We start from the raw sequence: 54,317 nt of genomic DNA on the forward strand, positions 1-54,317 counted from the left end.
CGGGGTTGCCGGCCATGAGCCGGGCCATCGGCTCGGGCAGGTGGGCCGCCAGGTCGCGGGCCAGGGTCTCGGTCCGGGGATCGTCCGCGGGCGCGTCCTCAAGCTCGTCGAGCCGGGCGTAGAGCGCGTGGCTGCGCGCGGCCACCTCGGGATCGGTGAGCGGCGCCAGCACCGCGAGGAACCGTTGCCGCTCCTCCTCCGCGCCGAGGCTCGCCACCAGTGTCAGCATCTCCCGGTCCAGGCCGGCGAACCGGGAGTCACCCGGCGCCGCGCTCTTCAAAACGGCGGCGGCCTGGGCGGGCACCGTCGAGTCGGCGTCCAGATCGGTCCGGGTCAGCAGCTCGGCCAGCCGCTCCCGCCGCTCGCGCAGCGCTTCCTGCTGGCGCGCCAGATCCGCGTCCAGCTCCAGGAGCACCTCGCGCAGCTCACGCCCCCGGCCGTCGGCCAGGACGTCCCTGACCTCCCCGAGCGAGAGCCCGAGCTCGGTCAGCCGCCGCACCCGCGCGAGCACGACCGCGTCCCGCAACCGGTACTCCCGGTACCCGTTGGCCAGCCGTTCCGGCTCGGGCAGCACCCCGAGATGGTGATAGTGCCGCACCGCACGCGTCGAGACCCCGACCAGCGCGGCAAGCTCTCCGATCCGCATGCCCCCATTACGGACCCTGACGCTACGTCAAGGTCAAGCGGCTCGGCGATCTCTCCCCCAGGAGCCCGCGACCGCGAGAACCCCGTTACCGCCTGCCCGCTCTCCGCAGTCCCTACCGTTGTCAAACCGCGCCAGCAGATTCGATAGTCGCTCGGGCGCCTCGCCGGGCGCGACCACTCGGTCAGCTCGAACGTGCGGCGCGGACGTCTCCGTCCTCCTCACAGGTGAGGGTGCACGGTGGCGACCTGCCTACCGGGGAGCCGGTGAACTTCAGGTCGATGCGTCCGGCACCGTCCGTCCCTCCGAGATCGGAGTCCCCTGACCAAGCACTGCACCTGCTGCGCCGTCCGTCGGGCCATCGGATCATCACTCAAGGCCGGAACGCGGCACCGACCGGCCGCGCCGGCAAGAGGCGATCATCCATAGCGCCAGGTCAGAGCCGAGCGGCGTTGTTTGTTCGGGATCTGGGTCGGGCATGAGGGGGGTGGTTCTTCGGCACGTCCGTGTCCGCCCCGGTGTGCCCGACCGAGCCGATCTCGATCCTGGGGTGTCTGCCGTGTCCGAGTCTTCCGCCTCCGGCATGTCCCGCCGAAGTGCGCTGCGCTCCCTGGCCGGGTGCGGCGCGCTCGTGGCCGGGGTCGCCGCCTGCTCCGGGAGCGGCGATCAGGCGGTCGGCCCCTCGACGGCCACGGCCGGGCTGCGGCTCGGCGCCGAATGGGAACCGCAGGCCCGTACCTTCATGTGCTGGCCCACTTCTGACATCTGGGGAGGGCAGGCGGGTGCCGTGCAGGGCGACATCGCCGCCCTGGCACGCACGATCGGCGGCTATCAGCCGGTGGTCATGATGGCCAGGCCGGAACTGGCCGACGCGGCGCAGCGGGCCTGCGGCGACGACGTCGAGGTGGTGCCGATCCCCGCCGATGACCTGTGGGCCCGCGACACGGTGCCGGTCTTCGTCGAGCGGAACCGCTCCCTGGCCGGTGTGGATCTCAACTTCAACGGATGGGGCGGCAAGCAGGAGCCCCACGACCAGGACGCGCGCGTCGCCCGCGCGGTCCTGGCGAAGTACGAGATCCCGCGGGTGGCGACCTGGCTGGTGAGCGAGGGCGGCGCGCTGGAGACCGACGGGCAGGGGACGCTGCTGGTGACCGAGAGCTCCCTGGTCAACCGCAACCGCAACCCCGGCAAGACCCGGCAGCAGATCGAGGACGAGCTCAAGCGGACGCTGGGCGTTACCAAGGTCATCTGGTTCGCCGGGGTCGCCGGCAAGGACATCACTGACGCCCACATCGACTGCCTGGTCCGTTTCACCGCACCCGGGGTCGTCCTTCTGGACCGGCCCGCACCCGGCGCCGAGCCGGACGTATGGTCGCGCGCCTCCGCTCAGGCCAAGCAGGTGCTGGCCGACGCCACCGACGCCCGCGGCAGGAAATTGAAGGTCATCGAGCTGCCCCAGCCCGACCCTGACAAGATCACCGGCCGGGGCGAGGAATTCTTGTCCTCCTACGCCAACTTCTCCATCGCCAACAAGGTCGTCCTTCTGCCCAGGTTCGGCGACGCCGCCGCCGACGACCACGCCCGGCAGATCCTGGCCGAGCAGTACCCCGGCCGCGAGATCCGCCAACTGAGGATCGACAACATCGCCGCCGGAGGCGGTGGCATCCACTGCGCCACCCACGACCAGCCCCGGGCCGCGACCGGATAAGGCGCTTCGAGGCTACCCACCTACCGGCCAGCAGGGTGTTCGCCACGGCCACGGGCACGTGGCCCTACCGCGCGCAGGCCCGGACCGTGGACTCTCGGCACACTGCGAGCGGCAGCGCCGACCGCCGACCGGACCGACATCGAGGCCACGCTGCTGAGGATGTACGCCGCCGTCCGCACCCACATCGTGCTGACCGACTCCGCGACCCGCGGTCACGGCCTGGCCATGCCTGCTTGGTGGCGATCGGACGGCCCAGGCTCAGGCGGTGCGGGCGATCGTCGTCTCGATGCCGTCCAGGACCAGGGCCAGGCCGCCCTCGAACGCCTCGCGGGACGCCAGTTCCAGGTAGGTGGCGAGTTCGCCGTCCGGGGTGTACGGGGGGCTCTCGGCTTCGAGCCGCGCCAACGCGGGGTAGCGGTGCGCGAAGTCCGGAGCGACCTCCACCAGGACGTCGGTGCGCGCGTACCACCAGTCCGCCTCCGACGTCCCGCTCGCGCCGACCACCTGCCGCGACTCGGTGAGCGTCTGGGCCGAGCCGCGCACCACCTGCGACAGCGCCGCCACCGCGCGCCGCGTGTCACGGGCGCCGAGCCCGGTGCCGGACAGGACCCCGAGCAGTGTCTCCAGCGCGCGGTACTCGTTCGGGCCGAGCACCGGCCTGGCCTGCGAGACCTGGAGCATCCACGGGTGGCGCAGGTAGAACGCCCAGGAGTCCTCCGCCCAGGCCATGACCGCCGGACGCCAGCCCGCCGAAATGTCGTAGGCGTCCGGTAGTTCTGCGAGGGCACGGTCGTACATCAGGTCGACCAGCTCGCTCTTACCCGGGACGTAGGTGTAGAGGGCCATGGCGGTGCGGCCGAGGCGCTCCCCCACCGCGCGCATCGACAGCGCCGCCATGCCCTCGGCGTCGGCGGCGGCGATCGCCGCCGCCACGATGACGTCCACGCTCAGACCGGGTCTCGGGCCGGGACGCGGCGGACCGGACCCCGCGTCCGGACGCCACAGCAGGTCCATCGTGCGGCGCGCGTCGCCCTGCCCGGCGAAGACGACCAAAGTACGACTCCTTATGGCATAAACTGATCCGACACACCCAACTCCTTACAGCCTAAGCTTATCAAGCCGAAGGAAGATGATGACCCAGCCGACGTCCCGGACGGCCGCCGACAGCCACGATGTCATCGAGGTCCGCGGCGCCAGGGAGAACAACCTCGCCGACGTCAGCCTGGACGTCCCGAAGCGGCGCCTCACCGTGTTCACGGGGGTCTCCGGCTCGGGCAAGTCGTCGCTGGTGTTCGGCACGATCGCGGCCGAGTCGCAGCGGATGATCAACGAGACCTACACCGCGTTCGTCCAGTCGTTCATGCCGACGCTCGGCCGTCCCGACGTCGACGGGCTGCGCAACCTCAGCGCCGCGATCATCGTCGACCAGGAGCGGATGGGCGCCAACGCGCGCTCCACGGTCGGGACGGCGACCGACGCGCACACGATGCTGCGGATCGTGTTCAGCCGCCTCGGCGACCCCCACGTCGGCACCTCCAGCGCGTTCAGCTTCAACAACGCCGAGGGCATGTGCCCCGAGTGCGAGGGCCTCGGCCGGGCCACCCAGATCGACGTCGAGGAGCTGGTCGACCGCGACCGCTCGCTCAACGAGGGCGCCGTGACCGTCCCGAACTTCGCGGTCGACTCCTGGTACTGGAAGGTCCTCGCCGGGTCCGGTTTCGTCGACCCCGACGTCAAGCTGCGCGACTACACCGAGCAGCAGTGGGAGGACTTCCTCCGCAAGCCCGCCACGAAGGTCAAGAGCGGCGGCCTCAACACCACCTACGAGGGCCTGCTCGTCAAGGTGCAGCGGCTCTACCTGAGCAAGGACAAGGAGTCCCTCCAGCCGCACATCCGCGCGTTCGTCGACCGCGCCGTCACCTTCAGCACGTGCCGGGCCTGCGAGGGCACGCGGCTCGCCCCGGCGGCGCTGTCGAGCCGGATCCGCGGCCGCAACATCGCCGAGTGCTCGGCCATGCAGATCAGCGACCTCGCCGCGTTCGTCCGCGAGATCGACGACCCCTCCGTCGCGCCGGTGCTGGCGGCGCTGCGCGACATTTTGGAGGCCCTCGTCGAGATCGGTCTCGGCTACCTCAGCCTGGACCGCGAGTCCACGAGCCTGTCGGGCGGCGAGTCGCAGCGGGTGAAGATGGTCCGGCACCTGGGGTCCAGCCTCACCGACGTCACCTACGTCTTCGACGAGCCGACGGTCGGCCTGCACCCGCACGACATCCGCCGGATGAACGACCTGCTGCTGCGGCTGCGCGACAAGGGCAACACGGTCCTGGTCGTCGAGCACAAGCCCGAGACCATCGAGATCGCCGACCATGTCGTCGACCTCGGGCCCGGCGCGGGCGCGGCGGGCGGGCGGGTGTGCTTCACCGGCGACGTCGCGGGGCTCCGCGCGTCCGGCACCCTCACCGGACGCCACCTCGACCACCGCGCCCGGCTGCGCGAGGACGTCCGCGAGCCCACCGGCCACCTGTCCATCACCGGCGCGAACCAGCACAACCTCAAGGACGTGGACGTCGACATCCCGCTCGGCGTCCTCACCGTGGTGACGGGCGTCGCCGGGTCGGGCAAGAGCTCGCTGATCCACGGGTCGCTGCCCGGACGCGACGGGGTCGTGGTTGTCGACCAGTCCGCGATCCGCGGCTCGCGGCGCAGCAACCCGGCGACCTACACCGGCCTGCTCGACCCGGTCCGCACCGCGTTCGCCAAGGCCAACGGCGTGAAGCCGGCCCTTTTCAGCGCGAACTCGGCGGGCGCCTGCCCCACCTGCAAGGGCATCGGCGTCACCTACACCGACCTGGCGATGATGGCCGGGGTCGCCTCGGTGTGCGAGGAGTGCGACGGCAAGCGCTACACGCCCGAGGTGCTCACCTACAAGCTGCGCGGCAAGGACATCAGCGAGGTGCTGGCGATGCCGGTCGCCGAGGCCCGCGAGTTCTTCACCACCGGCCAGGCCCGCGCCGTCCTGGACCGCCTCGCCGACGTCGGCCTCGGCTACCTCGGGCTCGGGCAGCCGCTCAACACGCTGTCGGGCGGCGAGCGGCAGCGGCTCAAGCTGGCCATCCACATGGCGGAGAAGGCCGCCACCTACGTGCTGGACGAGCCGACCACCGGCCTGCACCTGGCCGACGTCGACCAGCTCCTCGCCCTGCTCGACCGGCTGGTGGACGCCGGGAACACCGTCGTCGTCATCGAGCACCACCAGGCCGTCATGGCGCACGCGGACTGGATCATCGACCTCGGGCCGGGCGCGGGCCATGACGGCGGCGAGATCGTCTTCACCGGGACGCCCGCCGAGCTGGTGGCCAAGAGCGACTCGCTCACCGCCCGCCACCTGCGCGAGTACGTCGCCTGACCCGGGCGCCGACCGGCGGCCTGGCTCGGCTCAGACGAGCCAGGCGCCCTCGCGCATGAGGTCGCGGTCCTTCAGCTCGTTGACCTCCCGCCACGCCTGGATCCGCCGAGGGGCGACGCGGAAGTACAGGTAGGGGGTGCTGAGGTCGCGCGGGTCGAAGCCGGTCTTGGCGGCGAACGCGTCGCCGACGCCTTCGGGCAGCTCGGCGGCGGCGAGCGGCTCCGCGACGCCCTCGATGAGGACGACGTCGCGGGTCGGCCCGAGCCCGAGGCGCACCCGGCCGGTGGCCCTCAGGTTCCGCCCGGTCGGGCTTTCGGCCGGGGTCGCGATCAGCACGGTCGAGCCGTCCCACAGGAACGACAGCGGCACCAGGTACGGGGTGCCGCCCGCCGGGTCCGCCGTGCTGACCCAGGTGTCGACATCGTGGTCGAGCCGGTGCAGGGTGTCACGCTTGCGCTGGTCGTTCGTCCGTGCGGGCGGGGTCATCTGCGTCGTCCTCCTGGTCAGCGGTGTGATCCACAAAGGATGCACCGTCGCGGACCGTGCTCGCGACGGGGCCCCCGCCGATGGCCGACCGCCGGACGGCGTGGACGGCGCGGCCCACGGCGGGGATCTGGTCGGCCTCCGGGTGGTGGACCAGGTACAGGCGCCGGGGGCGCAGCCCCGCCACGGCCGCGACGGTGACCTCGGGATGCCGGAACGCTCCGAGCGCGAGGTGCGGCAGCAGCCCGACCCCGAGCCCCCGGGCGATCAACGCCTGGGTGACCACGTAGTCGTCGGTGCTGTGCCGGACGTCCGGCACGAAACCGGCGTCCTCGCACGCGCGGAGCAGGTGGGCGGTGCAGCGCTCGCACCCCGAGATCCACCGCTCCCCCGCGAACGACCGCAGACCCACCTCGGAGGGAAGATCGGCGGCCTGCGGGTGCGAGTCCGGCAGGACGAGCCGGAGCGGATCCTCCCCGATCGGTGTCTGCTCCAGCCCGGCCGGGCCGACCGGCTCGTGGCCCTCGTGGGCGAAGACGATGGCGAGGTCGACCTGCCCGTCCATGAGCAGGTCGAGCGCCTCCGGCGGCTCCGCCTGGCGCAGCCGGACGTCGATGCCGGGGTGGGTCCGGTGCAACAGGCTCATCGCGGCGGGGACGAGGGTGGCGCCGGCCGAGGGGAAGGCGGCGAGCCGCACCGTCCCCGCGCGCAGTCCGGCCAGCGCGCCGAGTTCGTCGTCGGCGGCGTGCAGCCGCGCGGCGATGGCCTCGGCGTGGCGCAGCAGCACCCCGCCCGCCTCGGTGAGCTGGACGCCCCGGGGGCAGCGCACCACCAGCGGCAGACCCGCCTGCCGCTCCAGCGCCCGAAGGTGCTGGCTGACGGCGGGCTGCGTCCAGCCGAGCGACCGGGCCGCACCCGCGATCGACCCGCACCGCGCGATCTCGCGGAAGACGAGGAGCCGCCGGACGTCCATGGGACATAAGTATCCCTTGGGGGTCGGCCAAGAACCTCACGTCTACCGGATGGTCGGGCGGTCGCCGCACGATGGGGGCATGCGGACCATCGGCCTGATCGGCGGGATGAGCTGGGAGTCGTCGGCGGAGTACTACCGCCTGCTCAACGAGGAGGCGCGGCGGCGGCTCGGCGGCCACCACTGCGCCCGGAGCGTGCTGCTCACCGTGGACTTCGCGGAGATCGAGGCGCTGCAGCGCGCCGGCGACTGGGACACCGCCGGGGCGATCCTCACCGGGGCGGCCAGGAACCTGGAGCGCGCGGGGGCCGCGATGGTGCTGCTGTGCACCAACACGATGCACCGGGTCGCCGGGACGATCGAGGACGGTATCGGCGTGCCGTTCCTGCACATCGTCGACAGCACCGCCGACCGGATCCTCGCGTCCGGGCTGAAGACCGTTGGGCTCCTCGGCACCAGGTTCACGATGGAGATGGACTTCTACCGCTCCCGCATGCGCGAACGCGGCGTGGAGGTCCTGGTCCCGGACGAGGACGGCCGCGAGCTGGCGCACCGGGTGATCTACGAGGAACTGACCATGAACCGGGTGGAGGACTCTTCCCGCGCCGCGTTCCGCCGGGTCATCGCCGACCTCGCTCGGCGCGGCGCCGCCGGGGTCGTCCTCGGCTGCACCGAGATCACGCTGCTCATCGGGCCGGAGGACAGCCCGGTCCCCGTCTTCGACTCGACACGCATCCACGTCCAGCACGCGTTCGACACGGCCTGCCGGACGGGTGGCTGAGGCCATCAGGTCGGTGAACGTCCTATTGGGGCGGCAGGATGGGGGTATGCGTGATCCCTCCGGGCGGCTGCTGCGGCTGCTGTCCCTGCTCCAGGCCCCGCGCGAGTGGCCCGGCACCGAGCTGGCCGAGCGGCTGGCCGTCACCCCCCGCACGATCAGGCGGGACGTGGAACGGCTGCGCGAGCTGGGCTATCCCGTCCACGCCACGCACGGCAGCACCGGCGGCTACCGCCTCACCGCCGGGACGGCGATGCCGCCGCTGCTGCTGGACGACGAGGAGGCCGTCGCCGTCGCGCTCGGCCTGCGCACCGCCACCGCGATCGCCGCCACCGGGATCGAGGAGACCTCCCTGCGGGCCCTGGCCAAGCTGGAGCAGGTCCTCCCGCACCGCCTGCGGCACCGTGTGGCCTCGCTGTCGCGGGCCTCCGTCGCCCTCCCGATGCGGGACGGCGCCGCGCCGATCGACCCCGACCTCCTCGCCACCCTCGCCGCCGCCTGCGTGGCGCACGAGCGGATCCGGTTCGCCTACACCCGCGCCGACGGCACCCGGGGACGGCGCCTGGCGCAGCCCCACCGGCTGGTGGCGGCGGGCCGCCGCTGGTACCTGGTCGCCTTCGACGAGGACCGCGAGGACTGGCGGACGTTCCGCGTCGACCGGATCGGCGAGCCTCAGCGCACCGGAGTCCGCGCCGCGCCGCGCGGGCTTCCCGGCGGCCTGGACGCGGCGTCCTGGGCGATGGACTCGCTGGCCGGGGGCTCCGGCACGATCCGCGCCCGGCTGCGGCTGCACGTGTCCGCCGAAGAGGCGGCCGAGCACGTCACCGCGTGGAACGGGTTCCTGGAGCCGGTCGACGACCGGTCGTGCCTGCTGCACTCCCGGTCGGACTCGCTGTGGTTCCTCGCTTCGCGGATCGCCCTGCTGACCGTCGACTACACCCTGCTCGACCCGCCGGAGCTGGCCCCGCACCTCGCCGCCATCGCGGGCCGCGCGGCCCGCGCCGTCGAGGCGTTCACGGAACCGCCGGGGCCGCCATGACAAATGTCATCGGAAAGCGATGGGCGATCTCACTGTTCGCGACGTCCCCGCCGCGAACACGATGGTGGCATGAACGTGATCGCCGGTGAAACCGGCCGGACGCAGGCATTCGAAGAATTTCGCACCGTCAAGATTCTCGCGGACGCCTACATGGGCGTCGGCCTCCCCGCGCGATGACCGGCCGGGCGGACGCGGCGCCGACCGCCGGTGTTACCGTCCGCGCCATGGAGGACGCCGGAGGGCGCGGGGCCCTCGGGAGCGCGGAGGGCGACTCGCTGCGCTGGACGAGCGGTTGGCGGCGCGGTGTCCTGGCGGCCGGGATGTTCGTCTATCCGGCCGTCACGGCGGTCGGGGTCGCGCAGTATTCGCATGGCGCCGCGGCCGTCGCGGGATATTCGATCGTGTTCGCGTTCTGCTGCTGTTATGCGCTCGCGGCGTATTCGTTCACGCGGGGATCCAGAAGCCGGATGTGGGCTTTTCTCGGAGCGATGGTGGTGCTGGCCGCGGGCGCGTTCCCGTTCGCGCGCAACGTCGCCGCCTATCTGGGCGCGGTCGTGGTGTCGTTCACGGTCGTCGCGCTGAAACGGCACGTTCCGCTGATCACCGGGGCGGGCGCGCTCGCCGCGCTGGTGGTGCCGTGGGCGGTGCGGCCCTGGCACCAGGGTCCGGGCTGGCTGGAGGCGCTGATGATCGTCTTCACGGCGCTGACCGTCCACGCGTTCCTGGAGATGGCGAGCGCCAACCTCGCGCTGGTGGAGGCGCGCGCCGAGGTCGCCCGGCTGGCCTCCGAGGCCGAACGGGCCCGGATCGCCCGCGACCTGCACGACCTGCTCGGCCACTCGCTCACGGTGATCACGGTCAAGAGCAACCTCGCGCGCCGGATGGCCGCGAACGACCCCGCGCGCTCGCTGGAGGAGATCACCGAGGTCGAGCGCCTCTCGCGGCAGGCGCTCGCCGACGTGCGCGCGGCGGTGTCGGGCTACCGGAACGTGACGCTGGCGGGCGAGTTGGCGCGCGGCCGCGAGCTGCTGCGGGCCTCCGGCGTCGTCGCCGACCTGCCCACCGCCGCCGACGTGGTGGACGCCGAGCACCGCGAGCTGTTCGGCTGGATCGTCCGCGAGGGGCTGACCAACGTCGTCCGGCACGCGCGCGCCACCCGCTGCACGGTCACGCTGACGGCGACGCGGGTGGAGATCCGCGACGACGGGTCCGGCGGGCCGTCCGCCCTCCTGCCCTCCTCGTCCGGGCACGGGCTGACCGGCCTGCGCGAACGCGTCGCGGCCGCGGGCGGCACGCTGGAGGCCGGGCCCGCCCTCGACGCGGAGAGCCCGGACGGCGCGCCCGGCTGGCGGCTGCGCGTTACGCTCGGCCCGGCGCACGGGGACGGCCGGGAGGGCGGGGACGGGGCATGACGATCCGGCTGCTGCTCGCCGACGACCAGGAGCTGATCCGCACCGCGCTCGCGGCCCTGCTGGGCCTGGAGGAGGATTTCGAGGTCGTCGCGTCGGTCGGGCGGGGCGACGAGGTGGCGGACGCCGTCCGCGCGCACCGTCCCGACGTGGCGCTCCTGGACATCGAGATGCCAGGGCTGGACGGCCTGGCCGCCGCGGCCGTGCTCGCCGCGCGGGCGCCGCGGGTCCGCGTGGTGATCCTCACGACCTTCGGCCGCGCGGGCTACCTGCGGCGGGCGATGGAGGCCGGGGCGGTCAGGTTCGTGGTGAAGGACGCCCCGGCCGAGGCGCTCGCCGACGCGATCCGCCGGGTGGCGGCGGGCGAGCGGGTCGTCGATCCCGCGCTGGCCGCGGCGACCCTCGCGGTGGGCGAGTCGCCGCTGACCGGGCGCGAGCGCGACGTGCTGAACGTGGCGCGCGGCGGGGCGGCCGTCGCCGAGATCGCGTCCCGGCTGCACCTGTCGGAGGGCACGGTCCGCAACTACCTGTCGGCCGCGATCACCAAGACCGCGACCCGCAACCGCATGGAGGCGGTGCGGGTCGCCGACGAGCGCGGCTGGCTCTGAGCGGTCGGCGCGCGTCAGCGCGGGGACGTGTCGCCCAGCGACTCCAGGAGCCCCCGCAGCAGCCCCGCCAGGCGGTCGCGGTCGGCCGGGTCCAGGGCCTCCAGCAGCCGCGCCTCGTTGGCGGTGTGCAGCCCGACCACCTGGTCGACCAAAGACAGCCCGCGCGAGGTCAGCCGGATCCGGACCGAGCGGCGGTCGTCGGCGTCGCGGACCCGCTCGACCAGCCCCTTCGCCTCCAGCCGGTCGATCCGGTTGGTGATCGCCCCGGAGGTGACCATCGCGGCCTTCAGCAGCGCCCCCGCCGTCAGCTCGTAGGGCTCGCCCGAGCGGCGCAGCGTGGCCAGGACGTCGAACTCCCAGGTCTCCAGGCCCTGCCCGGCGAAGAAGTCCTTCAGCTCCCGGTGCAGGACGAGCTGGAGCCGGGCGACGCGGCCGATGATGCCCATCGGCCACACGTCCAGGTCGGGCCGCTCACGTCCCCACTGGGCCAGGATCTCGTCCACCGCGTCCGCCATCGGCTACCTCCGGTATCTCAACATTGAGATTATCAACCGGCGCCAACCGACGGGCTAAGACAACGGCGAGCGGGCCGAGAGCGCCCGGTCCAGGAGGGCGGTCAGCGCGGTCGCCGCCGCCAGCCCGGCGCCGATCCAGGTGACGGAGGTGATCGAGGCGCCCGCGTCGAGGGCGGCCCCGGCGAACGCGGGGACGAGGCTGATGCCGAGCTGGAACGCCGAGACCGTGGTGGCCCCGGCGAGCGTCGGCGCCTCGGACGCGATGCCGAACACCCGCCCGTAGATGGCCGGGTTCAGCACGAACCCGGCGACCCCGAGCAGCAGGACGAGCGGGACGGCCGCGACCGCGCGCCCGGCGAGCGCCCCCAGCAGGGCGGAGCAGACCAGGATCCCGACCGCCCCGGCCAGCAGCGCGTGGGAGGGCCGCCGGTCGGAGATCCTGCCGCCGATCGACAGGCCGGCGAACGCGCCGACGCCGAACAGCGTGAGGACCGCGGGCACCCAGACCCCGGGAAGGCCGGTGACGTCGGTCAGCAGCACCGCGAGGTAGTTGAACGTGATCATGTAGGAGGCGGTGCTCAGGATCGTGGCGGCGAACACGACCCAGAGCCGCGGGCGCCGCATCGTGCGCAGCTCGCGCCGCACGCTGGGCTCGGTGCCCGTGCTCGTCGCGGGCAGCGTCAGCAGGGTCAGGGCCGCGCCGACCGCGGTGAGGGCGACCACGCCCCAGAACCCGCCCCGCCATCCGGTGAAGTAGCTGAGCAGCGCGCCCGCCGGGCCACCGGCGATCATCGCCAGGCTCAGGCCGCTGACGACGACCCCGGAGGCCCGCGCGGTGCGGTCGGCCGGGACGAGGCCGATCGCGGTGACCGCCGCGACCGCCCAGAACCCCGCGTAGGCGAGCCCGCAGACGAACCGGGTGCCCAGCAGCACCGCGTAGCTGGGGGTGAGCAGCCCGACGGTGACGGAGACGGCGAAGACGGCCTGGGCGGCCACCAGCGTCGTCCGCCGCGGCCAGCGCAACGTCATGATCGCCAACGGCGGGCCGCCGATGACGACGGCGACGGCGAACGCCGAGATCAGCGCGCCCGCCGAGGACAGCGACACCTCCATGTCGTCCGCGATCGCCGGGAGGACCCCGGCCAGCAGGAACTCCGCGCTGCCCATCGCGAACAGGCAGAACGCGAGCAGGTAGACGCCGAGCGGCAGCCTCCCGCGCGCGACCGTCCGCTTCTCGTACGCGGTCTCGGCGCTCATCGGCATGGGGAACTCCTCGCTGGGGGGCGGTGCGCCGCACGGGCGCCGGAGGCGGAGCGCCTCCGGCCCCGATGGTGCGGATCCCGGCGGGGAATCGACAACTTCTGTTGCCATTCCTGGGACAGGCCGGGCCAGCGCGGCGCCCTCAGGACAGGGCGACCAGGTCGGCGTAGCCGGAGTTCCAGTGGTCCTCGACGCCGTCGGGCAGCAGGAGCACGCGGCCGGGACGCAGCGCCTCGACCGCCTCCTCGTCGTGCGTGACCATCACGACCGCACCCCGGTACCCGCCGACCGCCGCGAGGACCTCCGCGCGGGACGCGGGGTCGAGGTTGTTGGTCGGCTCGTCCAGCAGCAGGGTGCCGCGCTCGCCGAACAGGACGCGCGCCAGCTCCACCCGGCGCCGCTGCCCGCCCGACAGCGAACCGATCGGCCGGGCGAGCGCGCCGGCGGGCAGGCCCAGACCCGCGGCGATCCGCGCGGCCTCGGCCTCGGCGGCGTACCCGCCGCACGCCTGGAACTCGGCCTCGGCGCGGACGTAGCGGCGCATCGCCCGCTCGCCGCCCTCGCCGAGCGCGGCCTCGGCGGCCCGCAGCGCGCGGACGGCCTCGTCCATGCCCCGGGCGGACAGGACGCGGTCCTGGACGGAGACGGACGGGGCGGCCGCCGCCGGGTCCTGCGGCAGGTACCCGACGGGGCCGGTGCGCGTGACGGTCCCGGCGGCGGGCGCGACCTCGCCCGCCAGGACGCGCATGAGGGTGCTCTTCCCGGCGCCGTTACGGCCGACCAGGCCGATGCGGACGCCGGGGGCGATGTGGGCGGTGACGTCCGCCAGCAGGAGGCGGGGGCCGACGCGCACGTCGACGCCACGGAAGGCAAGCATGGGATGACGCTCCGGAAAGGCTCAGGGACACACGTGTGGCGTGGAGGCCTGTGCCTGAGCTAGGAGATCCGGGGCGTGGGCATGTCATCGAGTCTGCCACATCCGCCCGAACGCACGTCTCACGCCGGGGTGGCGGCCGCCGGCCGGACGCGCAGGCCGGGCGCCAGCGCGAAGGTGACCGCGACGGACGCGGCGGCCATCACCGTGATCGCCGTCGACGGCGACGTCCACTCCGCCACGGCGCCCGCGAGCGCCGCCCCAACGCCCTGCATGGCGAGCATGCCGGAGGAGTGCAGGCCGAGCGCGTGCCCGCTCAACTCGTCCGGGGTGAGGGCCATCAGCCGGTCCTGGAGCAGCAGCGTCGCCGAGTACCCGAACGCGCCGACGGCGACCGCCGCGAGCGCGAACGGCAGCGCCGGCTCCAGGGCGAAGACCAGGAACGGCGCGGCGAGCAGCAGCCGCAGCGGGGCGTCGAGCCTGGCCCGCCACCGCGGCGGGACGAACCGCCCGGTCAGCGTGTCCCCCGCCAGCATGCCGACCGCGCCGAACGCGAACAGCGTGCCCGCGTGCTCGGGGTCGTAGGGGACGAACAGGGACTCGCAGCCGACGATCAGCCCGTTGGGCACCCACAGCGCGAGGTAGACGTAGCGGCGCGGCCGCGACGACCACAACCGCGCGTTGTTGCGCCAGGTCTCGGTCGCCGACGCCCGGCCGGACGCGCGCGGCGGACGGCGCGTCAGCCCGAACCGGGCGACCGCCGCCGCCCCCGCGTACAGGACCGCGCCGGTCAGCAGCGTCCCGCGCGCCGACAGCGCGGCCACCAGGGCGCCGCCGAGCGCGAATCCGACGATCTGCATCGTTCCGGCCGACATGTTCAGCACCGAGCGGCCGAGCAGGTAGCCGTCCCGTTCGAGCACCTCGTTGAGCAGGCCGTAGCGCACGCCGCCGCCCAGCGAGGCCGCCATGCCGAGGCCGAGGATCAGCGCGAACACCCCCCACACCGGCATCCCCGGGACCGCCTGTGCCGCGGTGCCGAGACCGAACAGCAGGCCCAGCCCGGCCAGCGCCGCGCGCGGGGGCAGCCGGTCGGCCGCCGACAGCAGCGTGGTCGCGCCGATGAGCTGGGCGAGCGGCTGCCCGAACATCGCCAGCGAGGACAGCAGCGGCGACCCGGTCCGGTCGTAGACCATGGTGCCGAGGGCCAGGCCGCTCACCGTCTGCGCCGCGACCTGCGCGGCCGACGTCAGTAACAGCGGGGTGAACTCCGGGGTCCGGAAGAGTTCCGAGTACGTGCGCATTCCGGGAGTCTCCGGGGCGGGGCGGACCAGCCGGTAAAGTTTCGCAGGGGGGCGAAACATGGGGTTGTGGGAGATCAATACCGACACGCTCGCGGGCAGCCGGTTCGTGGTGTCCCCGCTGGCCGAGACGATCGCGACGCTGAAGGCTCTGGAACGTGCCACCGCGGCGCATCCGGCCGAGCGCGCGTGGCTCGATCTGCACCTGCCCGCCTACCGGGAGCGGCTGGCCGGTGATCCGCTGACCGCGCTGACCGTCCGGGCGGCGCTCGGCGCGACCTGGAACGCCGACTACCTCACTCCCCCGCCCGTCCACGAGGGCGAGGCGAGCTTCGCCGAGGAGCTGCGGCCCATCCGCGAGACTCCGCCGGACGAGGCGCGCGAGCACCTGACGGTCTCGCTCGGCGGCCCGCTGCCGCCCGAGCTGCACCGCGACGACCTACCCGAACGTACCGCCGGAATCCTGGAATGGGTGTGGACGCACACCGTCCTGCCCTCCTGGCCCCGGCGGCGCCGGATCATCGAGGCCGACGTCCTGGCGCGCACCGCGCAGCTCAGCCGCGACGGCTGGGCCGGGGCCCTGGACGGCCTGCGCCCCGGCATGCGCTGGCTCGGCGAGAGCCGCCTCCAGGTCAACACCCACGACTACCCGCCGCGCTCCGTGTCGGGGGCCCGGCTGATGTTCGTCCCGGTCACGCACCGGTACGCCTGGGTCGCCTGGGACGCGTCATGGCGCCACCTCGCGGTCGTCTACCCGTGCTCGGGCACCCTGGCCGAGGCGGAGGGCCCGGTGCCCGAGGCGCTCGGCCGACTGCTCGGCGCGGGACGCGCGGGCGTCCTCATCCTGCTCGACACCCCCAAGAGCACGACGCAACTCGTCGCGCTGACCGGCCAGGGCCTCGGGTCGGTGGGCCGCCACCTGCGGGTGCTGCTGGACGCGCGCCTGGTCGCACGGCGGCGGACGGGCCGCTCGGTGCTCTACTACCGCACGGCCGCCGGGGACGTCCTGGTCACGGCCCAGCAGGACGGCTGAACACCCCTCGATTCGCTGGCCGTGGTCACTTCATCGGCTCACGGGGGTTTCCCGTTCCACGCGTGACAGCTTCTCGGGGTTGCGGACGTGGTAGGCGCCGGTGACGTAGCCGTCCTCCAGGCGCACCGCCACCACGCCGTCGACCTTTCCATCGACGCGGACGAGCAGGCCCGGGCCCCCGTTGATCTGGACGAGCTCGACCGACCTCTCGGCGTCGCGCCTCCACCAGCCGACGGCCAGGAGGCGCGCGACGTTGCCGGCACCCACGACGGGGCGCAACAGGGCGTGTTTGACTCCGCCTCCGTCGCTGAGGGCGACGACGTCAGGTGCGAGGATGTCGAGCAGATCTTGCAGGTCGCCGGTTTCGACCGCCCGCTGGAACGCCTGGAGCGCGGTCCGGGTCTCGGCCGGGGAGGCGACGCCGCGGGGACGGCGGGCGGCGACGTGGGCGCGGGCGCGGTAGGCGATCTGGCGGACCGCGGCGAGGCTCTTGCCGACGGCCTCGGCGATCTCCTCGTATTCGAGACCGAACACCTCGCGCAGCACGAACACCGCTCGTTCGGTCGGCTGGAGCGTCTCCAGGACCAGCAGCATCGCCATCGAGACACTGTCGGCGAGCTCGACGTCCTCGGCCACGTCGGGCGTGGTCAGCAGCGGTTCGGGCAGCCAGGGGCCGACGTAGGACTCCTTGCGCCGGCCGAGCGCGCGCAGCCGGTCGAGCGACATTCGGGTGACGATCCGCACGAGGTAGGCCCGCCGCTCCCGGACGGCGTCCAGATCGACCTCCACCCACCGCAGCCAGCTCTCCTGGAGGACGTCCTCGGCGTCGGTCGCCGAGCCGAGCATCTCGTAGGCGACGGTGAACAGCAGGTTGCGGTGCGCGACGAACGCCTCGGTGGCCGCGTCCATGCGGTCGGCACCGTCGTACGGCCCGGCCGCGCCCGTGGATCGTTCGCCGCGCTCGTCCATGCCCGACTCCTGTTCGTTCGTACCCCCTGCGTCACGCACTAGACGTCGGCCCTCCCCGCTTCATAACACCGGTGCCCGGTGGCCTACGTCACACGACCACGCTGTTACGGCGCCGGGGGTGGCGGCGTCTCGTGTTCGGCAGGACGCCCTGAGTTGAACCTGAGAGAAGGAAGACCATGCCCGCACTCCCCCCGGCCGAGCAGAAGGACCTGCGGTCGCGCATGCCGGAGCCCATCCAGTTCCTCCCCGAATTGGTCGAGATCGCAGGACCCCTGCACAAGGTCATTCAGAACGGCGTTGTTCCACGGGCCACCGTCAGCCTGATGCAGCTCCGCGCGGGACAGATCCTGGGCAGCACGTACCTCACCATTCGTGAAACCGCCAACCTCCGTGAGATCGGGGAACCGGAGGAGCGCATCACCGCCGTGGCGACCTGGCAGGACGCCACGTACTACACCGCCGCCGAACGAATCGCGCTCGAACTCGTGGAGGCGGTCCTCACGCCGTCCCCGTCCGGGGAGCGCGTCCCCGACGAACTGCACGCCAAGGCGGCCGAGCACTACGACGACAAGGCGCTCTGGACGCTCATCATGGCGATCGCCCACATCGGCTTCTTCACCTCCGCGGCGCTCATCGCCAAACCGATCCCCGGCATGCCTCCCGGTCAGAACTACAGCGTCCAAGAAGGGCAACGGCAATGAGCAGATTCGCAGTGGCGGGAGCGACCGGCCGGCTGGGACGCCACGTCGTCGACGTCCTCACCGAACGAGGGCACCAGACCGTTCCGATGTCCAGGGCCACCGGCGTGGACATCGTCACCGGCGAGGGCCTCGCCGAGGCGCTCACGGGGGCCGAGGTCATCATCGAGGTCGCCTCGTGGCACGCCTCCGACCAGGAGGCCGCCACGGAGTTCTTCACCACGTCGGCCTCCAACCTGCACGAGTACGGCGGGAAGGCGGGGGTCGCACGGATCGTCGTGGCGTCCATCATCGGTGCCGACAGGGCGACCGCCGGGTTCGTCGCCGCCAAGAAGGCGCACGAGGAACTCCTCCTGTCCGGCCCGCTCCCTGTCCGCATCCTCCGGGCCGCGCAGTTCCACGAATTCGTCGGGCAGTTCCTGGACTGGAGGCAGGGCGAGGTCGCCTACGTCCCGGCGCTGCCCACCCAACTCGTGGCCTGCCGCGCCGTGGCCGAGGAACTGGTCGACCTGGCGCTTGAGCCGGGAGCGCCCGCTCCCGGTGCGCCTATCCCCGAGATCGCCGGGCCCCGCACGGAGACCATGGCGGAAGCGGCGGCGCTCCTCGGCGCCCGCCGGGGCGTGAAGGTCGTCAGTGTCGACGGCTCGGGCATGCCCGACGCCGAGATCGCCGCCGAGGGCGGGTTCCTGCCCGGCCCGCACGCCGTCCTCGCCGGCCCCACCTTCCAGGAGTGGCTCGACACCCAGCCCTGACCCGGCCGCATCATGGCCCGGCCTCGTTCCCGGAGCTCCAACGGCACCGAGAACGAGGGCCATCCCCCGACGACCTCACCTCGAAAAGAGACCCGTTCATGCCCGTCACCACGATCGACGCCACGACCGCGCTCGTCCTCATCGATCTGCAGAACGCCATCGTCGCCCGTCCCGCCGCACCCCTCACCGGCGCCGAGGTGGTGGCCCGTGCGGTCGAACTGGCCGACGCCTTCCGCGCTCGCAAGGCCCCGGTCGTCCTGGTCCGGGTCACGGCGCGGGCGGACGGATCGGATGCCGCTCCGGGACGCACCGAGACTCCGCGCCCGCCCGGCCCCCTGCCCGCGGGCTGGGACGTCATCGTCGAAGACCTCGCCGGCCACCCCGACGACATCACCGTGACCAAGCGCTCCTTCGGCGCGTTCTACGGCACCGATCTCGACCTGCAACTGCGCCGCCGCGGCGTCACCCAGGTCGTGCTGGCCGGGATCGCCACCAGCATCGGCGTGGAGTCCACCGCCCGCGCCGCCTACGAACACGGCTACAACGTCACGCTGGTGACCGACGCCATGACCGACCTGCACGCGGAGGCGCATCGCAACAGCACCGAACGGATCTTCCCGCTCCTCGGTGAGAGCGCCACCACCGCCGAGGTCATCGACCTGCTGGCCAAGACCCGCGCCTGACGCCGCGCGGCGCCGACCGTCCCAGAGACCACCAAGGAGCGATCCCATGTCAACGTCGGCCCGGCCGCGTTCTCCGGCTCACACGGAGCACACCCCGATTCCCCGGTTCTTCGGCCTGCTGAAGGCGACCACGCTGTTCCTGGCCACCGCGCTGCTGACGCAGGCGATCACCGCCGGCCTGCTCCTGTCGAACGAGGGTCCCCGCGATTTGCACCACACCACCGCCGCCGTCGTCTCGTTCGCGATGGTCCTCCAGTTCGTCGCCGCGCTTCTGGTGTGGCGGGTGGGTCACGGCTCGGCGCGCTACCTGGTCGTCACCGTGTCGATGGTCCTGCTGATCAGCGTCCAGTTCATCGTCGGCGCCGGCGGCGACGTCGCGGTCCACGTGCCCCTCGGGGTGGCGCTGTTCGGCGCGGGCGCCGTCCTGGTGGCACGGGTGTGGGGGCCCCGCGCGGCCGACTGACCTGGGGATCCCGAAACATCTGGCCCGCCCTTGCCGCCGGCCCCGCAACCGGTAACGGTTCCGAGGCCGGCCAAGGCGGGCTTGCCCCTTTTGGCCGAGATCGTGAGCGTGGTTCGGGGCCGGCGGGCTCGATCAGCCGATCGCCGGCGCGAGGTATTCCAGCGTGAATCCGTCGCCGGACGGGGCCACGCGGGCGATGCCGGGTGAATCGAGGTGGGCGCCGGCCACGAAATGGTTCGGCCGGGTCAGTTGTTCGAGGAGGGCCGCCCGCGCGGCGCGGGCCTGGGGCTGGTCGCCGTCGAGTTCCCAGGACACCTTCGGCTGGTCGAACTGGAGTGTCGGAACGTGCACGGTGTCGCCCCAGGCGAGAAGGCGGCCGGTGCTGCTCCTGACCTCGTAGACCGTGTGACCGGGCGTGTGGCCCGGCGTCGGGACCGCGGTCGTCCAGTCGTTGATCGCGATCTGCTCCGACACGGGTACGACCCGGTCGCGGAGCGGCGCGAGCCGTCCCGTGAACACCGAGGTGTCGGCCGCGCCGATCCACACCCGTTCGAGTTCGCTGAACGCCTCTGAGCCGTCCGGCGCGATCAGACCGCTCACGTGGTCCTCGTGCCTGTGGGTGATGGCGACATCGGTGATCTGCGCGCGGTCGATGCCCGCTTCGTCGAGCGCGTCGTAGATCAATCCCATGGTGGGGTCGTGCCAGACGTTGGACGCGCCGGTGTCGATGAGAACCGACCGCGTGCCGTCGGTGACGAAGAAGGCGTTGACCGACAACCGCAGGTTGTCGCCGGCCAGCGGGACGGCCGCCGGCAGCTCGTCGAGCGTGTGCCCGTCCTCGTCGCGGAGCCGGGTCGGCGGCATGTCGATGTACCCGTCCCGCAGCGAGACCACCCGCAGGTCGCCGAAGTCGAACGTGGCATGGTGCCGGCCACTTGAGATCAAACGCATGGAACCCTCCGTCATCCTGGGCGCACAGAGTGCATCTCCGATAGAAGACTCTATCTTCTTTAGAAGAAACACTACACTGCGGGCTGCGAGGTACCCGGCGATCAAGGAGCACGGTGGTCGAGCAGGACGGAAACGCGGCCGAACCGCAGCAGGGCGACGACCTGGCCGGCGCGTTCGGCGGCAACGTGCGGCGGCGCCGCGAGGAGGCGGGCCTGACGCTGGAGCAGCTGTCCACGCGGTCGTCGGTCAGCCGGGCGATGCTGTCCAAGGTCGAGCGCGGTGAGAAGAGCCCGACGATCGGCGTCGCGTCCAGGATCGCGCACGCGCTCGGCGCGTCGCTCTCGGACCTGGTCGGCGCTCCGGCCGCCGCGTCCGGGGTGGCCGTGGTCATGCGCAAGAGCGAACGCCCCGTCTTCCGTGATCCGGAGACCGGCTTCGAGCGGCACATGGTGTCAGCGGCCCCGGGCGCGGGAGGCGCCGAGATGGTCGTCCACTACCTCCCCGCGCAGGTCTCCACCGGGCTGCTGCCCGCGTATCCCCCCGGTACGGAGAAGCAGATCGTGGTGCTCGACGGCACCCTCACCGTCGCGATCGGCGGGATCAGCGAGACCCTGGACGCGGGCGACTCCCTGTTCTTCCAGGCCCACGCGGACCACGGCTTCGCCAACCGAACGAACGCCCCCTGCGAATACATCATGGTCATCTCCCGCAGGACCTGATCGACCGCGGCCGGGCCATGGCGCGTCCGGCCTGGCACGTCTCGCCAGGTGGGCGGGTGGCGGCAATCGCTCACATTCGGGCATGCGGTGATTTAAGTGTCGAAACCGCCAAACGGGGCATCGCGCCGCTCGGAGGTGAGTACGTTATGGAGGGCCGCCCCGTTTGGAATTCTCACGTTGGAGGTCCCATGCCTGAGGGCAGCGTCACCTCGTCCCGGGCCGGGCGGCGGATGCGCGCCGACGCGCGCCGCAACCGCGACCGGATTCTCGGCGCGGCCGTCTCGGCCGTCGCCGAACAGGGCGCGGAGGCGTCCCTGGAGGAGATCGCCCGCCGTGCCGGCGTCGGGTCGGCGACCCTGCACCGGCACTTCTCGTCCCGGCAGGCGCTGCTCGACGCCGTCTTCCAGGACACCGCCGAGGACCTGTGCACCGCCGCCCGCGATCTCGCCGCCGGCCCCGAACCGGCGGACGCGCTGGACGCGTGGCTGCGCGCGGTCGCCCGCCACGCCGCCTCCAGCCGGGGCCTGGCCGCCTCGCTGATGTCCGGCGGCCACGACGCGTGCGGCGCCTCCGTGCACGACAAGATCGTGCGGGCGGGCGGGCAGGTGCTGGCCCGCGCCCGCGAGGCCGGCGCCGTCCGGGCCGACATCGTGATCATGGACTTGCTCATGCTCGTCACCGGCATCTGCCTGATCACCGAGCGGCGGCCGGACGGTGCCGCCGAGGCCGACCGCCTGCTCGACATCGCTCTCGGCGGTATCCACCCCACCGCGACCTGACGGGAGGCGCCCCTACCGCCGCGAGATCACCCGGTCGTCGGCCGCTTCCCCCGCCTCCGTGCCGGCGGTGTGATCGCGGCGCGGGAGCAGCAGCGGCGTGGCCAGGAGGAGGACACCGGCGGCCGCGATCGCCGTCCTGGGACTGGTCAGCGCGGCCAGCAGGCCCCACAGGGCGGTCAGGGCCGCGATCGCGGCGCTGCTGCTGACCGACCACGCGGTCAGGGTCCGGGCGACCCGGCCGGGGGCGGTGTGGTCGAGCCTGCTGGTCGCCACCACCGGGTTGAACAGCCCGCAGCAGGTCACCAGGCCGAACTGGACGACCATGACGAGCACGATCCCGGGGACGCCGGGGCCGACGAACACCAGCCCGACCGGCCAGCACGCGCGCAGCGTCCCGGCGGCGAGCAGCACCGGGTGCCGTCCGAACCGCGCCACGAGCCGGTGCGCCAGGCGCGCGCCGATGAGGCCGCCGACGCAGGGCACCGCGAACGCCAGGCCGTACTCCCAGGGCGAGAACCCGAGCCGTCCCAGCATGAGCACGGCCATCAGCGGCTCGGTCGCCATGATGAGGCCGTTGGCCAGGACGGTGTTGAACAGCAGCGGGCGCAGCACCGGGTGCCTCAGGATGTGCCGCCACCCTTCGACGAGGTCACCGGCGCGCAGGCGGGGTCCCCCGCCGCGCTCCGGACGCGGCTCGCCGCCGCCGACGGCGCGCAGGCCGAGCGCGGAGAGCAGGTAGCTCACCGCGTCGGCGACCACGGTCGCCACCGGGCCGAAGACCCCGATCGCGGCGCCGCCGAGCGGCGGTCCGACCACGGTCGCGCTCCAGGTCGTGGACTCGAACCGGCCGTTCGCGATCAGCAGGTCCCCCGGTGGCACGAGCGCCTTCAGGTACGCGCCGCAGGCCGCCTTGAAGGCGATGTCGGCCGCCGCGACAACGACCGAGACGGCCAAGAGTTGGACGAATCCGAGCCGACCGAGCGCGAACGCGGCGGGGACGCTCATCAACGCCGTGAACCGGACCAGGTCCATCGCGATCATGACGGGCCGTTTGCGGTGGAACTCCACCCACGGGCCGAGCGGCACCGCGACCACCGCGCCGACCGCCCGTCCGGCGGCCGCGAGGGCCGCCACCTGGGTCGGCCCGGAGTCCAGCACGAGCACCGCGATCAGCGGGAACGCACCGAACCCGAACCCCGTCCCGTAGGCGCTGACCGCGTAGGCCCCCCAGAGCCAACCGAACCGCCGCCCGAGCGTCCGCCCACCCGTCATGCCCGACGCACCTCGCACCGATCCGAACCCCCCAGACACCGACCACCGGCATCCAAGCGAGTGGCGGGCCCCGAGATCAAACAACCGATCGCCCCCCTCGGCACAACCGATGGTTGTACCCCTAGGATGGACGGCGTGGATCTCGATGCCGTGCGCGCCTTCGTGGCCGTCGCCGACGCGGGACGGTTCCAGGACGCCGCCGCCGAACTGTCGATCACCCAGCAGGGCGTCTCCAAGCGCGTCGCCACGCTGGAGAAGGCCCTCGCCGTGCGGCTGTTCACCCGCGCCGCGCGCGGGGCGACGCTCACGATCGACGGCCAGGCGTTCCTCCCCCACGCGCGTGAACTCCTGCGGGCCGAGGAGCGGGCCGTCGCGTCCGTCCGCCCCGGGCGCCGGGCACTGCGCGTGGACGTGATCGGGCGGCGGCTCGCCCCCGCCGGGCTGCTGCGCGACTTCCACCGCGCGCACCCCGGGATCGAGCTCGACGTCGTGACGCTCTTCGACGCCGACGCGGCCGTCGACGCGGTCCGCTCCGGGACGATCGACGCGTCCTTCCGCGCCGTCACCATGCCCGGACGGCACCTCCCGGACGGCATCGGCGCCGTCCGGGTCTCCGACGAGCCGATCCAGGTGCTGACCGGGCCGTCCCACGAGTTCGCCGCCGCCCGCTCGATCGCGCCCGCGAGGCTCGCCGGGCACCGGATCTGGATGCCCGGCATCGTCCCCGGCACCGAGTGGGCCGCCTACTACGACGACCTCGCCGCCGCGTTCGGGCTGACCATCGAGATCACCGGTCCCGACTTCGGCACCGAGCCGCTGCTGGACACCATCGCCGACTCCCGGTCGCTGGCGACCTTCGTCGGCGAGCGGACGCGCCTGGTCTGGCCCGCCGACCACGGCCTGCGGCGCGTCGACCTGCGGGATCCGACACCGGTCTACCCGCACTCGCTGATCTGGCGGCGCGACAACCCGCACCCGGCCCTCGCGGTGCTGCGCGACCACCTGCGCTCCGGGAGGTCCGCCGCCCACGACGGCGAGGTCTGGACACCGTCATGGGCGGCCGACGAAGCGCCGTAGCCAGGACGCCTCCGCGGCCTGGCCTGGGAGTTCGTCCGGGGCCGCCGGGGTGGGGAGGCGGTCTGCGGCGGAGGAGCGCGGGAGGCCGAGCTTGCCGGTCCCGCCGCGACGGTCAGGGCGTGAAGTCGGCGGAGCGCCACGGCATCTCCTGGAGCACCCAGGTGTTGCCGTCGGGGTCCGCGAACGGCACGAACAGCATGGCGCCCTCGTGCTCGTCGACCTCACCCACCTCGACCCCCTTCGCGGCGAGCTCGGCGCGGGTGGCGCGCGCGTCGGCGACCACCAGATGCAGGCTGCGCAATGAGCCCGGCGTCATCTCCGCGATGCCCGGGAGGCCGGAGCTCAACAAGATCGAGCACGCCGACTCCGGTGGGGTCAGTTGCACGACCCGCGTTCCCGCCACGGGTTCGACGTCCACGTCGACCGCGAACCCGAGCTTGTCGGTGTAGAAGGCCTTGGCGCGGTCCACGTCGGCGACCGGCACGGGTACGAGTTCGAACTTCATCTGCGTCATCACGCACACTCCAGGTAGAGAACAGATCAGGTGGTGGGGACGAAACGCCGGTAGATCAGGTGTGTCACCCCGGCGCCGACGATCACCTCGGGGTCGCCGAAGTCGACCGGCGCCGCCCCGACGCCGTCCAGCATGCGTACACCGCCGCCGAGCACGACCGGCACGAGGTCCAGCCGCAACTCGTCCAGCAAGCCCAGGTCCAGGGCCTGGCCGACCAGGCTTCCCGGGCCGATGCCGACATCGCGCGCGCCCGCGGCCGCGACCGCCCGCCGGACCGCCGACTCGACGCCGTCGGTGACGAAGGTGAAGGGGGTGACGGTATTCACCCACCCCGCCGGTGGCCGGTGGGTCACCACGAACACGGGCACGTCCCCGATCGGATGCGACCCGCCCCATCCACCGGTCAGATCGAACTGGCCTCGGCCGACCACCAGGGCCCCGGTGCGCGCCATCGTGTCGCGCAGATAGCCCGCCGTCCCGGCCGAGGTGCGGTACGTGAGCCGGTCGGGTTGCGCCGACGGCGTCGCCACATCCCCAGCGGTGCACCACGCGAACAAGCGGTCGAAACCCGAACCGCCCGGCCCCGCGATGAACCCGTCCAGAGACACCGATGCCTGCGCGACAACCTTGCCCATCTCGCCTCCGCCGCGTCGATCATGTCGTTGTACCAGGAGAGACCACGGGCGGGCGGAGAACTCATCGGTCGCGGCCAGATGTGATCCGCCAGGGGTTCCAAGAGCCTCTCCGAGCTCACCACCCCAGCAGGTCCAACCCCAACCGACTCGGCGGCGACAGCGCCTTCGTCTCCCTCACCGCGCCTCGCGCCGCACGCCAGGAGGCAATCCATGATCGGGGGCACGCTCAGCGCTGACCGGCTTCTCTTGCCACGCGCTCAAGCCGATCCCGGTAGTCCTCCCACCAAGCCTTGTCGCCGGACGCCATGCTGTCTTTGCCGACGCTCAACCCGGCGGCTCCGTCGATCAGTTCCCGGACGATGTCGGCGTGACCGGCATGCCGATCGGTCTCAGCGATCAGGTGCACCAGGATCCGGTGCAGCGTCACCTCACTCCGCCCGGCCGGCCAATGCGGCACTTGACCGACCGCGTCCAGCGCCAACGCGTCGATCGTGGTGTCAGAGTGCATCCACGCCCGGCGATACAGTCCGATGATCTGATCGCGGGACTCATCGGCCGTCGCCCACATGTCCGCGTTGATTTCGGCGTCCTCGGCGAACCAGGGCATAGCCTCACCGGACGGCCGACCGAAGGTATCGCCGAAGTAGACCAACTCCATGCTGGCCACATGCTTGACCAGCCCCAACAGGTTGGTGCCGGTCGGTGTGACCGGACGACGGATGTCGTACTCCGAGAGCCCCTCGATCTTCCACACCAAGGCGTCACGTCCAGCCTGCAAATAATGCCGAAGGTCTGCCTTGGGATCCGGTCCGGTCATGCCGGGCAGTCTGTCATCTCACACCGACAGCCTGGCGAGCCACGGCCACACGCCTCCGGGGGCGACGGGGAGGTGATCGTTACTGCATATTCGCGATAACGTGCCACTTGATCCCGTCGTCGACCGAATACCTGATCGCGTCGTCCACGTCTCGGCGGCGCATCCTCGGGCTCCTGCTGGTCAGTCGCCGCCGCCGCGCGGACGCCGGTGGTCTGGTCCAAGACGTCGTCGTCATCGGGCATCTGCGTCGCCCGGGTGGATCGTCGAGGCCATCAGCCGATCCACCCGGGTGCGGGCCTGGCCGCCTTGTACAGGACACCAGCCATCCCGCCCAGACCCCGGCTTGCGCCCGACAGATCGTCAGTGCCCAGAACCAAGATCATCGTTCTGAGGCGGCTTCTTACCTCGGCAGGCGGCGCGGATGTCGGCGATCAGTTCGTCGTCGCTGCGCTCGGGAGGCGGAGGAGGCGACGCGCGGAACTCGCGGAAGAGCCTCGCCATTATCCGTTCGATCGCCCCCTCGTTTCGGCGGTCGCAGGGCGGGGTGTGCGGGGACTCGCTCATGGATGCGTCAACTTCGGATCAGGTCCTGGCCCCCGTCGCTGCGGAAGGGGGAATCGCGTCGCAGGAGGAAACGGAGGGTGGCCAGCGCGCGCGAGGTCTGGCTGCGCACCGTGGCCGGAGCGCAACCGAGGACGTCCGCGATCTCACGCACGCTGAGTTGTTCCCAGAAACGCAGCACAATGGTCGCGCGCTGCCGGTGGGCGAGCCTGTCCAACGCGGACAGCAATGGCTGGTGGTCGAAAGGGTGCTGATCACAGGGCGCGGGTTCGGGGTCGCGGTCCGCGAGCACCTCCCGCGTCCAGCGGGCGGCCCGGCGTTCACTGATGTAGATGTGGACCATGACCGTGCGTGTGAAACCGGTCAGCTTTTCGCGGTTGTCCAGGCGCGGCCACTGGAGGAACACCTTGACCAGGGTCTTCTGAGTCAGGTCGTCGGCCTCGAACCAGTCGCCGCAGAGTAAGAACGCCCTCCGTCGCAGCTCGGGTCTGACCTGTTTGACGTAGGTGGAGAAGCCATCGTCGAAGTCTCGGTCCACGGAGCACATCCAAAGATCTTGGCCGCCGATGCAGCGAACGGCGGCGGGCGATGCGTGTAGACGGTGCGGCCGGTCAACGGTTTCCTTGACGGGTAGCCGAAAGCTACTGATGTCCCGGCGGCGCGACCATCGTGGAAAACCCCTATCCCGTGCATCCCAGAACGAGATCCGAGCCAACAGCAGATCCGATTCCTGGAGGTCGACCAACCGATGCGCTCCATCCTGCTCACAGCCGCCACCGCCGTGGCCGCGACCAGCGCTCTCCTCGCCCAGCCCGCGGCGAGCGCGGCGCCGTCGCCGTCGTCCGGCGCGGCCTCGTCCCCCGTCCGGCACTGCGTCGTCCACCTGACCGAATCCGGTCGCGTGAGCTGCTATGCCACCTTTACCGAGGCCATCAGTGACGCCACCAACGGTAAAATCGCCAACGCTCCGCGTAACGCACGATCCGCCGTGGCCGACAAGGGCTTCAACGGTCGCTTGAACGCCCTCGCGAAGACGAACCGGCGGTCAGCCGCAATAGCCTCGACCGTTATCGAGATCTCCTTCGAGCACGCGGACTTCAAGGGGAATTCACTGACGTGGGAGACGTCCGCCGGCTGTGACAACTCCAGCGACGTGGACTGGCAGGCGGCCAACGTCAGCGGATGGTGGAACGACCGGATCTCCTCGTTCCGGAACTACGCCGACTGCCAGAGCAACCACTGGGAGGACATCAATTTCCAGGGCTCCAGCACCGGCTACCGGAACACCACCTCCTACATCGGCGACGCCATGAACGACAGAACGTCCTCGATCAAATGGATCTGATCGGCTTCTTTGAAGCCGGCCGTGCCGGATGACCTCGGCGCGGAGCCATGGCGAACGCCATGGCTCCGCGCCTTTGGATCACAGTTCATTCCACCGGGGGGATGGGAGTGTGGTCGGTATCGGCGCGTAGGAGGGTTTCGAGAAGACGGTGGTATCTGAGGGCGGTGGCGAAGTCGGGGGCGGCTTGCCGGCCCTCGCGAATGGCAAGCCCTCAACTCCTAGTCGGCCAGGTCCGGCAGTTCCTGCTGGCGGCATGTGGCGTTCGGGAAGACCGCGACCTGCCCGGACGGCAGGACGCACGCGGCCAGCCTCGGCACCGGGCGGGTCGCCGCGCCGTCGGTCTCGTCGTGCAGCCGGGCCTCCCCCTCCCGCAGGAACCCCTGCCGGAACAGCGTCGCGCAGGCGTCGAGCACATCGCCGATCGCGGTGGACCCGACGCCCTCACCGGCGGGGACCGCCTTGGCGACCTCGCTGTAGAAGCCGTTGTCGTCCCATTTGCTGGTGCTGTAGCAGCGGATGATGTTCCGCTGCGCGGCGGGCTCCTTGTGGGCGACGAAGGCGAAGGCGCCGGTGGTGCCGAGCGCGACGGCGCCGGCGAGCGGCACCGCGACCGCCGTCCGGCGCCGCCACGACCAGGGACGGCGGGTGATCGCCCGGGTCAGCAGTTCGGCGCGGGCGGCGCGCCGGCGCGGCGGCATCGGCCTCGCCGGTGGAAGAGGGGTCTCGTCCAGGGGCTCGTTCATCGCAGTCTGTTCTCCTGAATGCCGTCGAGGGCGTCGTCGGGAAGCATCTGGCGCAGCCGCGACCTGGCCCGCGCGAGTCTGGACTTGACCGTGCCGACCGGCACCTCCAGCACGACGGCGACGTCGGCGTAGGACAGGCCCGCCCAGGCGACCAGCGACAGCACCTCGCGCTCGGCCGCCGGAAGGCGCTCGAACCCGTCCCGGATCCGCCGCATGGTGCGCTCGTCGTCGAGCCGGGCGGCGAGATCCTCCTCGATGCCGGGTTCGGCGGTGGGCGCGGCGGCGGGCCGCAGCCGCGCCATGAGCCGCCGCTGCCGCCGGCTCATCCGGTCGGCGTTGCGCAGCAGGTTGTTGGCGACCGCCAGCAGCCACGGCAGCACCGACTCGCCGGTCATCGCGACCGCGCGGCGCCGCCGCCACGCCTGGAGGAACACCAGCGAGGTGAGGTCCTCGGCCACGCCCCAGTCGGCGGTGCGGCGGAAGCAGTGGTTGTAGACCGCGTCCGAGTGGCGCTCGAACAACGCGCCGAACGCGTCGGCGTCACCGTCAGCCGCGGCGGACCACAGCGCCGCGTCGGTGCGCGGCCGGTCGTGTGCGCTCCCGAACCCGGGACTGTCGACGGAGATGTTCACACCCCCCTATGTCCGCCTACAGCCCCAAGGTTCCGCCTATGCGCGGTGGAGGCGGGTGTCCGGATGGGGTCACCGCCCGGGCGGCGCCGAGCGCGCCCACTCCCCCGCGTGGTCCTGGACGAAGTCGGCGAAGGACCGGGGTGGACGGCCGGTCAGGTCGAGCACCGCCGTGCTGACCAGGTCCTCCCGGCCGGCCCTGATCCCCGCGTCCACACCGGCGAGCGCGGTGGCGAACACCTCCGGGATGCCGGCGGCCTGGTAGTTCCCTGCCAGCTCGTCCACGCTGATGTGCCGCACACGGATCGGACGGCCGGTACGGGCGGTGATGATCGCCGCCGCGTCCCGGTAGCTCAGCGCCGCCGGCCCGGTGAGCAGATGGTCGCGCGGACCATCGGGGTCGAGAAGGCCGGTGAGCAGGGCGGACGCCGCGGCGGCGATGTCCCGCGCGTCGATCCAGCCCAGCCGTCCGTCACCCGCGGCGGTGCGGATCTCACCGTCCCGCCGGATGCGTTCGGCCACCGGATGCGCGCCCACGAAGTTCTGCATGAACCCGGACGGGCGCAGCACGGCCCACCCGGGCCGGGACCGTATCCGCTCGGCCAGCTCCAGCGGGCCGGGGGCGTCCGGCAGCACGATGGCGGAGCCGAGGAGCACCACGCGGCGCACGCCGAGCCGTTCCGCCTCGTCCAGGAACGGGCCGACCCGGGGCATCGGGTCCACGCTGTTCACCGGGGGCACCAGGTAGATCCGGTCCATCCCGCGCAGCGCGTCCGCATGGGTGGCGGGGTCGTCCCAGTCGAACCGGACCGCGTCGGGATCATGGGCGGACGGGTGGCGGCTCGCCACCCTGATCGGCGCTCCCGCGCGGCGCAGCACGTCCACCAGCGGTCGACCGGTCTTGCCGGTGCCACCGGTGACCAGCACGCCCGCCATCAGTGGGTCTCCGGACGCGACAGGCCGAGCAGCTCGGGCAGCGCGCCCGCCGCCGCTGCGGCGGCCAGCGGGTTCCAGTAGTCCCGGTAGCAAGTGATCAGACCGTCCTGGACGGTGACGACGCAGATGTAGTCCAGCCGGTAGGGCTCGCCGGTGCGCACCGTGCGCCCGTCGGCCGCGAACTCCACCACGATGGTGTCGGGACGCCCGGTGCGATGCACGGTGATCGCCGGTATCGCCCGCACGTCCATCCGGTCCGGGTATCCGGACAGGTAGGCGCGGACCTCCTCCCGTCCGGCCAGGCGCCTCGGCGAGGCCCCCGTCGCGAACGGGAACTCGCCGACGCCGTCCCGCGCCCACAGGTCGGCGACGGCGTCCATGTCCTTGGCCAGCAGCAGGTCCAGCAGCAGCCGGAACGTCTCCTCGGGAGTGCGTGACACGTGGTCCTCCGGTGGTCGGCGGATGATGACCAGGCCAGACTGGACGCGTGACCGCCGCCCGGGAACGGACGGTCCAGCCCCGGACCGGCGGTCCGTGGCTAAGGCGGGCGGCCTGTGCCAGCCTGGGCGGGTGAGCAGCGGTGAACTGGCCGACTTCCTGCGCCGCCGGCGGGAGGCGCTGCGCCCGGAGCTGATGCCGGCGACGGCCGTCCACCCGCCGGGACGCCGCGCCCGGCGCACTCCCGGGCTGCGCCGCGAAGAGGTCGCGGCGCTGGCCGGGGTCTCGACCAGCTACTACGAGCGGCTGGAGCAGGCCCGCGCGCGACGCCCGTCCGCGCAGGTGCTGGCCGCGCTCGGCACGGCGCTGCGGCTCACCGCCGCGGAACGCGAGCACCTGGCGCGGCTGGCCGGGCAGGTCCCCTCCGGCAGGGAGCCCGACCGGACGCCGGTACCGGACGACGCCCGCCGCCTGCTGGACCGGCTCGCCCCGCTGCCCGCCTACCTGGTCGACGCGCGGCAGGACATCCTGGCCTGGAACGACGCGGCGGCGGCGTTGATCATCGACTTCGGGTCGCTGCCCCCCGGGGAGCGCAACACCGTGCGGCTGTCCATCCGGCTCGGCGGCACCCTCTGCTCGGCGCCCGCCGGAGCGGAGGCGGAGTTCGCCCGGCAGTCCGCCGCCCAGCTCCGCGCGGCCCACGCCCGCTACCCGTCCGACCGCGTGCTGGGCGAGCTGGTCAACGCGTTCGCCGCGCAAAGCCCCGACTTCGCCGCCGGTTGGCGCGACCATGACGTGCGTCCCGTGTCGACGTTGCGCAAGCGCCTGCGCCACCCGAGGTTCGGCCCGCTCGACCTGGACTGCCAGACCCTGCTGGTTCCCGGCACCGACCTGCGGCTCGTCCTCTACACGGCGGAACCGGGCGGCCCGAGCGCGGCCGCGCTCGATCTCATGGGTTCGTGAGTCCCGCGCGGTCGGAGTCGGGGAGCCAGTCGCGCTCGGGGGCGTAGTCCAGCCAGCGGCTGGCGCGGCCCAGTTCGCTGAAACAGCGCAGGAGGGGGTCGAGCCCCGGGTGGCGGTGCGTCCCGCGCCAGGCCAGCGACCACGCGTACAGCGGGGTCGGCCGGACGAGCGGGATCGAGCGCAGCCCCGCGTCGCCGGGCGGCGGCGCGTCGGCGGGGAACAGCGTGAAACACGAGGCGTCGGCGCGGACGTGCTGGAGAAGGTGGTCCAGGCCCAGGTTGGGACCGTCCTGCCGCCGCGTGATCTGGAACTCCTCGGCGAAGCGGCGCAGGAAGTCCAGGCGGTCGAGTTCGGCCGGGCACCGCAGCGCGCTGCCGCGCAGGTCCGCCGGGCGTAGTTCGCCGGCGTCGGCCAGCGGGTGGGAGGCGCTGACCACCGCGTCCACCGGTTCCAGCCGGACGACCCGCACCGCGAGGCCCGCGTCGCGGCCGTCCGGCAGCGGATGCACCCGGCCGAATCCCAGGTCGGTGTCGCCGCGTGTCAGCGCGGCCGCGACCGACGGCCAGTCCCGTCCCGGCCCCGGCTCCAACCGGACCCCGCCGAGTTCCCGGGCCGCCTGGGCGACCGTGCGCATCGGCGCGTACAGATGGCCCCAGGTGTCGATCCGGACGACCGCCCCGGTGCCCGTCACGGCCGCGACCGCGCGCTCGCCCGCCGCGAGCGCCTCCCGCGCGACCGGCAGGAACCGCTCGCCCGCCCCGGTCAGCCGGACGCCGCCCTCCCGCTCGAACAGCCCGACCGCGAGCAGCGCCTCCAGCCGCGCGACGCGCTTGGACAGCGCCTGCTGGCTGGTGCCCAGCCGCTCGGCGGCGCGACCGAAGTGCAGGGTCTCGGCGGTCACGGCGAACGCGCGGACCAGCGCCAGGTCGAGATCCACGTCCCTGACCATATGCGACAACGATCCGTTGTCGGCCGACCGGGCGCGTTGTTGGCCAGGTTCCCACGGCGCCCGGTGGGGTGGACGCGAGGCACCGCCGAGCACGCAGGCGAATCCCCAACGGCACCCGGAGGAGAACCACCATGACCGACCCGCGCACCGTCGTCGTCCGCTACGTCGAGGCCGTCCGCGACGGCGACGCCGAGACCGTCCACGCGAGCCTCACCGAGGACGCGACCTGGCACTATCCGGGCGACCTGCCCATCTCGCAGGTGTGGCGGGGCCGCGAGGCGATCATCGACGACTTCCTCGGCGGCATGGGACCGCTGCTGGTCCCCGGCAGCTTGGAGATCGAACTGCTCGGCACGATCACCGAAGGCGACCACGTGGCCGCCGAGTGGACGTCCAGGGCCAGGACGGTCCACGGCACGGTCTACGACAACCGGTGCGCCGGGGTCTTCACCGTCCGCGACGGACGCATCGCCTCCGTCGTGGAGTACACCGACACCCGGCACGTCGCCGCGGCCCTCTTCCCGGACCGCGCCGCTCCCGCGTGAGCGTCAGACGACCAGGTCGCGGAGCAGGTCGCGCAGGGACTCCTGCTGGACGTCGCTGAGCGCGGTCAGCGGCGAGTACGTCCCCAGCCGCTCCAGGACCTCGCCCCTTCGCCGTTCACCGGCGGGAGTGAGCACGATCCGCTTGGCGCGCCGGTCGGTCGGATGCGGCCGCCGCTCGACCAGGCCCTGCTCCTCCAGCCGGTCGAGGACGAAGGTCGCGTTGGACGCCTCGCACGACATCCGGTCGGCCAGCTCCCGGGCGGTGATCGGCTCCGACAGCTCCCGCAGCGCCACCACCTGGGTGGGGGTCAGGCCGAGGTCGTCGGCCGCGCGGCGCACATGCGTCTCAAGCCGCTGGACGAACCGGTGGACCAGCTTGCACACCTCCCGGTCGATCTGCTGCTCCGTCACCGGGCCCGCCACCGCGAAGGACTGTTCGGCATGCCCCGAGTCTAGCGACACTGATTCGAGTCATGATAGTTATGACTCGAATCATTCGAACTCGAATCACTTGGGACGCGCATGCCCTTTCTGGTCTTCTCGCTCATGCTCGTGGTCTTCGGCCTGACCACGGGCGAGTTCGTCATCGCGGGGATCCTGCCGGACGTCGCGGACGACCTGTCGGTCTCGATCCCGGCGGCGGGCCTGCTGGTCAGCGCCTATGCGCTCGGCATGATCGTCGGAGGGCCGGTGGTCACGACGCTGACCGCGCGGCTGCCCCGCCGCCCGCTCGTCGGCGGCCTCGTCCTCGTCTCGATCGCCGGGAACGCCGCGTCCGCCCTGGCCCCCGGCTACGCGGTCCTGCTGGCCTCGCGCTTCGTCGCGGGCCTGGTCGTGGCCACGTTCTTCGCCGTCGCGATCTCCACGGCCCTCGCCACCGCCCCTCCGGGCAGGCAGGCGTCCACGGTGGCGCGGCTGACCCTCGGCATGAACCTCGGGATCGTCGCGGGCACCCCGCTCGGCACGCTCATCGGCCACCACCTCGGCTGGCGCGCGCCGTTCGCCGCGATCACGGTGTTCAGCGCCGTCGCCCTGGTGCTCGTGCTGCGGTCCGTCCCCGACCAGCCCGCGCCCAGGATCAGTTCGCTGCTCGGCGAGCTGCGCGTGTTCACCCGTCCGGACGTCGCGCTCGCCATCGCCCTGACGGCGGTGGGCAACCTCGGGGCCGTCACCGTCTTCAGCTTCCTGGCGCCGCTGGCCACCGACGTCAGCGGCTTCTCCGAGGACGCGCTGCCGCTCCTGCTGCTGGTGTACGGGACGGGCGCGGTCGCCGGCAACTTCCTCGGCGGATGGCTGGCCGACCGGGCGCTCATGCCCTCGCTCGCCGGACTGCTCGCCGTGCTGGCGGGCGTCCTCGCGCTGGGCTGGACGGCCGGCGTCCACCGGGTGCCGTCCGCCGCGCTGTGGTTCGCCCTCGGCGTGCTGGCGTTCGCGATCATCCCGGGCCTCCAGACCCGGGTGGTGACCACCGCCCAGGCCGCGCCGACCCTGGCCGTCGCCGTCAACGCCTCCGGTTTCCAGCTCGCCGCCGCGTCCGCCGGATGGCTCGGCGGGCGGCTCATCGACGGCCCGGGACCGCGCTCCATCTACCCTGCCGCCGCCGCCCTCACCGCCCTGGGCCTGCTCATCGCGCTGTACTCGATCCGCCGCGACCGCCGTCCTGCGGGCTGAGCGCTCCCCGGAGTCTCGCGCGAGCGATTCCTTTCCGGGCGGACGGCGGTCTGCACGGGTGAAGGGCACGCCCGAAAGAACGGAAGAGGCTCACCATGACCGATGAACGACAGGTGCTCGCGGTGCTGGACGAGGTCCACGCCGAGGCGGCCGCGGCGGCCCCGCCGGGGGCGCACCTGCCCGCCCGCGAGCGGGACGGCGCCCGGCGCGTCGAGTCCTTTCACAACCGCGCGGCCTGAACGGAGGAGCGGCGATGGCGAGCAAGCAGTCCGAAGCGGTCAGGCGGCACTGGGCGGCGGCGCGGCTGGCGATGGTCCGCCCGGACGCCGAGCAGCCCGACGGCGAGTCCTGGGGAGACCTCACCGCCGAACCGCGAGGGGTGGACTACATCGAGGTGGAGGCGGCCGGCCTGCCCGCGATGTGGCTGGTGCCCAAACGGCGGGTCCAGGACCGGGTGCTGCTGTGCCTGCACGGCGGCGGCTACATCGGCGGTTCGCTCTACACGCACCGCAAGATGTTCGGTCATCTGGCCAAGGCGGCCGGGGTGCGGGCGCTGGTCGTCGACTACCGCCTGGCCCCCGCCCACACCCACCCGGCGCAGGTGGACGACGCGGCCGACGCCTACCGGTGGCTGCTCGACCAGGGCATCGACCCCGCCCACATCGCCTTCACCGGTGACTCCTCCGGCGGCGCGCTGTCGGTCACCGCTCAGCTCCGGGCGCGGGAGCGGGGCCTGCCGCTGCCCGCCGCCGCGATGCCGTTCTCGCCGTGGACGGACATGGAGGCCGCCGGGAAGTCCTACGAGACCAACCAGGAGAAGGACCCCTTCTTCTACCCCGAGACCGTGCGGACGCTCGCGGCCACGTTCCTGGGCGAGGGCGGCGATCCCCGCGACCCGCCGGCGAGCCCGCTGTACGCCGATCTGGCCGGCCTCGGCCCGATCTACATTCAGGCGGGAGGGGATGAGTCGCTGCTGGACGACGCACGCATGCTCGACGAGCACGCCCGCAAGGCCGGCGTCGACGTGCGGCTGGACGTCTTTCCCGGGATGCAGCACACCTTCCAGATGGCCGCGGGGAGGGCGCCGGAGGCCGATGACGCGATCGGCAGGATGGCCGCGTGGGTGGCTCCCCGGCTCGGGTTGTGACCAGCCCGCCGCCGGGAAGGGAAGAGGAGGGACGGGTGCCTGAGGAGCACGAGTTCGCCCGCAGTGCCGAGCCGTTCCGGCGCGAGCTGCTGGCGCACTGCTACCGGATGCTCGGATCGCTCGACGAAGCCGAAGACCTCGTCCAGGAGACCTACCTGCGGGCCTGGCGCTCCTACGGCACCTTCGAGGGGCGGTCGTCGGTGCGGGTCTGGCTGTACCGCATCGCGACCAACGCCTGCCTGACCGCGCTGCGCGACCGAGGCAGGCGGGCGTTGCCGTCCGGACTCGGGGCTCCGGCCGACGACCCCGGCGTCCCGCCTGAGCACGGGGCCGACCCGGACGTGGCCTGGCTGCAGCCGATCCCGGACGCGCTGGTCACCCCGCGCGAGGAGGATCCCGCGGCGATCGCCGACGCGCGTGAGCACCTGCGGCTCGCGCTCATCGCCGGGCTCCAGTACCTGCCCCCTCGGCAGCGCGCGGTGCTCCTCCTGCGCGAGGTGCTCGGCTTCTCCGCCGCAGAGGTCGCGGCCATGCTCGACACCACGGTCCCAGCGGTCAAGAGCGCGCTGCAACGGGCCCGCGCCCGGCTCGACGAGGCCGCCCCCGACCGCGAGCGGCTCATCGAGCCCACCGCTCCACACGCCCGCGCACTGCTGGAGCAGTACATCGTCGGATTCCAGAACGCCGACACCGGGGCCCTGGAACGAGCCCTGCGCACCGACGCCGCCATCGAGATGGTCGGCACCCGCACCTGGTTCTCCGGCGTCGCGACCTGCCTGCGCTACCTCGCCCGGGTGAGCGGACCACCCGGCGACTGGCGGATGACCCCCACCTTCGCCAACGGACAGCCCGCCGCTGCCGCCTACCTCCGCGACGCCGGCGGAACCCGCCGCGCGTTCGGCCTCGGCGTCCTCACCGCGACCCCCCGGGGCATCGCCCGCGTCACCGTGTTCTCCGGCGGCCCCGATCTATTCGCCAGGCTCGGCCTCCCGCCCACCTGGGAACCGCCTCCGGCCGTCAGGCCACGGCTTGTTCTCTCCGGGCGCTCAGCCGGGATGGTCGGATCACCCCGCGTGAAGGAACCGGAAGCGATCGGGATCCGCCGGGTCCCGGTCGGCGACGTGGATCGGCGCCCACGTCCATTGCCGAACGCTGATCCCCGGCGTGCGGGAGAACCGGATTCGCCCACGTGTGCCCTCGACCGCGATGCGCGGCCAGGCCCCGGCAAGGCTCCGCCGGTCGGCGCCGTACTCGCTCATCATCGCGGCGAGGACGGTGATCGTGTCGTAACCCTCGAAGGCGACGAAGGACGGGGTTTCGGCGAGCCGTTCCCGGAGGGCCGTCCCGATCCGCGCGCCGAGGGGGCCGAGGTGCTCGGGCAAATAGCGCAAGAACGGGATCCCGGCGCCGTCCGCGCCCAGTAGTTCCGCCCATGCGGGGAGTTCCGGCTGCCCCGCCGGGGCGCCGATCAGGACCTCGGCGAGACGGCGGTCGCGGCGGACGGCCTTCACGATCGGCACCGCCGGATCAGGGTTGCCGACCAGGAGGAGGAGGGCCGTCGCGCGGCTGTCGGCGAGTTCGTCGCACAGCGCCGTGGGGGTGAGCGTGCGCATGTCGAATTCGATGACGGTGCCGTCGCGGGGAGCGAGGTGGTCGCGCAGGATGCGGGTTCCGGCCGTCCAATAGGCGCTCGACTCGGCCGCCACGGCGATCCGGCTGTGTCCCGCGCCGAGCAGGAAGTCCGCGTAGATACGCCAGCCCCGCGACTGCGCCGGAGCGATGCGCGCGACCCATTCCGTCGGCTGCTCCGTGAGCTCGTCGAGAACCGCTGACGAGCAAAGGTAGGGCAGGGAAAGGGCGTCGGCCTTGGTGGCGGCCGTTCGGGCGACGACGCTGTGGTACTCCCCCGCCAACGCGACCGCACCGAGCCGAGCGAGTTCCTCGACGGCCGCCGCGGCCCTCCGCGGGTCGGCGGCGGTGTCGCGGACCACCAGGTCGATCGGCCGCCCGGCGACGCCGCCGGCGTCATTGACCTCGCGGACGGCCAGTTCGAGCCCGGCGAGAAGATGCCGGCCCGCCTCGATCCAACCGGGTCGCGTCAGCGGGACGAGAGCGCCGATCCGGATGGAGGTCCCGTCGGCCTGTCCCGCTCGAAACGACGGCGTGTTCATGCGCTGGTCCCCCCTCGTGACGGCTGGCCGCTGATCCAATCACATCGGGGGAAGGCTCAGTCCGGCGAGGGCACCGAGTCTCCGGTCAGCCATCTCGTCGCCTTGGTCGAGGCCGATGCGCGCGGCGTCACGGGTAGCCGGATCAGCGCGAGGAGACCGCCATCAGGGCGGGGCGTGAGGGTGAGCGTCCCGTCGTGTGCCCCGACGACGCTCTGGACGATGGCCAGCCCCAGCCCGACGCCCGCGTGTTCGTCGCTCCGGGCGCGTTCCGTTCCGCGCTGGAAAGGCTCGGTGAGCGTCGGCACCAGTTCCGGCGGGAGCGGAGCGCCGGTGTTCTCGACCCACAGCACGCTCGCGTCGTACAGCGACTCGGTGTGGACCCGCACGGTACCGCCGATCGGCAGGTTATGGACGATGGCGTTCTGGACGAGGTTGGTCACCACGCGCAGGAGGAGTTCGGCCGAGCCGACGGCCGGTGTCCTCTCGCCGGTGACGTCGAGCGTGATCTGGCGCTGCTCGGCGAGGGGGAGCAGCGTCTCGGCGGCTTCCTCGGCGATGAGGGACAGATCGACCGGCTCACGGGTGAAGCTCCCGCTGTCGCCCCGGCTGAGCAGCAGAAGGGCTTCGGTGAGGTCGATCGCGCGCGTGTTGACGGTGTGGAGGCGCTCGATGAGCTCGCCCTTGTCCCGCGCGGGGTCGTTGCGGGCGACGTCCAGGAGCGTCCGCGAGATCGCCAGCGGCGTGCGCAGTTCGTGGGAGGCGTTCGCGGCGAAGCGCCGTTGCTGGGCGACGTGGGATTCGAGCCGGTGGAGCATGGTGTCGAACACGTCCGCGAGTTCGCGGAACTCGTCCCGGGGGCCGCGCATGCGGATGCGGTGGGACAGTGATCCGTTGGCGGCCGACCGCGCCGCCTCCGCGATCTGCGTGAGCGGCGAGAGCATCCGGCCGGCGAGGACCCATCCGCCCAGGGAGCCGAAGACCAGCAGGAAGATCATCGCCGTGACGGCGGCGGGGGTGAAGGCGCGCGTGAGGTCGGTGCGGCTCGGGCTGAACCCGCCGGGCCCGTACTGCGTGGTGTCGGGGACGTAGCGCAGCAGGAACGCCCACACCACGGCCAGCAGGAGCGCACCGGCGAGCAGCAGGAACCCGACGTAGCTGACCGTGAGTTTCAGCCGGGCGCTCAGCCCCGGGCGCCTGTTCATGAGCGGCGGCTATTCATCGGTACCTCCCGGCTCGGTGTCGATCCGGTAGCCGACGCCGGGCACCGTGGCGATGATCCACGGTTCACCGAGGCGCTTGCGCAGCGCGGAGACGGTGATCCGGACCGCGTTGGTGAAGGGGTCGGCGTTCCCGTCCCAGGCCCGCTCCAGCAGCTCCTCGGCGCTCACGACGCCGCCCCCGGCGGTGACGAGGACTTCGAGCACGGCGAACTGCTTGCGGGTGAGCGCGACGTAGCGCCCGTCGCGGAACACCTCCCGGCGGAAGGGGTCCAGCCGGATGCCCGCGATCTCGCTGACCGGGGGCCGGGCATAGGCGCGGCGCCGGTCCAGCGCCCGCAGCCGCAGAACCAGTTCCCGGAGCTCGAACGGCTTCGTCAGGTAGTCGTCGGCGCCGAGCTCGAAACCGGACGCCTTGTCGTCGATCCGGTCGGCGGCGGTCAGCATGAGGATCGGGATGCCGCTGCCCGAGGCGACGATCCGCCGCGCGACCTCGTCGCCGGAGGGGCCGGGGATGTCCCGGTCCAGGACCGCGAGGTCGTAGGAATTGACGCTGAGTAGTTCCAGCGCGGAGTCCCCGTCGCCCGCGATGTCGGCGGCGATCGCTTCCAGCCGGAGGCCGTCCCGGACGGCTTCGGCCAGGTAGGGCTCATCCTCCACAATCAACACGCGCATCCCTGAAGCTTATGCGTCACGGCATATCGCTGACATATGGTGACGTACGGTGGTCGTTTGTGCGGGGGGACGACGGCGGGCTCACGCGGTGTTACGCGACACTCCTTCTCACGCGCGGTCCGATGCCGGTGACGATCGTGTGGGGAATGGTCCCGGCCCAGCGCGCCCAGTCCTGGACGGTCGGCGTCGCGCCGCCGTCCGGCCCGAACACGGTCGCGGACGTGCCGACCGGGAACGGCGCGGCACCGGTGTCGATCACGATCTGGTCCATCGAGACCCGTCCGACGACCGGGAAACGGCTGCCGCCGATCTCGACGCCGGCCTCGGGCGAGCACCCCCGCGGGATTCCGTCGGCGTAGCCGACCGGCAGGATGCTCAGGTGGGTGGCACGCTCCGTGACGTACGCGCCGCCGTAGCCGACCGGAGTACCGGCCTCCACCGCCGCCGTGTGCGCGATCAGCGCGGTCAGGCGGGACGCGCCGTGCAGCTTCACCGTCCCCGACGGATCGATCCCGACCAGCCCCGCGCCCACGCGGACCATGTCGAAGTGGGTCGCCGGATCGGTCAGCGTCCCCGAGGTGGCCGCGAGATGGGCGGGCGGCGACCCGAGCCCCGCCTCCCGGACGGCCCGCCGCGCCTCCTCCATCTCCGAGACCGCCGGGGCGTTCGCGAGGGGATCGGCATGATCGGCCAGCGGTAGATGCCCCATGACACCCGCGACACGGATCCTGCGCGCCTGCTGACCGCGCCGAGCGAGACCGACCAGCTCCTTCCACCGGGCGCGGGGGCAGCCGCCCCGGGCCATTCCGGTGTCCATATGGAGGTGGACCCGCACCGTTGACGCGGCCTGCGAGACGAGCGCGTCGAGTTCGTCCACCGACCCGACCGCGACGTCGATCCCGTCGGCCACCGCCGCCCCGGCGTCGATTCCGGAGGAGTGCAGCCAGGTGAGGATCGGCACCGTGAGACCCGCGGCGCGCAGCTCGGAGGCCGCCGCGATGCTCGTCGTCCCGAGCCACTCCGCGCCGGCGGCGACGGCGGCGCGGGCGACCGTGGCGGCGCCGTGGCCGTAGCCGTCCGCCTTCACCAGGGCGATGACCGTGCTCCGGGTCCGCGCGCGGATCTCGGCCACGTTCGCCGCCACCGCGGCGGGGAGCGTCTGGAAGGTCGGCGGCCGGAAGGCGCCCGTCCGGCGCTCCAGCGCGACCGGGTTCCGGCTCACCGCCGCATCCTCGGGTCGAAGGTCGGGTCCGGGAACATCGACGGGCAACCGCCGCCGGCGGCGCCGGGGCGCAGTTCGTAATGCCATGGTTCATTGCGGTAGATCTGGCACAGCCCGTATGCGGCGCCGTGTTCGGAAAGCCAATTCGTGGCCGCGTAAGGGCCGAGGTCGACCGCGTCGCCCGACACGTGGGCGGAGGTCTCCGCGGTGGCCACCCACCGCGCCGCCTCCCTTTCCGAACCGTATTTCGTGACGGCGTTCCGCAGCAGGCGCCGCTGGTAGGCGGGCGACCGCCAGCCGCTGTTCACGCGGATACGGACGCCGGCGGCCTGCGCGGCCTGCGCGGCCCGGCGCAGGGCGGCGCGGAGGTCCGGGTCGAGTCTGCTCACCGCCGGCCTCCGGTCGAACACCGAGAACGGCGCGTTCTCGGGAATGACGCCGTTGGCCTCGTCCGGGGTCAGCCGCCTGGTCGACTGGCTGATCTCCACCGACACACCCGCCGTGCCCGACGGGTCGGAGGACTCGGAGGACCCGAGCGACCGCACCACGGCGAACACGGCGATCGCCGCACTGAGGATCGTCGCCAGAGCGACCAACACGATCCAGCGTCTTCGGTGGGACGGCGATGGCAGTGGTGCGTTGTGCATACCTCCACTGAAGAGGAATGCCTGTTGCCATGGCGTATTCGCTTTTCAATACGCTCGCGATATACGGGACCCGCGAAGTGGAGGGGGCGACCAATTTCCGCCGCCGCAAAGAATGGCTGTCCGTGGCGAACGCCACGGACAGCCCACCACGCACAGCCCACCACGGGCGGCGAACCCATCACAAGTCAGATCGTCGCGGGATCGGCGGTGGCCGTCACCTCCTGGCCCTGGCCCGCCGCCGAACGGCCCGGGATCAGCGCGAGCGCCAGCAGGCCCGCCGCCACCGCGATCCCCGCCGCGGTCAGCATGCCGATCCGGTAGCCCTCGGTGAGGGCGACGGCGGCGACGCGCTCGCCGCCCTCCAGGACGTCGGTCGTGCGGGCGGTGGCGATCGCGACCACCACCGCCAGGCCGAGCGAGCCGCCGAACTGCTGGGCGGTGTTGAACAGGCCGGAGGCGAGTCCGGCCTCCTCCTGGCGCGCGACCGACGTCGCCCCGACGGTGGTGGTGACGAACGCCAGCCCGCTGCCGACCCCGATCACGATGGACGGGCCGAGGACGTCCACCAGGAAGCTCCCGTCGACCGACATGCGGGAGAACCAGGCCAGCCCGGCGCCGGTCACGACCAGCCCGGCCGCCATCGGCGCCCGGACGCCGATCCGGGTGATCAGCGCGGACGCCGCCCCCGCCGTCACCGCGATCGTCAGCGCGAGCGGCAGCGCGGCCATCCCGGCCTTGACCGGCCCGTAGCCGAGCACCTGCTGCATGTAGAAGGTCATGTAGAAGAACATCGGGAACATCGCCATCGTGCTCAGCAGGGCGATGATGTTGGCGCCGCGCAGCATCCCCAGGCGGAAGATCCGCAGCGGCATGAGCGGCTGCGCGGCCCGGGACTCGATGACGAAGAACAGCGCGATCAGTAGCAGCGACACCGCTCCCAGGCCGAACGTCTGCGCGGACCGCCAGCCCGCGTTGTTGGCGTCGACGAGCGTGTAGACCAGCGACGCGAGCCCGCCGGTGGCCGTCACCGCCCCCGCGAGGTCGAAGCCGCGGGCGCCGGGGTCCTTCGCCTCGGGCAGGAGCCAGGGCGACAACACGATCGCCAGGATCCCGATCGGGACGTTCACGTAGAGGGTGGACTCCCAGCCGAGCCACTCGGTCAGGCCGCCGCCGAGGATCGACCCGGCCGCGCCGCCCGCCCCGGCGACCGCGCCGATGACGCCCATGGCCTTGTTGCGCTCCGGGCCCGCGGTGAAGATCGTCATGATCAGCGACAGCGCCGCCGGGGCCACGATCGCGGCGCCGACGCCCTGCACGGCGCGGGCCCCCACCAGCATCCCGGCGTTCACCGACAGCGCCCCGACCAGGGACGTCGCGGAGAACAGCCCCATGCCGACCATGAACATGAGGCGCCGTCCGACCAGGTCGGCGACGCGTCCGCCGAGGAGCAGCAGTCCGCCGAACGTCAGCGTGTAGGCGTTGGCGACCCAGGAGAGGTCCTCGGGCGCGAACTCCAGGTCCTTGCCGATGGAGGGAAGGGCGACGCCGACGATCGACGCGTCGAGCACGAGCACGAACTGGGTGGCGGCGAGGAGGGCGAGCGCGAGCCCGCGCCGCTGTGTTGTGTGTGTCATTTTCCGCCTGACTAGGTTCTCTGATGGGTCGCCGCCATGACGAACGGCGGCGGAGGGGTGTGACCGTGTCCCTGGCCGGGGTCGGCGGGAGCACGGCGAATCGGCGCCGACAGGGACAGAAGAACGCAGCCCTCGGCGCGCCGCACCTCGAAAGGTGCGGCGATGCCGAGCGGTCACGCGACCCAGGAGGGGACGACCTGCTCCAGCCGGGCCGGGTCGGTGACGGTGCGGATCGCGGTCACCACACCGCCGGCGACGGTGAAGGCCATCACCGTCGTCGGCCGCCCCTCGACGGTGATGAGGACCCCGGGAACCCCGCCGACGAGCGCCGGATGCACCCGCGCGTCCGGGCGCGCGAACGTCGTCGCCCGCGCCGCGAGCCTCTCCGCGCCCCGCACGACGAACTCCCCCTCCAGCCCTTGGGCGTGCACCTCGACGTCGGGGGCGAGGACGCTGAGCAGCCCGGCGACGTCGCCCCGGCCGGCCGCCGCGAAGAACGCCTCGACGACCTCCCGCGCCGCGGCGTGGGAGTCGGGCGAGGGCGTGCCCGACCGCAACCTTCCGCGGGCCCGGCTGGCCAGCATCTTCGACGCGGCGGTGCTGCGTCCGAGGACGGCGGCGATCGCGTCGAACGGAACCTCGAAGACGTCGTGCAGGACGAACGACACCCGCTCCGCCGGGGTGAGCGCGTCCATGACGACGTACAGCGCCAGGCCGACCGACTCGGCCAGCACCGCCTCCTCCTCGGGGTCGAGCCGCGCGCTCCCGACCGGCTCGCGCTGGAGCGCGCCGATGTCGAGTTCCAGCGGCTGCTCGCCGCGCGTCCCGCGCCTGCGCAGCACGTCCAGGCAGATCCGGCCCGTCACCGTGGTGAGCCATCCGCGCAGGTCCTCGATGTCGCCGCCGCCGTTCCGCACGAGCCGCAGCCACGCCTCCTGGACGGCGTCGTCCGCGTCCGCGTGCGAGCCGAGCACGCGGAAGGCGATCGCGTGGAGATAGGGACGCTGGTCCTCGAACCTCGCGGCGAGCTGTTCTTCTTCGGTCATGGTCTCCCCCGGTCCAGGACGGTGTCACCACCAGGACGCACCGCACGACGGTGAGGTAACGCGCGGCACCGGCGTTACCTTCCGCCGCGTCCGGACGTCGTAGCGCCGTCCGACCGACAGGACGCCGGTCAGAGAGCCGGTCTTGAACATCATGGAGGAACCATGGGATCGCGGATGTCCAACCCCACCGTCCTGGTGCCCGAACTCATCCCGGTGGCGGGCGCGCTGGCCAAGGCCACCGGCAGCGGTTCGCTGCCAGAGGGGCCGATGGGCCTGGCGGGCCTGCGCATCGGCCAGATCGTCGGCAGCACCTATCTGATCATCCGGTCCACCGAGGCGCTCCGTAAGGCCGGGGAGACCGAGGAGCGGATCGCCGCCGTGGTGTCCTGGCGGAACGCGCCCTACTTCACGGGCGCCGAGCGTGCCGCGCTGGCGCTGGCGGAGGGCGTGTTCCTGCCCGCCGTCGGCGGTGAGCGGGTCTCCGACGCCCTGTACGCCGAGGCGTCCGAGCACTTCGACGAGAAGGCGCTGGCCACGCTGATGATCGGGATCGGCCAGGTCGCCTTCTGGTCCGCGGTCGCCGTGATCGGCAAGCCGGTCCCGGGCGTCGCCGACGAGGAGACGTGGCGCTGACCGCCTGATCTCTCCGCCGTTCGCCGGGCGCGACCGCGTCCGGCGAACGGCGAGGCCCCAGGGGCACGAGGCGGGCTCGCGCTCAGCCCTCCGCCGCCGAAGGGACCCCGGATCGGATGTGGTGTTCGATCGCCGCCACACGTTGCTCGATGGGCGAGGGCGGCACGTCGATCAGCTCGTAGCCGTGGTCCCGGTAGACCTGCTCATGCACGCGCGCGAAGGCGAGGGACTCCTCGAAGGTGATCCGGCGCGCCTCCGTCGGGGTGACGAAGCCGATCGGTCGGATCAGGAAGACCTGCTGGTAGACGTCCTCGCGCGTGATGCGGTCGATCGCCGCCGTCAGCGCGGCGGGGACGGGGTGCCGCAGATAGCGGGCCAGGGCCAGCGTGCACAGCGGTGAGCGGTCGTAGATCTGCACCACCGCGCCGGACGCGTCGGCCGCCCGCCGCCGCTGTTCCTGCGTCCGGAGGATCTCCTCGACGAATCCGGGGCGCGTCCAGGGCTCTGCCTCGCCGCCGGCCTGCAGGCGGGCGATGACGTCGGTGGCCGCCTCGTCGATCACCGTGTACCCGCGAGCCCGCAACCGGTGCGCGATCGTGGTCTTGCCCGCGCCCGGCGCCCCGGTCAGCACGTACCGCCTGGGCGGTGCGGACGGGTCGCGCTCGTGGTCGGCCATGCCGCCCACCCTCGCACACGGGTCGGCGGCCCCGAACCTCGCGGACCGCCCCGGGGCGCTCAGGCCATGTCCCAGAGCAGGCGGTAGTAGTCGATGCGCTCAGGGTCCGGGACGACCCCGTAGGCCTCGTACAGGACGCGGTCGTACCCCGGACCGTAGTCCCACTCCGTGCTCCACGCCGCGACCGCGAGATCGGCCCACCGGTCGGCCGTCCCGAGCGAGCCGAGGTCCACGTGCGCGGCGAACCCGCCGTCGTCGTGCAGCAGCGTGTTGGGGACGCAGGTGTCCCCGTGGCAGACGACGAGCCGGTCGATCTCGGGCGGCTCACCGATGCGTGCCCGGGCCTTCGCGAGGTCCAGGTGCCGGTACTCGGGCGACCAGTCGCCCGGCCCCTCCCCGTCGGCGATGCGCTCATCGGCGCGGACGAGCCGTCGCTCGACGCTCCAGTCGAACGGGCAGCGATCGACGGGCAGGGAGTCGTGCAGCAGGCGCAGCCCCCGCCCGATCCCGGCCGCCGCCCTCTCCGGCTCGGCCTTCCACCGGGGGTCCACGGCGGAGCGGCCCGGGATCTCCGCCGTGACCAGCCAGGCGCCGTCGTCGTCCGCACCGTGCTCGATGACCCGCGGAACGGGGACCCACCGGCTCGCCCAGGCCAGCCGCTCCGCCTCCCCGGCCAGATCGATCTCGGGCGTGCCCGCGGCGACCCACTTGACGTACCTGACCGCGTCGCCCGCGAGGCGGAACGTCAGCCCCCCGAGCTCGTTGCGCCACACCGGGGTGACGGTGTCGCCTCCGGCGAGGGCCGCGACGGCTTCGGGTACGTCCACGGGGCCGGTCGGTATCTCGGCGATGACGGGAAGGCTCATAGAATCAAGATCATCACAGGAAGTCCGCGCAGGTGACAAACGGTTTTTCGTTTGACCTTGGTGGACACGGCGGCCACCACCGCGGCGAGCGGCCGCGGTGGTGGCCGTGCCTACCCGTGGTGTCAGCGCTGGGACGGCCCCGGGGGGGCCTCCAGTGCTTCGAGGACGCGGGGGCGGAACTTGACGATGGCGGTGGCGACCTCGTCGAGGTGGCTCTCCAGGAGGAAGTGGCCGCCGTCGAGCAGGGTGATCTCCGCGTCCGGCGCGTCCCGCCGGAACGCCTCCGCGCCCGCGGCCAGGAAGATCTCGTCGTTGCGGCCCCAGACCGCGAGGACGGGGACGCGGCTCGACCGCAGCCACTCATGCACCGCCGGGTACAGGGGGCGGTTGCCGGCGTAGTCACCGAACAGGGCGACCTGGGCGCGGTCGATCCCGGGACGGGCGAGGAGCGCCAGATCGTGCTCCCAGGCGTCGGGGTCGATCAGGCTGGGGTCGGGGACGCCGTGGGTGTACTGCCACTCGATGGCCTCCCGGTCCAGGGCGCCCCGCACGCCCGCCTCGTTCTCCGGGGTGCGCTCGGCTCCGAAGGCCCAGATGGGCTTCCAGAACTCCTGGTCGAACCCGTCCTCGTAGGCGTTGCCGCTCTGCGAGACGACGGCGGTGACCGACTCCGGGGAGGCCAGCGCGAGGCGCCAGCCGATGGGCGCGCCGTAGTCCTGGACGTAGATCGCGTAGCGCTCCACGCCGAGGCGGTCCAGGAAGCCGCGGGTCACCTCGGTGAGGTTGTCGAAGGTGTAGGTGAAGTCCTCCGTGCTGGGCGCCGACGAGCGGCCGAAGCCGATGTGGTCGGGCGCGATCACCCGGTAGGGCCCGGCCAGCGCCGGGATGAGGTGGCGGAACATGTGCGAGCTCGTCGGGTAGCCGTGCAGCAGCAGGAGGACGGGGGCGTCCGAGGGGCCCGCCTCCCGGTAGAAGACGGTCAGGCCGTCGACGTCCACGGTGCGGTGATGAACAGCGACCACGGTAACCCCTTAAGTGGATTTAACTGGTTAGGTTATGCTCATCATGCACAGGGCCCGACGGCGTGTCAAGGAGAGGGAGCCGTGGTCGAGGACGAGGAACTGCTGCTCGCCGTGCTGAACAGCACCCCGGTGGTCGACGGGCGCTCCACGGACGTCCTGGCCGGAGAGGGGGCCGCGGACTGGGCACGGGCTCTGGGAGGACGCGGCACGAGCGGGGAACGCGACCGCCTGCGGCTGGTGCGTGACACCCTGCAACGGCTCATCCGGCGGACGTCATCAGAGGTCGGCGACCTTGCCTCGGTGCTCGATCAGGCGCGGCTGCGTCCCGCCGTCTCGGCCGAGGGCGTGTCGTGGCGGTTGGACGCGGCGCCCGAGGACGAGTTGGCCGTTCGCGTCGTCCTCGCGTGGTCGCGCGTCGGCACGGAGCTGCCGGGGCGGCTGCGGGCCTGCGCCAACCAGGAGTGCAACCTGTTCCTCATCGACCACAGCCGTCCCGGGACCGCGCGGTGGTGCTCGATGGCGACCTGCGGCAACCGGATGAAAGCGCGGACCCATGCGCGCAAGCAGCGGCTCCGGTAGCACCACCCGCCGCTGACGGTGGCCGCCGAGGGCGGCATGTGGTTCGCTGTCGGTTGTCGGTAGCGCGTCCGGCCTGATGCCGCCTGGAGTGTGCCCATGAGCAGGCCGTCCACCGCGGGCGACATCCCGCGGGAACTGCGGCGGACGCTCGGCGTGCCCGACGCCGTCGTGATCGGCCTGGGCTCGATGATCGGCGCGGGGATCTTCGCCGCGCTCGCCCCGGCCGCCCGCGCCGCGGGCTCGGGGCTCCTGGTCGGGCTGGCACTGGCCGCCGCGGTCGCCTACTGCAACGCCACCTCCTCCGCGCGGCTGGCCGCCCGCTACCCGGCCTCGGGCGGCACGTACGTGTACGGTCGCGAGCGGCTCGGCGAGTTCTGGGGCTACCTGGCGGGTTGGAGCTTCGTCGTCGGCAAGACGGCCTCCTGCGCGGCGATGGCGCTCACCGTCGGCTCGTACGTGTGGCCGGGGCAGGCGCACGCTGTCGCGGTCGCGGCGGTGGTGGCGCTGACGGCGGTGAACTACGCCGGGATGCGGAAGTCCGCGCTGCTGACCCGGGCGATCGTGGCCGTGGTCCTGGCGGTGCTCGCCGCCGTGGTGGTCGCGGCCCTCACCGCCGGCACGGCGGACGCGGCGCGGCTGGACGTCGGCTCCGACGCCACGGCCGGCGGCGTCCTCCAGGCGGCGGGCCTGCTGTTCTTCGCCTTCGCCGGGTACGCGCGCATCGCCACCCTGGGCGAGGAGGTCCGTGATCCCGCGCGCACGATCCGCGCGCGATCCCGCTCGCGCTCGGCATCGCCCTGGTCGTCTACGGCGCCGTCGCCGGGTCCGTGCTGATGGTGCTGGGGTCGGGCGGGCTGGCCGAGGCGGCCGCGCCGCTGTCCGACGCCGCGCGGGCCTCGGGCGCCGGGTGGCTGGTCCCCGCCGTCCGCACCGGCGCGGCCGTGGCGGCGCTCGGCTCCCTGCTCGCGCTGATCCTCGGCGTCTCGCGCACCACCCTGGCCATGGCCCGCGACCGGCATCTCCCCCACGCCCTGGCCGCCGTGCACCCGAGGTTCCAGGTTCCGCACCGCGCCGAACTCCTCGTCGGCGCCGTGGTGGCCCTGGCCGCGGCGACGGCGGACGTGCGTGGAGCGATCGGCTTCTCCTCCTTCGGGGTCCTGCTCTACTACGCCGTCGCCAACGCCTCCGCCTGGACCCTCGCCCCCGAGGAGGGCCGCCCCCACCGCCTGGTCCCCGCCGCCGGGCTAGCCGGATGCCTCGTCCTGGCCTTCGCCCTACCGGCGACCTCGGTCATCTCCGGAGCCGCGGTGATCGCGCTGGGCGCCGCCGTCTACGCGGGACGCCGCCTCCTCACCGCGCGGGCCTGACTCCCCCGCCGCTCACGCGAGCGGTACCGGCCCCTGCCGCAACGCGGTGTCGAGTATCGAGTCGAGCGCCTCCTGGGAGGTGCGCAGGCGGGTGATCGCCTCGGCGATGCGGGACCGCTCGTCCCGCAGTTTCGTGATCATGGTCGGGCACGGCGACGGGACCATCCGCCCGTCCTCGTCGTGGACGCAGTGCAGGAGCCCGGCGATGGCCGTGGTGGGGAGTCCGGCGGTGAGCAGCGCGCGGATGTGGCGCACCGCGGCGACGTCGGCGTCGTCGTACTCCCGATAGCCGTTGGCCAGCCGGGTCGGGTGCAGCAGCCCCTGGTCCTCGTAGTAGCGCAGCAGCCGCCGGTTCACCCCCGTCGTGCTGGCGAGTTCACCGATCCGCATCCGCTCCCCCTCCGGGTTGACCTTCACATGAATGTGACGCCTTAGCGTGCCGGATATTCCCGACCAGGGGATATTCGAGGAGGAGTCATGTCCGGAGTGGTTGTCGTCGGAGCCGGGCCGGGGATCGGTCAGGCGGTCGCTCGCAGGTTCGCCCGGGAGGGCTTGCCGATCACCCTCATAGCCCGAAGCGAGGAGACGTTGCGCGGCGCGGCCGACGGTGTCGCGCCCAGCGGGGTGCCGGTCCTCACGTCGGCGGCCGACGGCACCGACGAGGACGCCCTACGCGCCGCCCTCGACCGGGCCGTCGCCGAGTTCGGCGTGCCCGACGTCGTGGTCTACAACGCCGCGCTCGTCCGGCCCGACGCGCCCGGGGAACTGTCGGCGCGGGCGCAGGCGGACGCATGGGCGATCAACGTCGTGGGCGCGCTCACCGCCGCCGGTCACCTGGCGCCGGAAATGGCGCGCCGCGGGAGCGGATCGATTCTCATCACCGGAGGCATGCCCGAGCCGAAGCCGCAGTATGTGAGCCTGTCGCTGGGCAAGGCCGGAGTCCGGACCCTGGTGCGGCTCCTCCACCAGCAGTACGGAGCCGCCGGGGTGCACGCCGCCAGTGTCACCGTCGCCGGCCCCGTGGCCCCGGGCACCGATTTCGATCCCGACGACATCGCGGAGCACTACTGGCGCCTGCACACCCAGCCGCGCCACCGGTGGGAGCACGAAATTCTGCACACCGGACGGGCCGCGCCGGCCGGGATCCTCACGGGACTACTCGACGATTGGCAGCGCGCCTTCGACCAGCACAGGTCAGCCGATCTGGGCGCGCTGTTCAGCCCCGACGCGCTCTTCCAAGGTGTCAGTCCGGTCCTGCGCCAAGGCACGGCCGAAATCGTCGGCTATTACAGCGACGTCCCCACCGGTACGACCGCGAAGGTCGAAGTGCTCGGCGAAACCCGCCTGAGCGAACGTCTGGTAAGTGGGTTCGCGGAGGTGACCTTCACCTCTCCCACCGGCGAGCACCGGCCCGTGCGGCTGTCCGTCGTCGCTGAAAACCATGATGAGACCTGGCTCATCCGCCAGTATCACGCCGCCGACCGCTCCGGTTAGGGCGTGGGGGCGAGGAGTTCGCGGGTCAGGTCGTGGAGCCGCCGGGCGGCCCCGGGATCGAAGCCCGGGCCGTCCAGGGGGATCGGGCGGCCCATGACCACCGCGCTGAGCGGCTCGGCGGGCGGGTCGTCCAACAGGTCGAGCATCGGCACGATGGCCTTGTCGACCGGCTGCGCGTGCCTGCGCATGATCTCGATCTGGGCCGCGACGCGCGGGTGGTATTCGCCGGAGAGGGCGGTCGCGACGCTGCCGGGGTTGTACAGCACGTACCGCACCTTCTTCGAGGGGCGGATTCGGACGTATCCGGTGCCGAGCAGGTCGTTCAGCAGGCCGCCCTGCATGAGCGCGCCCTGGCCGTCGTAGTCCCGTTCGCGGCCGAGGTCGTCCCACCGAACCGCTTCGGGGTTCGGCCCCGGTCCCGCGACGTTGAGAATGACCGGCCGGTCCGCGGCGTCCAGCAGGTCGGTCATCTCATAGCTCATCAGGAACCGGCTCAGATAGAAGTGCGCGAACGTGTTCTCGAACCCCTCGGCGGTGACGAGGCGGGTGGAGCGGAAATGGCGGGCGCACAGCACCAGCGCGTCCACCTTGGCGAAATGCGCTCTCACCTCTTGAACGGCCCCGCGGGTTTCCGCCATCACGCTCAGGTCGGCGCGGACGAACCGGGCCCGCTCGGCGGCGCCGAGGCGCCGGGCCGCGTCAAGGAAAGCGGCTCCCCTGCCGGCGTCGCGGCCGACTACCGCGACCGCGTCGCCGCGCTCCAGGTAGGTGAGCCCCAGCGCGCGACCCATGCCGTCCGTGCCGCCCGTGATGACGAAGTTCTTCATCGGCAACGCCCTCCCGCACCTGAATACTGTCACATCAATGTAGCACTTAGGGGGATATGCGCCACCATAGTGAGTCTCTTCGGCGTGGATTCGCCTGCCGGATGGGTAGGATCGGGGTCGCCATGAGAGCTGACGCCGCACGCAACCTGGACTCGGTTCTGGAGACCGCCGCGCTCCTGCTGCGGGAGGATCCGAACGCGAGCATCGCGGCGATCGCGACGAGGGCGGGCGTCGACCGGCGCACTGTCTACCGCCGGTTCGTCACCCGTGAGGCGCTGGTGGCCGCCATCCACCGGGCCAAGCTCGACGCCTGCTGGGAGGTCGTCGACGACGCCCGGCTGGACGAGGCGCCGGTCACCGTCGCGCTGCACCGGTACGCCGAGGGCATCATCGGGGTCAGCCGCCGCTGGCCCATCGACCTGGGCCGCCTGCCGGACGACGCGGAGTCCGCCCCCCGCCTGCGCGAGCTGCTCGGCCGCCTCGACGCGTTCATGGACCGCGCCGCGCGCGAGGGCGTGGTCCGGCCCGGTCTCCCCGACCGCTGGGCCCGGTCCCTGCTCGTGCACCTGACCAACCTGGCCGCGCACGAGATGCCGGAGCTCACCCCGGCCAAGGGCGCCGACGCCGTCGTCGAATCACTCCTCGACGGCATCGGCACCTGACCCGCGTCCGGGCGGCCTCTCGCTACCCCTTGACGGTCAGGAGCGGCCGCAGCTCGACCACCGGGTCCGCGACGCCCGCCCTTTCGAGGCTGGACACGACCGGGCCGATGTCCTTGTACACCCACGGCGCCTCCTGCTTGAGGTCGCGCCGCCAGGCGGCCATCACGTCCGCGCGGCGCGCGACCGAGGGGTCGCGGTGGTCGAGCGGCGTCACCACACGGAACCCGGCGAGGAACGCGTCGAGGTCGGCGTCGCTCGCCCGCGACGCCGCCCCGCGCGGGACGCGGCGTCCCGCGCCGTGGCACGCGCTCGCCAGCGTCCGCGCGTTGCCGTGCCCGCGCAGCACGTAGCTGGCCGCCCCCATCGACCCCGGCACGATGACCGGTTCGCCCCACATGGCGTACGGCCCGTCCGCCACGTCGGCGTACCCGCCCGCGGGCGTCGCGCCCTTGCGGTGCACGACCGATCCGTCGTCGTGCCGCCACAGCAGGTTGTGCGGGGCGTCGTACACCAGGTCGGCGGTGAGGTCGCCGCACTCGGCGGCGAGCCCCTGGCGCAGCATGAGCGAGAGGAAGTACCGGTTGCCGACCGCGAAGTTCGCGGCGTTGCCGAACGCGTCGAGGTAGCGCTGGAGCGCCGCCTCGTTCCGCCCGCCGGACAGGATGGGAAGGATCTTGTTGTCCGGGACCCGGACGGACGCGGGCCACGCCTTCCTCGCCTGGTCCAGGCCCTCGGCGTTGGCCTGGTGCCCCAGCGACAGCGAGCCGCTGTGCACCATCAGCACGACCTGCCCGAGCTCGAACCCCCACGCGTAGGCGGCCTGCCGGTCGTGGATCGAGGCGACGTACTGCAGCTCGGCGAAGTGGTTGCCGCCGCCGACGCTGCCGATGATGCTGTCGTGGCTGGTGCCGCCCGCGCTGGCGATCCAGTCGCGGAACGGCTCGGCGGTCGTGGTCGGGTACCGCTCGCCGTGGATCCGGCCCGGCCGCCCGTCCTCGGAACGGTGCCGCGACCAGATCCCGTCCGCGCGCTTCCCCGGGACGCCGAGCAGGCCGGGCAGCCCGTCGCGGAGCAGGGCCTCCCGCTGGACCCCGGTCAGCGCGATCCGCCGGCCGCCTTCGAAGAACAGGTGCCGCAGCCGGCGTTCCAGCGCCCCCAGCCGGGGCCGGACCTGGTCGACGGTGAGCGAGGTCGCCTCCAGGCGCATCCCGCAGTTGATGTCGTTGCCGACCGCCTGCGGGATCAGCGCGCCGCTGGTCCGCAGCACGGTGCCGATCGGGATTCCGGCGCCCTTGTGCA

General features: G+C 72.6%; 58 protein-coding genes and 2 pseudogenes (2 of these 60 only partly in view). 26 read left to right on the forward strand and 34 right to left on the reverse strand.

The features are described 5' to 3' along the window. Window positions 1-646 carry the 5' portion of a MerR family transcriptional regulator gene (locus KLI87_RS28450; RefSeq protein ID WP_214619391.1) on the reverse strand. The gene continues 98 nt to the left of window position 1, outside the view, so 646 of the gene's 744 nt are visible here — the first part of the coding sequence; it begins with the start codon at window positions 644-646; its stop codon lies off the left edge, out of view. Between the two features lie 556 nt (window positions 647-1,202). Between KLI87_RS28450 and KLI87_RS28455 the strand changes: the two genes are divergently transcribed. Beyond that, window positions 1,203-2,351, forward strand: a complete 1,149-nt coding sequence (locus KLI87_RS28455) for an agmatine/peptidylarginine deiminase (protein ID WP_214619392.1) — start codon at window positions 1,203-1,205, stop codon at window positions 2,349-2,351. 258 nt (window positions 2,352-2,609) lie between these two features. On the opposite strand, the gene KLI87_RS28460 is transcribed toward KLI87_RS28455, so the two are convergent. After that, a complete protein-coding gene (locus tag KLI87_RS28460; protein ID WP_156216491.1) occupies window positions 2,610-3,404 on the reverse strand; it encodes a TetR/AcrR family transcriptional regulator C-terminal domain-containing protein in 795 nt (264 codons plus the stop codon). Window positions 3,405-3,480: 76 nt separating this feature from the next. On the opposite strand from KLI87_RS28460, the gene KLI87_RS28465 reads away from it, so the two are divergent. Then, entirely contained in the window at window positions 3,481-5,757 is a 2,277-nt protein-coding gene (locus KLI87_RS28465) for an excinuclease ABC subunit UvrA (RefSeq protein ID WP_214619393.1), read from the forward strand. A gap of 30 nt (window positions 5,758-5,787) precedes the next feature. Here KLI87_RS28465 and KLI87_RS28470 read toward each other — a convergent pair whose 3' ends face one another. After that, window positions 5,788-6,243: a pyridoxamine 5'-phosphate oxidase family protein gene (locus tag KLI87_RS28470; protein ID WP_214619394.1), complete on the reverse strand. Its 456-nt coding sequence runs from the start codon at window positions 6,241-6,243 to the stop codon at window positions 5,788-5,790. After that, complete coding sequence (locus KLI87_RS28475; RefSeq protein ID WP_214619395.1) at window positions 6,203-7,213, reverse strand: LysR substrate-binding domain-containing protein; 1,011 nt, start codon at window positions 7,211-7,213, stop codon at window positions 6,203-6,205. Before KLI87_RS28475 ends, KLI87_RS28470 begins: the two co-directional genes overlap by 41 nt. A 79-nt stretch (window positions 7,214-7,292) precedes the next feature. Between KLI87_RS28475 and KLI87_RS28480 the strand changes: the two genes are divergently transcribed. The 4 genes from KLI87_RS28480 to KLI87_RS28495 all read left to right on the forward strand — a co-directional run bounded on the left by KLI87_RS28480 (window position 7,293) and on the right by KLI87_RS28495 (window position 11,044). Further along, window positions 7,293-7,991, forward strand: a complete 699-nt coding sequence (locus KLI87_RS28480) for an aspartate/glutamate racemase family protein (RefSeq protein WP_214619396.1) — start codon at window positions 7,293-7,295, stop codon at window positions 7,989-7,991. 46 nt (window positions 7,992-8,037) lie between these two features. Continuing rightward, complete coding sequence (locus KLI87_RS28485) at window positions 8,038-9,027, forward strand: YafY family protein (protein WP_214619397.1); 990 nt, start codon at window positions 8,038-8,040, stop codon at window positions 9,025-9,027. Window positions 9,028-9,251: 224 nt separating this feature from the next. Next, window positions 9,252-10,439 (forward strand): sensor histidine kinase, encoded by a 1,188-nt coding sequence (locus KLI87_RS28490; protein ID WP_156216485.1) that lies wholly within the window; start codon window positions 9,252-9,254, stop codon window positions 10,437-10,439. Next, the gene (locus KLI87_RS28495; protein ID WP_214619398.1) at window positions 10,436-11,044 is read left to right on the forward strand and encodes a response regulator; all 609 of its coding nucleotides are present in this window, start codon (window positions 10,436-10,438) and stop codon (window positions 11,042-11,044) included. The genes KLI87_RS28490 and KLI87_RS28495 overlap by 4 nt, the downstream gene beginning before the upstream one ends. A 14-nt stretch (window positions 11,045-11,058) precedes the next feature. Here KLI87_RS28495 and KLI87_RS28500 read toward each other — a convergent pair whose 3' ends face one another. The 4 genes from KLI87_RS28500 to KLI87_RS28515 form a co-directional block, all read right to left on the reverse strand. Then, a complete protein-coding gene (locus tag KLI87_RS28500; RefSeq protein WP_156216483.1) occupies window positions 11,059-11,559 on the reverse strand; it encodes a MarR family winged helix-turn-helix transcriptional regulator in 501 nt (166 codons plus the stop codon). Between the two features lie 54 nt (window positions 11,560-11,613). Then, window positions 11,614-12,822: an MFS transporter gene (locus tag KLI87_RS28505; protein ID WP_250904299.1), complete on the reverse strand. Its 1,209-nt coding sequence runs from the start codon at window positions 12,820-12,822 to the stop codon at window positions 11,614-11,616. Between the two features lie 139 nt (window positions 12,823-12,961). Continuing rightward, entirely contained in the window at window positions 12,962-13,696 is a 735-nt protein-coding gene (locus KLI87_RS28510; RefSeq protein ID WP_214619399.1) for an ATP-binding cassette domain-containing protein, read from the reverse strand. A gap of 119 nt (window positions 13,697-13,815) precedes the next feature. Beyond that, window positions 13,816-14,994, reverse strand: coding sequence for an MFS transporter (locus KLI87_RS28515; RefSeq protein WP_214619400.1), 1,179 nt, complete (start codon window positions 14,992-14,994; stop codon window positions 13,816-13,818). A gap of 58 nt (window positions 14,995-15,052) precedes the next feature. Here KLI87_RS28515 and KLI87_RS28520 point away from each other — a divergent pair, with 58 nt between their 5' ends. After that, window positions 15,053-16,024 (forward strand): helix-turn-helix domain-containing protein, encoded by a 972-nt coding sequence (locus KLI87_RS28520; protein WP_214619401.1) that lies wholly within the window; start codon window positions 15,053-15,055, stop codon window positions 16,022-16,024. A gap of 30 nt (window positions 16,025-16,054) precedes the next feature. Here the strand turns inward: KLI87_RS28520 and KLI87_RS28525 are convergent, their stop codons facing one another. Next, window positions 16,055-16,993, reverse strand: coding sequence for an RNA polymerase sigma-70 factor (locus tag KLI87_RS28525; RefSeq protein WP_214619402.1), 939 nt, complete (start codon window positions 16,991-16,993; stop codon window positions 16,055-16,057). A 221-nt stretch (window positions 16,994-17,214) separates the two neighbouring features. Between KLI87_RS28525 and KLI87_RS28530 the strand changes: the two genes are divergently transcribed. The 4 genes from KLI87_RS28530 to KLI87_RS28545 all read left to right on the forward strand — a co-directional run bounded on the left by KLI87_RS28530 (window position 17,215) and on the right by KLI87_RS28545 (window position 19,589). Continuing rightward, the gene (locus KLI87_RS28530) at window positions 17,215-17,694 is read left to right on the forward strand and encodes a carboxymuconolactone decarboxylase family protein (protein WP_250904300.1); all 480 of its coding nucleotides are present in this window, start codon (window positions 17,215-17,217) and stop codon (window positions 17,692-17,694) included. Continuing rightward, on the forward strand, window positions 17,691-18,443 hold the full coding sequence (locus tag KLI87_RS28535) for an SDR family oxidoreductase (protein ID WP_214619404.1): 753 nt from the start codon (window positions 17,691-17,693) through the stop codon (window positions 18,441-18,443). The genes KLI87_RS28530 and KLI87_RS28535 overlap by 4 nt, the downstream gene beginning before the upstream one ends. 98 nt (window positions 18,444-18,541) lie before the next feature. After that, window positions 18,542-19,126, forward strand: a complete 585-nt coding sequence (locus tag KLI87_RS28540; RefSeq protein WP_156216477.1) for an isochorismatase family protein — start codon at window positions 18,542-18,544, stop codon at window positions 19,124-19,126. Between the two features lie 46 nt (window positions 19,127-19,172). Next, window positions 19,173-19,589 (forward strand): hypothetical protein, encoded by a 417-nt coding sequence (locus KLI87_RS28545; RefSeq protein ID WP_214619405.1) that lies wholly within the window; start codon window positions 19,173-19,175, stop codon window positions 19,587-19,589. Between the two features lie 132 nt (window positions 19,590-19,721). Here KLI87_RS28545 and KLI87_RS28550 read toward each other — a convergent pair whose 3' ends face one another. After that, window positions 19,722-20,540: an MBL fold metallo-hydrolase gene (locus KLI87_RS28550; RefSeq protein WP_214619406.1), complete on the reverse strand. Its 819-nt coding sequence runs from the start codon at window positions 20,538-20,540 to the stop codon at window positions 19,722-19,724. Between the two features lie 113 nt (window positions 20,541-20,653). Here KLI87_RS28550 and KLI87_RS28555 point away from each other — a divergent pair, with 113 nt between their 5' ends. Beyond that, on the forward strand, window positions 20,654-21,259 hold the full coding sequence (locus tag KLI87_RS28555; RefSeq protein WP_214619407.1) for an XRE family transcriptional regulator: 606 nt from the start codon (window positions 20,654-20,656) through the stop codon (window positions 21,257-21,259). A 188-nt stretch (window positions 21,260-21,447) separates the two neighbouring features. After that, window positions 21,448-22,038 carry a TetR/AcrR family transcriptional regulator gene (locus tag KLI87_RS28560; RefSeq protein WP_250904301.1) on the forward strand — a complete coding sequence of 197 codons (591 nt, stop codon included), beginning with the start codon at window positions 21,448-21,450 and terminating at the stop codon, window positions 22,036-22,038. 12 nt (window positions 22,039-22,050) lie between these two features. Here KLI87_RS28560 and KLI87_RS28565 read toward each other — a convergent pair whose 3' ends face one another. Beyond that, the gene (locus KLI87_RS28565) at window positions 22,051-23,310 is read right to left on the reverse strand and encodes an MFS transporter (RefSeq protein ID WP_214619408.1); all 1,260 of its coding nucleotides are present in this window, start codon (window positions 23,308-23,310) and stop codon (window positions 22,051-22,053) included. Window positions 23,311-23,436: 126 nt separating this feature from the next. Here KLI87_RS28565 and KLI87_RS28570 point away from each other — a divergent pair, with 126 nt between their 5' ends. Then, window positions 23,437-24,387, forward strand: coding sequence for a LysR family transcriptional regulator (locus KLI87_RS28570; protein WP_156216472.1), 951 nt, complete (start codon window positions 23,437-23,439; stop codon window positions 24,385-24,387). A gap of 112 nt (window positions 24,388-24,499) precedes the next feature. On the opposite strand, the gene KLI87_RS28575 is transcribed toward KLI87_RS28570, so the two are convergent. From KLI87_RS28575 to KLI87_RS28590, 4 genes are all read right to left on the reverse strand, one after another. Next, a complete protein-coding gene (locus KLI87_RS28575; RefSeq protein ID WP_242893033.1) occupies window positions 24,500-24,901 on the reverse strand; it encodes a VOC family protein in 402 nt (133 codons plus the stop codon). Window positions 24,902-24,927: 26 nt separating this feature from the next. Continuing rightward, the gene (locus KLI87_RS28580) at window positions 24,928-25,536 is read right to left on the reverse strand and encodes a dihydrofolate reductase family protein (RefSeq protein ID WP_214619409.1); all 609 of its coding nucleotides are present in this window, start codon (window positions 25,534-25,536) and stop codon (window positions 24,928-24,930) included. A 226-nt stretch (window positions 25,537-25,762) separates the two neighbouring features. After that, window positions 25,763-26,353 carry a DinB family protein gene (locus tag KLI87_RS28585; protein WP_214619410.1) on the reverse strand — a complete coding sequence of 197 codons (591 nt, stop codon included), beginning with the start codon at window positions 26,351-26,353 and terminating at the stop codon, window positions 25,763-25,765. 571 nt (window positions 26,354-26,924) lie between these two features. Further along, a complete protein-coding gene (locus tag KLI87_RS28590; protein ID WP_374225483.1) occupies window positions 26,925-27,452 on the reverse strand; it encodes an RNA polymerase sigma factor in 528 nt (175 codons plus the stop codon). Between the two features lie 210 nt (window positions 27,453-27,662). Between KLI87_RS28590 and KLI87_RS28595 the strand changes: the two genes are divergently transcribed. After that, window positions 27,663-28,259 carry a hypothetical protein gene (locus tag KLI87_RS28595; protein ID WP_156216468.1) on the forward strand — a complete coding sequence of 199 codons (597 nt, stop codon included), beginning with the start codon at window positions 27,663-27,665 and terminating at the stop codon, window positions 28,257-28,259. 218 nt (window positions 28,260-28,477) lie between these two features. On the opposite strand, the gene KLI87_RS28600 is transcribed toward KLI87_RS28595, so the two are convergent. From KLI87_RS28600 to KLI87_RS28615, 4 genes are all read right to left on the reverse strand, one after another. Beyond that, window positions 28,478-29,002 (reverse strand): hypothetical protein, encoded by a 525-nt coding sequence (locus tag KLI87_RS28600; RefSeq protein ID WP_214619411.1) that lies wholly within the window; start codon window positions 29,000-29,002, stop codon window positions 28,478-28,480. Continuing rightward, complete coding sequence (locus tag KLI87_RS28605) at window positions 28,999-29,634, reverse strand: RNA polymerase sigma factor (RefSeq protein WP_214619412.1); 636 nt, start codon at window positions 29,632-29,634, stop codon at window positions 28,999-29,001. Before KLI87_RS28605 ends, KLI87_RS28600 begins: the two co-directional genes overlap by 4 nt. Window positions 29,635-29,703: 69 nt before the next feature. Next, window positions 29,704-30,567: an NAD(P)H-binding protein gene (locus tag KLI87_RS28610; RefSeq protein WP_214619413.1), complete on the reverse strand. Its 864-nt coding sequence runs from the start codon at window positions 30,565-30,567 to the stop codon at window positions 29,704-29,706. After that, window positions 30,567-31,007: a nuclear transport factor 2 family protein gene (locus tag KLI87_RS28615; protein WP_308166263.1), complete on the reverse strand. Its 441-nt coding sequence runs from the start codon at window positions 31,005-31,007 to the stop codon at window positions 30,567-30,569. Before KLI87_RS28615 ends, KLI87_RS28610 begins: the two co-directional genes overlap by 1 nt. Before the next feature lie 130 nt (window positions 31,008-31,137). On the opposite strand from KLI87_RS28615, the gene KLI87_RS28620 reads away from it, so the two are divergent. Next, entirely contained in the window at window positions 31,138-31,968 is an 831-nt protein-coding gene (locus KLI87_RS28620) for a helix-turn-helix transcriptional regulator (RefSeq protein ID WP_214619414.1), read from the forward strand. Here KLI87_RS28620 and KLI87_RS28625 read toward each other — a convergent pair. Then, entirely contained in the window at window positions 31,955-32,905 is a 951-nt protein-coding gene (locus KLI87_RS28625; RefSeq protein ID WP_214619415.1) for a LysR family transcriptional regulator, read from the reverse strand. The genes KLI87_RS28620 and KLI87_RS28625 overlap by 14 nt on opposite strands. Window positions 32,906-33,048: 143 nt before the next feature. Here KLI87_RS28625 and KLI87_RS28630 point away from each other — a divergent pair, with 143 nt between their 5' ends. Then, window positions 33,049-33,462, forward strand: a complete 414-nt coding sequence (locus KLI87_RS28630; protein WP_214619416.1) for a nuclear transport factor 2 family protein — start codon at window positions 33,049-33,051, stop codon at window positions 33,460-33,462. 3 nt (window positions 33,463-33,465) lie between these two features. Here the strand turns inward: KLI87_RS28630 and KLI87_RS28635 are convergent, their stop codons facing one another. Continuing rightward, on the reverse strand, window positions 33,466-33,924 hold the full coding sequence (locus tag KLI87_RS28635; protein ID WP_308166264.1) for a MarR family transcriptional regulator: 459 nt from the start codon (window positions 33,922-33,924) through the stop codon (window positions 33,466-33,468). Window positions 33,925-33,984: 60 nt separating this feature from the next. Between KLI87_RS28635 and KLI87_RS28640 the strand changes: the two genes are divergently transcribed. The 4 genes and pseudogenes from KLI87_RS28640 to KLI87_RS28655 all read left to right on the forward strand — a co-directional run. Next, complete coding sequence (locus KLI87_RS28640) at window positions 33,985-35,133, forward strand: MFS transporter (RefSeq protein ID WP_214619417.1); 1,149 nt, start codon at window positions 33,985-33,987, stop codon at window positions 35,131-35,133. 95 nt (window positions 35,134-35,228) lie between these two features. Continuing rightward, the gene (locus KLI87_RS28645; protein ID WP_214619418.1) at window positions 35,229-35,372 is read left to right on the forward strand and encodes a hypothetical protein; all 144 of its coding nucleotides are present in this window, start codon (window positions 35,229-35,231) and stop codon (window positions 35,370-35,372) included. 14 nt (window positions 35,373-35,386) lie between these two features. Further along, the gene (locus KLI87_RS28650) at window positions 35,387-36,280 is read left to right on the forward strand and encodes an alpha/beta hydrolase (RefSeq protein ID WP_214619419.1); all 894 of its coding nucleotides are present in this window, start codon (window positions 35,387-35,389) and stop codon (window positions 36,278-36,280) included. Window positions 36,281-36,315: 35 nt separating this feature from the next. Then, window positions 36,316-37,272: pseudogene (locus KLI87_RS28655) on the forward strand (sigma-70 family RNA polymerase sigma factor); the annotation flags it as partial. 72 nt (window positions 37,273-37,344) lie between these two features. Here the strand turns inward: KLI87_RS28655 and KLI87_RS28660 are convergent. The 7 genes from KLI87_RS28660 to KLI87_RS28690 form a co-directional block, all read right to left on the reverse strand. Next, window positions 37,345-38,451: an ABC transporter substrate-binding protein gene (locus KLI87_RS28660; protein WP_214619420.1), complete on the reverse strand. Its 1,107-nt coding sequence runs from the start codon at window positions 38,449-38,451 to the stop codon at window positions 37,345-37,347. Window positions 38,452-38,507: 56 nt separating this feature from the next. Continuing rightward, window positions 38,508-39,653, reverse strand: a complete 1,146-nt coding sequence (locus KLI87_RS28665; RefSeq protein ID WP_214619421.1) for a cell wall metabolism sensor histidine kinase WalK — start codon at window positions 39,651-39,653, stop codon at window positions 38,508-38,510. A 9-nt stretch (window positions 39,654-39,662) separates the two neighbouring features. Then, window positions 39,663-40,343: a response regulator transcription factor gene (locus KLI87_RS28670; protein ID WP_214619422.1), complete on the reverse strand. Its 681-nt coding sequence runs from the start codon at window positions 40,341-40,343 to the stop codon at window positions 39,663-39,665. 91 nt (window positions 40,344-40,434) lie between these two features. Continuing rightward, window positions 40,435-41,565, reverse strand: a complete 1,131-nt coding sequence (alr, locus tag KLI87_RS28675; RefSeq protein WP_214619423.1) for an alanine racemase — start codon at window positions 41,563-41,565, stop codon at window positions 40,435-40,437. Continuing rightward, a complete protein-coding gene (locus KLI87_RS28680; RefSeq protein ID WP_308166265.1) occupies window positions 41,562-42,164 on the reverse strand; it encodes a M15 family metallopeptidase in 603 nt (200 codons plus the stop codon). The genes alr and KLI87_RS28680 overlap by 4 nt, the downstream gene beginning before the upstream one ends. Window positions 42,165-42,397: 233 nt before the next feature. Beyond that, window positions 42,398-43,846, reverse strand: coding sequence for an MFS transporter (locus KLI87_RS28685; protein WP_214619424.1), 1,449 nt, complete (start codon window positions 43,844-43,846; stop codon window positions 42,398-42,400). A gap of 173 nt (window positions 43,847-44,019) precedes the next feature. Further along, window positions 44,020-44,892 (reverse strand): sigma-70 family RNA polymerase sigma factor, encoded by an 873-nt coding sequence (locus tag KLI87_RS28690; protein WP_214619425.1) that lies wholly within the window; start codon window positions 44,890-44,892, stop codon window positions 44,020-44,022. 162 nt (window positions 44,893-45,054) lie between these two features. On the opposite strand from KLI87_RS28690, the gene KLI87_RS28695 reads away from it, so the two are divergent. Beyond that, window positions 45,055-45,525 (forward strand): carboxymuconolactone decarboxylase family protein, encoded by a 471-nt coding sequence (locus tag KLI87_RS28695; protein ID WP_214619426.1) that lies wholly within the window; start codon window positions 45,055-45,057, stop codon window positions 45,523-45,525. 82 nt (window positions 45,526-45,607) lie between these two features. Here KLI87_RS28695 and KLI87_RS28700 read toward each other — a convergent pair whose 3' ends face one another. From KLI87_RS28700 to KLI87_RS28710, 3 genes are all read right to left on the reverse strand, one after another. After that, the gene (locus tag KLI87_RS28700) at window positions 45,608-46,201 is read right to left on the reverse strand and encodes an AAA family ATPase (protein ID WP_214619427.1); all 594 of its coding nucleotides are present in this window, start codon (window positions 46,199-46,201) and stop codon (window positions 45,608-45,610) included. A gap of 59 nt (window positions 46,202-46,260) precedes the next feature. Beyond that, window positions 46,261-47,067, reverse strand: a complete 807-nt coding sequence (locus tag KLI87_RS28705) for an aminoglycoside 3'-phosphotransferase (RefSeq protein WP_214619428.1) — start codon at window positions 47,065-47,067, stop codon at window positions 46,261-46,263. A 122-nt stretch (window positions 47,068-47,189) separates the two neighbouring features. Next, window positions 47,190-48,089 carry an alpha/beta fold hydrolase gene (locus KLI87_RS28710; protein WP_214619429.1) on the reverse strand — a complete coding sequence of 300 codons (900 nt, stop codon included), beginning with the start codon at window positions 48,087-48,089 and terminating at the stop codon, window positions 47,190-47,192. An 81-nt stretch (window positions 48,090-48,170) separates the two neighbouring features. Here KLI87_RS28710 and KLI87_RS28715 point away from each other — a divergent pair, with 81 nt between their 5' ends. Together KLI87_RS28715 and KLI87_RS28720 are read left to right on the forward strand one after the other, a co-directional pair. Next, complete coding sequence (locus KLI87_RS28715) at window positions 48,171-48,668, forward strand: CGNR zinc finger domain-containing protein (protein WP_308166266.1); 498 nt, start codon at window positions 48,171-48,173, stop codon at window positions 48,666-48,668. Window positions 48,669-48,764: 96 nt separating this feature from the next. Then, window positions 48,765-50,035, forward strand: a pseudogene (locus KLI87_RS28720) (APC family permease). Between the two features lie 12 nt (window positions 50,036-50,047). On the opposite strand, the gene KLI87_RS28725 reads toward KLI87_RS28720, so the two are convergent. Then, on the reverse strand, window positions 50,048-50,425 hold the full coding sequence (locus KLI87_RS28725) for a MerR family transcriptional regulator (protein ID WP_214619431.1): 378 nt from the start codon (window positions 50,423-50,425) through the stop codon (window positions 50,048-50,050). A gap of 87 nt (window positions 50,426-50,512) precedes the next feature. On the opposite strand from KLI87_RS28725, the gene KLI87_RS28730 reads away from it, so the two are divergent. Beyond that, window positions 50,513-51,529, forward strand: coding sequence for an SDR family NAD(P)-dependent oxidoreductase (locus KLI87_RS28730; protein WP_214619432.1), 1,017 nt, complete (start codon window positions 50,513-50,515; stop codon window positions 51,527-51,529). Here the strand turns inward: KLI87_RS28730 and KLI87_RS28735 are convergent. After that, complete coding sequence (locus KLI87_RS28735; RefSeq protein ID WP_214619433.1) at window positions 51,526-52,356, reverse strand: SDR family NAD(P)-dependent oxidoreductase; 831 nt, start codon at window positions 52,354-52,356, stop codon at window positions 51,526-51,528. The genes KLI87_RS28730 and KLI87_RS28735 overlap by 4 nt on opposite strands. Before the next feature lie 122 nt (window positions 52,357-52,478). Here KLI87_RS28735 and KLI87_RS28740 point away from each other — a divergent pair, with 122 nt between their 5' ends. Next, window positions 52,479-53,018 carry a TetR/AcrR family transcriptional regulator gene (locus tag KLI87_RS28740; RefSeq protein WP_156216445.1) on the forward strand — a complete coding sequence of 180 codons (540 nt, stop codon included), beginning with the start codon at window positions 52,479-52,481 and terminating at the stop codon, window positions 53,016-53,018. A 22-nt stretch (window positions 53,019-53,040) separates the two neighbouring features. Here the strand turns inward: KLI87_RS28740 and KLI87_RS28745 are convergent, their stop codons facing one another. Further along, window positions 53,041-54,317: the 3' portion of an RtcB family protein gene (locus tag KLI87_RS28745; protein WP_214619434.1), read on the reverse strand. It continues 235 nt past the right edge of the window; the window shows 1,277 of its 1,512 coding nt (coding positions 236-1,512); its start codon lies beyond the right edge, outside the window — the gene reads right to left on this strand; it ends in the stop codon at window positions 53,041-53,043.

This window comes from Actinomadura sp. NEAU-AAG7 (assembly GCF_018603865.1).
Lineage (GTDB): Bacteria > Actinomycetota > Actinomycetes > Streptosporangiales > Streptosporangiaceae > Spirillospora > Spirillospora litoris.

Bases quoted from the DNA above. Each gene is read 5' to 3' on its own strand.
- KLI87_RS28465 (WP_214619393.1), top strand. From the start codon at position 3,481: ATGATGACCCAGCCGACGTCCCGGACGGCCGCCGACAGCCACGATGTC.
- KLI87_RS28470 (WP_214619394.1), bottom strand. From the start codon at position 6,243: ATGACCCCGCCCGCACGGACGAACGACCAGCGCAAGCGTGACACCCTG.
- KLI87_RS28475 (WP_214619395.1), bottom strand. From the start codon at position 7,213: ATGGACGTCCGGCGGCTCCTCGTCTTCCGCGAGATCGCGCGGTGCGGG.
- KLI87_RS28480 (WP_214619396.1), top strand. From the start codon at position 7,293: ATGCGGACCATCGGCCTGATCGGCGGGATGAGCTGGGAGTCGTCGGCG.
- KLI87_RS28485 (WP_214619397.1), top strand. From the start codon at position 8,038: ATGCGTGATCCCTCCGGGCGGCTGCTGCGGCTGCTGTCCCTGCTCCAG.
- KLI87_RS28490 (WP_156216485.1), top strand. From the start codon at position 9,252: ATGGAGGACGCCGGAGGGCGCGGGGCCCTCGGGAGCGCGGAGGGCGAC.
- KLI87_RS28495 (WP_214619398.1), top strand. From the start codon at position 10,436: ATGACGATCCGGCTGCTGCTCGCCGACGACCAGGAGCTGATCCGCACC.
- KLI87_RS28500 (WP_156216483.1), bottom strand. From the start codon at position 11,559: ATGGCGGACGCGGTGGACGAGATCCTGGCCCAGTGGGGACGTGAGCGG.
- KLI87_RS28505 (WP_250904299.1), bottom strand. From the start codon at position 12,822: ATGCCGATGAGCGCCGAGACCGCGTACGAGAAGCGGACGGTCGCGCGC.
- KLI87_RS28510 (WP_214619399.1), bottom strand. From the start codon at position 13,696: ATGCTTGCCTTCCGTGGCGTCGACGTGCGCGTCGGCCCCCGCCTCCTG.
- KLI87_RS28515 (WP_214619400.1), bottom strand. From the start codon at position 14,994: ATGCGCACGTACTCGGAACTCTTCCGGACCCCGGAGTTCACCCCGCTG.
- KLI87_RS28520 (WP_214619401.1), top strand. From the start codon at position 15,053: ATGGGGTTGTGGGAGATCAATACCGACACGCTCGCGGGCAGCCGGTTC.
- KLI87_RS28525 (WP_214619402.1), bottom strand. From the start codon at position 16,993: ATGGACGAGCGCGGCGAACGATCCACGGGCGCGGCCGGGCCGTACGAC.
- KLI87_RS28530 (WP_250904300.1), top strand. From the start codon at position 17,215: ATGCCGGAGCCCATCCAGTTCCTCCCCGAATTGGTCGAGATCGCAGGA.
- KLI87_RS28535 (WP_214619404.1), top strand. From the start codon at position 17,691: ATGAGCAGATTCGCAGTGGCGGGAGCGACCGGCCGGCTGGGACGCCAC.
- KLI87_RS28540 (WP_156216477.1), top strand. From the start codon at position 18,542: ATGCCCGTCACCACGATCGACGCCACGACCGCGCTCGTCCTCATCGAT.
- KLI87_RS28545 (WP_214619405.1), top strand. From the start codon at position 19,173: ATGTCAACGTCGGCCCGGCCGCGTTCTCCGGCTCACACGGAGCACACC.
- KLI87_RS28550 (WP_214619406.1), bottom strand. From the start codon at position 20,540: ATGCGTTTGATCTCAAGTGGCCGGCACCATGCCACGTTCGACTTCGGC.
- KLI87_RS28560 (WP_250904301.1), top strand. From the start codon at position 21,448: ATGCCTGAGGGCAGCGTCACCTCGTCCCGGGCCGGGCGGCGGATGCGC.
- KLI87_RS28565 (WP_214619408.1), bottom strand. From the start codon at position 23,310: ATGACGGGTGGGCGGACGCTCGGGCGGCGGTTCGGTTGGCTCTGGGGG.
- KLI87_RS28570 (WP_156216472.1), top strand. From the start codon at position 23,437: ATGGACGGCGTGGATCTCGATGCCGTGCGCGCCTTCGTGGCCGTCGCC.
- KLI87_RS28575 (WP_242893033.1), bottom strand. From the start codon at position 24,901: ATGACGCAGATGAAGTTCGAACTCGTACCCGTGCCGGTCGCCGACGTG.
- KLI87_RS28580 (WP_214619409.1), bottom strand. From the start codon at position 25,536: ATGGGCAAGGTTGTCGCGCAGGCATCGGTGTCTCTGGACGGGTTCATC.
- KLI87_RS28585 (WP_214619410.1), bottom strand. From the start codon at position 26,353: ATGACCGGACCGGATCCCAAGGCAGACCTTCGGCATTATTTGCAGGCT.
- KLI87_RS28595 (WP_156216468.1), top strand. From the start codon at position 27,663: ATGCGCTCCATCCTGCTCACAGCCGCCACCGCCGTGGCCGCGACCAGC.
- KLI87_RS28600 (WP_214619411.1), bottom strand. From the start codon at position 29,002: ATGAACGAGCCCCTGGACGAGACCCCTCTTCCACCGGCGAGGCCGATG.
- KLI87_RS28610 (WP_214619413.1), bottom strand. From the start codon at position 30,567: ATGGCGGGCGTGCTGGTCACCGGTGGCACCGGCAAGACCGGTCGACCG.
- KLI87_RS28630 (WP_214619416.1), top strand. From the start codon at position 33,049: ATGACCGACCCGCGCACCGTCGTCGTCCGCTACGTCGAGGCCGTCCGC.
- KLI87_RS28640 (WP_214619417.1), top strand. From the start codon at position 33,985: ATGCCCTTTCTGGTCTTCTCGCTCATGCTCGTGGTCTTCGGCCTGACC.
- KLI87_RS28645 (WP_214619418.1), top strand. From the start codon at position 35,229: ATGACCGATGAACGACAGGTGCTCGCGGTGCTGGACGAGGTCCACGCC.
- KLI87_RS28650 (WP_214619419.1), top strand. From the start codon at position 35,387: ATGGCGAGCAAGCAGTCCGAAGCGGTCAGGCGGCACTGGGCGGCGGCG.
- KLI87_RS28660 (WP_214619420.1), bottom strand. From the start codon at position 38,451: ATGAACACGCCGTCGTTTCGAGCGGGACAGGCCGACGGGACCTCCATC.
- KLI87_RS28665 (WP_214619421.1), bottom strand. From the start codon at position 39,653: ATGAACAGGCGCCCGGGGCTGAGCGCCCGGCTGAAACTCACGGTCAGC.
- KLI87_RS28670 (WP_214619422.1), bottom strand. From the start codon at position 40,343: ATGCGCGTGTTGATTGTGGAGGATGAGCCCTACCTGGCCGAAGCCGTC.
- KLI87_RS28685 (WP_214619424.1), bottom strand. From the start codon at position 43,846: ATGACACACACAACACAGCGGCGCGGGCTCGCGCTCGCCCTCCTCGCC.
- KLI87_RS28690 (WP_214619425.1), bottom strand. From the start codon at position 44,892: ATGACCGAAGAAGAACAGCTCGCCGCGAGGTTCGAGGACCAGCGTCCC.
- KLI87_RS28695 (WP_214619426.1), top strand. From the start codon at position 45,055: ATGGGATCGCGGATGTCCAACCCCACCGTCCTGGTGCCCGAACTCATC.
- KLI87_RS28700 (WP_214619427.1), bottom strand. From the start codon at position 46,201: ATGGCCGACCACGAGCGCGACCCGTCCGCACCGCCCAGGCGGTACGTG.
- KLI87_RS28705 (WP_214619428.1), bottom strand. From the start codon at position 47,067: ATGAGCCTTCCCGTCATCGCCGAGATACCGACCGGCCCCGTGGACGTA.
- KLI87_RS28725 (WP_214619431.1), bottom strand. From the start codon at position 50,425: ATGCGGATCGGTGAACTCGCCAGCACGACGGGGGTGAACCGGCGGCTG.
- KLI87_RS28730 (WP_214619432.1), top strand. From the start codon at position 50,513: ATGTCCGGAGTGGTTGTCGTCGGAGCCGGGCCGGGGATCGGTCAGGCG.
- KLI87_RS28735 (WP_214619433.1), bottom strand. From the start codon at position 52,356: ATGAAGAACTTCGTCATCACGGGCGGCACGGACGGCATGGGTCGCGCG.
- KLI87_RS28740 (WP_156216445.1), top strand. From the start codon at position 52,479: ATGAGAGCTGACGCCGCACGCAACCTGGACTCGGTTCTGGAGACCGCC.